This window comes from Rhizobacter sp. P5_A1 (assembly GCF_056400745.1).
Genome location: NZ_JBFUKR010000013.1, coordinates 111,113 through 155,058, shown reverse-complemented (window position 1 = coordinate 155,058; position 43,946 = coordinate 111,113). Strand labels below are relative to the sequence as shown.

The window sequence follows — 43,946 nt, the reverse complement described above, 5'->3', positions numbered from 1 at the left end:
GGCGCCGGAAGGCCGCCGGGCGCCGGCTGCGGCGCCGCGACCGTGGGCGGCGGCGCGACGATGCCGCTCGCGGCGCCGCTCGGCTTCACCGGGTTCTTGCCGTACAGCGGGCTGTTCGGGTCCCAGTTCTTGTTCCTCTGGGTCTCGGCCGCGTCCTGGTCGGCGGTGCGCTGCGGCACCTTGTTGACGAACGGGATCGGCACCTTGGTCACGTACAGCGCGACGCCGAGCGCGAGCGCGAGGCCGATCAGCAACCCGATGATCAGGCCGACGGCGAAGCCGCCACGTTGGGATCTCTGCTTGTCGTTCATGACGCTTCCGGCGTGTCCTTGGATTCGGGGAGCTCGCGCTCCATGCGCTCGGGCGCGCTGACGCCGAGCACCGCGAGCGCGTTGCGGATGACCTGGGCGCACGCGACCAGCAACGCGATGCGCGCGCGTGTCAGCGCGGCGTCGCCGCCGAGCACGCGCTCGGCCGCGTAGTAGCTGTGGAACGTGCCGGCGACATCGCGCAGGTAGAAGGTCAGGTCGTGCGGCGCCAGGCCCGTCGATGCGTTCGCGAGCATCGCCGGGAACTCGGCGAGCCTGAGCATCAGCGCGGCCTCGGTCGGCGCGGTCAGCAAGGACAGGTCGGCGGGGCTGTCGAGCCGGCCGCCCTTGTCGACGAAGTTGCGGATCACCGAGCAGATCCGCGCGTGTGCGTACTGCACGTAGAACACCGGGTTCTCGTCGTTCTGCTTCAGCGCGAGGTCGACGTCGAACGTGAACTCGCTGTCGGCCTTGCGGCTCAGCAGGAAGAAGCGCACCGCATCGCGGCTGGTCCAGTCGATCAGGTCGCGCAAGGTCACGTAGCTGCCGGCGCGCTTCGAGATCTTGACCTCCTGTCCGCCCTTCATCACGGTGACCATCTTGTGCAGCACGTACTCGGGGTAGCCGGTCGGAACGCCCGTGCCGGCCGCCTGCACGCCGGCGCGCACCCGCGCGACCGTGCCGTGGTGGTCGCCGCCCTGGATGTTGATCGCCTTCGTGAAGCCGCGCTCGTACTTGTTGACGTGGTAGGCGACGTCGGGGACGAAGTACGTGAATCCGCCGTCCGACTTGCGCATCACGCGGTCCTTGTCGTCGCCGTAGTCGGTCGTGCGCAGCCACAGCGCGCCACCCTCCTCGAAGGTCTTGCCGGATTCGATCAGGCGCTTGACGGTCGCGTCGACGCGGCCGCTCGAATACAGGCTCGACTCGAGAAAGTAGTGGTCGAAGCGCACGCCGAAGGCCCGCAGGTCGAGGTCTTGCTCGTGGCGCAGGTAGGCGACGGCGAACTGGCGGATCGAGTCGAGATCGTTCACGTCGCCCGACGCGCTGAACTCGCGGTCGTCGGCCTTCACGGTTTTCTTCGCGAGGAAGTCGGCGGCGATGTCGGCGATGTACTCGCCGTTGTAGGCCGCGTCGGGCCACTGCGCATCGCCCGGCTTGAGGCCGCGCAGGCGCGCCTGCACCGAGGCCGCGAGCGTCGCGATCTGCACGCCGGCATCGTTGTAGTAGAACTCGCGGCTGACACGCCAGCCCTGCGTCTCGAACAGGTTGCAGATCGCGTCGCCGAGCGCCGCCTGGCGCGCGTGGCCGAGGTGCAGCGGACCGGTCGGGTTGGCCGAGACGAATTCGACCAGCACCTGGTCGGGCCGCGCCGGCTGGCGCCCGAAGGCGTCGCCGGCGGCCAGGATCTCGCCGACGATCGCCTGCTTCGCGCCGGCTTTCAGGCGCAGGTTGATGAAACCGGGGCCGGCGATCTCGAGCGCGTCGACCCAGCGCTCGACGGCCGGCTGGCGCCTCAGCGCATCGACCAGAGCGGCGGCGACTTCACGCGGATTCTTCTTCAGCGCCTTGGCGAGCGGCATCGCGGCGGTGCAGGCGAGGTCGCCATGCGCGGCCTGTTTCGGGGACTCGAACGCCGGCGCGAGCGTCGCCTGCGGCGCGACCTCGGCGACGGCAGCGGCCAGCGCTTCGACGAGGTCCTGTTTGGCTTGGATCATGCATCGATTCTACGGGTGCGCCTCGCGGGCAAGCCGCGCGTCGGCCGTCGCCGGAGCCCTTGCAGGCGAGCGGGAATAGTTGCTGTTTGTCGCGCTGTTCGAGCCGACGCGCGAACGCCGCCGGTGCGAAGATGCGCCTTCCACGCCCACCCTCCATGCACACCGCCCCGACGCCCCTTGTCGCGCCGACGCTCACCGAGGCGTCGCCGCTGCCCAGCCACGTCGGCAAGTACCGGGTGCTCAAGCGCCTGGGCGAAGGCGCGACCGCCGAGGTCTTCCTGTGCCACGACGATTTCAAGGGCATCGATGTCGCGATCAAACGCGTGCGCCCGAACGTCAACGGCGACGCGATGGACGGCCGCTACTCCGAGCGCTTCTTTGCCGCCGAGGCCGCGCTGGTCGGGCGCCTGAACCACCCGAACGTCGCGCAGATCTTCGACGCCGTGGCCGACCCGGTCGCGCCGTACCTGGTGATGGAGTACGTTGCCGGCAGCACGCTGCGCCCGTACTGCCGCGCCGACCAATTGCTCGCGCTCGAGCTGATTGTCGAAATCGGCTTCAAATGCGCGATGGCGCTGGGCTACGTGTACCGCCAGGGCCTGATCCACCGCGACGTGAAGCCGGCGAACCTGCTCGCGGTGCTGACCAACGGCTCGATCACCGATGTGAAGATCAGCGACTTCGGCAGCGTGCTGAACCTGTCGGCCGACACCACGCAGATCTACCGCGTCGGTTCGCTCGCGTACATGTCGCCGGAACAACTCGACGGCGGCACGCTCGACTGCCGCGCCGACATGTACTCGCTCGGCGCCGTGCTGTACCACCTGATCGCCGGGCGGCCGCCGTTCGAAGCGCAGGTGCAGTCGGCGATGATGCACCAGATCTACCACGTGCAGCCGGCGCCGCTGGGGGCGCTGCGCGATGGCGTCAGTGCCGGGCTGAACGCGATGATCCAGCGCGCGCTGGCCAAGCAGGCGGGCGAGCGCTACGCCAACTGGGAGGAGTTCGCGCAGGCGCTGTCGGCACTGATCACGAACCAGCAGGTGCCGCGCGGCCAGTTGCAGGGCGTGCTCGACTCCGAGCGTTTCAACCTGCTGCGCTCGCTCGACTTCTTCGGGGGCTTCGGCGACGTCGAGCTCTGGGAGGTCGTGCACCGCGCGAAGTGGCAGCGCTTTCACTTCGGCCACGCGCTGTACCGCAAGGGCGAGGAGGGCAACAGCTTCCACATCCTCGCGCAAGGCGAGGTCGAGGTGTTCCGCGACGGCAAGAAGGTCGCGCAGCTCGGCGCCGGCACGTCGATCGGCGAGATGGCCTACCTCGCGCCCAACCCCGAGCTGAAGCGCCACAGCACCGACGTGATCGTCACCGAACCGGCGACGACGATCTCGTTCACGCCCGAGACGCTGGTGCAGGTCAGCCCGGGCTGCAAGCATCTGTTCGACGAGGCTTTCATCCGCGTGCTCGTGCGCCGGCTGCATGTCGCGCACGAGGCTCTCGCGCACCCGCGGCGCATCTTGTAAGGCGTTCGCATGAAATGCGGCGCGCGGCCGTGTCGGCCGCGAGACAGCGCGGCGCGTTGTGCGCTTGCTGGCCTATCGGTCGCGTGCTTCAATGCTCGCCGGCATCCAGCCTACCCCTGTGCAACCTTCCGAGGAGCTCCGATGAAACACCTGATGACCGCGCTTGCCCTGTCCGTCGCCTGTCTCTCGCCGTCTGCCTTCGCCGCCGACGCCGCGAGCGCGCCGATGGGCAAGCAGCAGACCAAGATGGCCGAGTGCAACAAGGACGCCGCCGACAAGAAAGGCGACGAGCGCAAGGCCTTCATGAAGAGCTGCCTGTCGAACAAGAAGATGGCGCAGCAGGAAAAGATGAAGGCCTGCAACGCCGATCCGAAGGCCAAGGAGACCAAGGGCGACGCACGCAAGGCCTTCATGAAGGAATGCCTGAGCAAATAGGGCTGATGCGGCCGGTGACGGCCGCTGTCCCCGACAAGGCCCGCCGCGTGCGGGTCTTGTCATTTCTGCGGCGCGCGCTTCCAGTAGCCCGCGTCGCCGTAGCTGTGCTTCAGAAAATCGATCCACAGCCGCACCCGCAGCGCGAGGTGCTTCGCGTGCGGGAACACCGCGTAGATGCCGTTCGGCGGCGCCGCGAACGCGTCGAGCACGCTGACGAGCTCGCCGGCCGCGATCTCGTGCTCGACCTCCCAGGTCGAGCGCCATGCCAGCCCGAGCCCGGCGGAGCACCAGGCGTGCAGCACCTGGCCGTCGGTGCAGTCCAGGCGGCCCCCGGGCCGCAGGTGGATCACCTCGCCATCGACGACGAAGGCCCAGCCGCGCGTCTGGCTCGCGTCGCTCGACAGCGCGAGGCACTCGTGGCGCGCGAGCTCGCCCGGGTGGGCCGGCGTGCCGGCGCGCTTCAGGTAGGCCGGCGTCGCGACGCACAGGCGCCGGTTGTCGGCCAGCCGCACGCTGACCAGGCTGCTGTCGGGCAGGTCGCCGACGCGCACCGCGCAGTCGAAGCTCTCGTTGACGATGTCGACGACGCGGTCCGAGAGGTTCAGCGACAGGCTGACCTCCGGGTGCAGCGCCAGGAAGCGCGGCACCAGCGGCGCGACATGGCGGCGCCCGAAGCCGGCCGGCGAGGTGATGCGCAGGTGGCCGCTCGCCTTCACGCCGCCGGCGCTGACGCTGGCCTCGGCGTTGGCCCAGTCGGCGAGCAGGCGCTGGCAGTCCTCGAGGAACGCGCTGCCCTCGTGGGTCAGTGTGATGCGGCGTGTCGTGCGCACCAGCAGCTTGACGCCCAGGCGCCGCTCGAGCGCATCGATGCGGCGGCCGATCACCGCCGGCGCGACGCCCTCGGCCGCCGCCGCGGCGGTCAGGCTGCCGCGGATCGCGACCGACGCGAAGGATTCGAGCTGCTTCAGCTTGTCCATCGTTCAACTCAATTCAGTGCATTTAGGTCATCAATCCAAGGATTGGATCGTACTTAATGCCGATCGGCTTATCGAATAGATTGTCGAGATGGACAAGCCGCCCACCGCCACTCCGCCGCGCGCGGTGCTGTTCGACGCCTACGGCACGCTGTTCGACGTCTACAGCGTTGCGCTGCTGGCCGAGCAGCTGTTCCCCGGCTTTGGCGAGCGTCTGTCGGTACTGTGGCGCGACAAGCAGATCGACTACACCCGGCTGACCTCGATGAGCGGCCATTACAAGCCGTTCTGGGAGCTGACCCGCGCCGGGCTGCGTTTCGCAGCGCAGCGCCTGGGTCTGACGCTCGACGCGGTCAGCGAAGACCGGTTGATGAACCAGTACCGGCACCTGAGCAGCTTCCCCGAGAACCGCGAGGTGCTGGCCGAGCTGAAGGCGCGCGGCGTGCCGGCCGGCATCCTGTCGAACGGTGACCCCGAGATGCTCGGCGTCGCGGTCAAGAGCGCCGGCTTCTCGGGCCTGCTCGCGCACGTGCTCAGCGTGCATGCGCTGCGCAAGTTCAAGACCGACCCGGCGACCTACGCGCTCGGCACGCAGGCACTGAACCTGCAAGCGAAAGAAGTCCTGTTCGTCTCGAGCAACGGCTGGGACGCGATCGGCGCGACCTGGTTCGGCTACACGACGCTGTGGGTCAACCGCTTCGGCCTGCCGCTCGAACAGCTCGACACGAACCCCACGCGCATCGGCACGAGCCTGCGCGATGTGCTCGCGTTCTTCGATTAACTCACTCACGCACCGAACATGACCGCACGCATCCCCGTCCACGGCCTTCAAGTCGCCACCTCGCTGCATCGCTTCGTCGAGGAACAGGTCCTGCCCGGCACCGGCATCGATGCCGCCGCGTTCTGGAAAGGCTTCGATGCGATCGTGCACGAGCTCGCGCCGAAGAATGCCGCGCTGCTCGCCGAGCGCGACCGCCTGCAGCGCGAGCTCGATGCCTGGCACCGCAAGCATCCGGGGCCGATCAGGAAGCCGGCCAAGTACCAGGCCTTCCTCGAGAAGATCGGCTACCTCGTGCCGGTGCCGCCGGTCGTGAAGGCGACGACGAAGAATGTCGATGCCGAACTGGCGTTGCAGGCCGGCCCGCAGCTGGTCGTGCCGATCACCAACGCGCGCTACGCATTGAACGCCGCGAATGCGCGCTGGGGTTCGCTGTACGACGCGCTGTACGGCACCGACGCGATCTCCGAGGCCGACGGCGCCGAAAGGGCCGGATCAGGGAGGGGTTCGGGCTACAACCCGGTGCGCGGCGCGAAGGTCATCGCCTACGCGCGCCATGTGCTCGACCGCACCGCACCGCTCAAGAAGGGATCGCATCTCGACTCGGCCGGGTACCAGGTGGTCGACGGCGCGCTGCGCGTCACGCTGAAGAACGGCACGACGACCGGCCTGGCGAAACCCGCGCAGTTCGTCGGCCACCAGGGCGCTGCCGCCGCGCCCTCGGGCGTGCTGCTGCAGCACCACGGCCTGCACCTCGACCTGCGCATCGACCGCACGACCCCGATCGGCGCGGGCGATGCGGCCGGCGTCTCCGACCTGGTGCTCGAATCGGCGCTGTCGACGATCCTCGACCTCGAAGACTCGGTCGCGGTCGTCGACGCCGACGACAAGGTGCTGGCCTACGGCAACTGGCTCGGCATCCTGAAGGCGACGCTGACCGAACAGGTCAGCAAGGGCGGCAAGACCTTCACGCGCGGGCTGAACGCCGACCGGGTCTACGTCGGACCCAAGGGCGGCGAGGTCAGGCTGCACGGCCGCTCGCTGCTGTTCGTGCGCAATGTCGGCCACCTGATGACGAACCCGGCGATCCTGTGGGGCGCCGATCGCCGGGAGATTCCCGAAGGCATCATGGACGCGGTCGTCACGACGACGATCGCGCTGCACGACCTGCAAAAGCGCGGCCGGGGAGCGGCAGGCGCCGCCTCCGGCGCCGCGGGCATCGTCAACTCGCGCAAGGGCTCGGTCTACATCGTCAAGCCGAAAATGCACGGCCCGGCCGAGGTCGCGTTCGCGGCCGAGCTGTTCGGCCGCGTCGAGCAGTTGCTCGGGCTGCCGAAGGCGACCGTCAAGCTCGGCATCATGGACGAGGAGCGCCGCACCAGCGTCAACCTGAAGGCCTGCATCGCCGCCGCGGCGGACCGGGTCGCGTTCATCAACACCGGCTTCCTCGACCGCACCGGCGACGAGATGCACAGCGCGATGCAGGCCGGCGCGATGCTGCGCAAGGGCGACATGAAGAGCAGCGCCTGGATCCAGGCCTACGAGCGCAACAATGTGCTCGTCGGGCTGAGCTGCGGTCTGCGCGGCAAGGCGCAGATCGGCAAGGGCATGTGGGCGATGCCCGACCTGATGGCGGCGATGCTCGAGCAGAAGATCGCCCACCCGAAGGCCGGTGCGAACACCGCCTGGGTGCCGAGCCCGACCGCCGCGACGCTGCACGCGCTGCACTACCACCAGGTCGACGTGTTCGCGGTGCAGGGCGCGCTCGAGAAGACCGATGCCGCCGCCGCGGCGCCGGCGATCCTCGACGGGCTGCTGACCGTGCCGGTCGTGAAGAAGGCGAAGTGGTCGCAGGCCGAGCGCCAGCAGGAGCTCGACAACAACGCGCAGGGCATCCTCGGCTACGTCGTGCGCTGGATCGACCAGGGCGTGGGCTGCTCGAAGGTGCCTGACATCCACAACGTCGGCCTGATGGAAGATCGCGCCACCTTGCGCATCAGCAGCCAGCACATGGCGAACTGGCTGCGGCACGGCGTCGTCGGCAAGCAGGACGTGAACGCGACCCTGAAGCGCATGGCCAAGGTCGTCGACAGGCAGAACGCCGGCGACCCGCTGTACCGGCCGATGGCCGGGCACTTCAAGGACTCGGCCGCGTACCAGGCCGCGCACGACCTGGTCTTCAAGGGCCTCGTGCAACCGAGCGGCTACACCGAGCCGCTGCTGCACGCGTGGCGGCTGAAGGTCAAGGCTGCGGGCTGAGCGGGGCAGGTTCGACCGCGGCGCCGACAAGCCGGTCCAGGCGCATCGATGAGCGCCGCGCCGCCGGCGCGAGCGTGAGTCTTCGGCCCAATTGCGGCATCATTCGTGCCGTGAACCGCGCCGACACGCTCGCTCTCCTGACCCGGCACAAGCCAGAGTTGCAGCGCCGCTTCGGCGTTGTGCGGCTCGCGCTGTTCGGGTCGCGGGCGCGCGAAAGCGCGCGCGGGGGCAGCGATGCAGACATTCTTGTCGCCTTCGACGGCCCCGCCAGTTCGGCGCGCTATTTCGGCGTCCAGTTCTACCTCGAAGACTTGCTCGGCTGCGCCGTCGATCTCGTCACCGAGACCGCGCTGCGCGCCGAGCTGCGGCCGTTCGTCGAGCGGGATGCCATCAGTGTCTGATGCTTCCTTGCCGCTCGAGTGGCGGTTCTACGTCGAAGACATGGTGGACTTCTGCGCCAAGGTCTCGCGGTATGCGCAAGGCCTGGATCGCAGTTCGGTCGTCGCGCTTCGCGATCAGCTGATTCATGGCTACCTCGGCGTCGACGACGACACCTTGTGGAGCATCGTGCGCGACGACCTCGCACCTCTGCGTGAGGCCCTGACGCGGCTCCTTGCGGCACGGCCGTAGAAGGCCGATGACCGAACAAGAACCCCACCCGCACTCCCGCGCCGGCCTGGAACAGCGCTTCGGCCCCCACTACCGCTGGCGGGTGCTGCTGACGGTGATGATCGGCACGATGGCGGCCATCATGGCGTCGACGATCATCAACGTCGCGGTGCCCGACATGAGCCGCGTGTTCGGCCTCGGCCAGGAGCGCGCGCAGTGGCTGTCGGCCGGCTTCATGGCGGCGATGACCTTGTCGATGCTGACGACGCCGTGGCTGCTGCAGCGCTTCGGCTACCGCCACACGTACATCGGGGTCGTGCTGCTGTTGCTGTGCGGCGGCGTGATCGGCGGGTTGAGCCCGTGGTTCGAACTGGTGCTCGCGATGCGCGTCGCCGAAGGCCTGGCGGCCGGCGTGCTGCAGCCGATCCCGGCGATCGTCGTGATGCACGCGTTCGATCGCTCGGAGCAGGGCAAGGCGATGGGCATCTTCGGCTTCGGCGTCGTGCTCGCGCCGGCGATCGGGCCGAGCGTCGGCGGGGTGCTGGTCGAGTGGTTCGGCTGGCGCTCGATCTTCTTCGTCGTCACGCCGTTCTGCCTGGTCGCGCTGCTGCTGGCGCGGCGCTACCTGCCGATCACGGCGCCGGGCGGCGTCGAGGCAGACCGTGACGGCGCGAAGCTCGACCTCGTCGGCCTGGTGCTGATCGGCGTCGCGGTGCTGGCGCTGCTGAACGGCATGGTCCAGCTGCACGCTGCGGCCGGCGGCACCGGCTGGGCGCTGCTCGCGTGCAGCGCGACCGCGCTGGTCGGCTTCGTCTTCCACCAGCGGCGCGGCGCGCGGCCGCTGATGGAGCTGCGCCTGTTCGCGCACCGCAACTTCGCGCTCGGCGGCGTGGTTGCGTTCATCTACGGCATGGCCTTGTTCGGCTCGACCTACCTGGTGCCGGTGTTCATGCAGATCGCGCTGCGCCTGCCGCCGAGCCAGGCCGGCGCGGCGCTGTTGCCGGCGGGCTTCGTGCTCGCGCTCACGATCCCGTTCGCCGGGCGCCTGACCGACCGCCTGCCGTTCGGCCGCATCGTCGCGTTCGGCTTGACGCTGCTGGCCGCGTCGTTCCTGCTGATGATCACGGTCGGGCCGGCGAACTCGCTGTGGTGGATCGTCTCGTGGGCGGTGATCGGGCGCATCGGCCTGGGCTTCGTGCTGCCGTCGCTGAACGTCGGCGCGATGCGCGGCCTGCCGGGCGCATTCATCACGCAGGGCGCGAGCACGATCAACTTCATGCGCCAGCTCGGCGGCGCGGTCGGCATCAGCCTGGTCGGCATCGTGCTCGAATGGCGGCTGCAGGCGCTGCCGGCGGATGCGGTACGCGCGTTCCACGAAACCTTCGTGCTGATCGGACTGATCACCGGCTGCGCGGTGCTCGCCGCGCTGCGGATGGGCGCCGCGCCGCCACGGGCGGCCGTCGGGCCTGCCTAGAATCCAGCCCCCCACACCGGACCCCCTCGGCCTCCTTCGCGCTCCATGAACCTCGGCATCGAAACCCTCCCTCCAGCGTGCGACGTGCTCGTGATCGGCGCCGGCCCGGCCGGCAGCGGCGCGGCGATCACGCTCGCACGCGCCGGGCTCGACGTGGTGCTGGTCGACAGCCACGCGTTCCCGCGCGACAAGGTCTGCGGCGACGGCCTGATCCCCGATGCGCACAACGCGTTGCGCAAGCTCGGTGTCCTCGACGAGGTGATGGCGCAGGCGCAGCCGAGCGGCCTCGTCGGCTGCATCGGACCGCGCGGCGGGCGCATCGACGTGCCGGGCGAGCTCGCGGTGCTGCCGCGCAAGCAGCTCGACGAGATCGTCTGCCGCGCCGCGGTGGCCGCGGGCGCGCGCATGTTCGCGCCGCTGCGTTTCGTCGCGACGATCGAGGCCGACGGCGTCGTCGTCGGCGCGCGGCTGCAGCACGGCGCCGCCGCGCGCGAGCTGCGTGCGCGCTGGGTGCTGCTCGCGACCGGCGCGGTGCCGCAGGCGCTGCTCGCGGCCGGCATGTCGCAGCGCCACACGCCGAGCGGCGTGGCGCTGCGCGGCTATGTGAAGAACGATGCGATGGTGGGCCGCATCAGCGCGCTCGAGATCGTCTGGCACCGCGCGCTGACACCCGGCTATGGCTGGATCTTCCCGTGCCGGGACGGCGTGTTCAACATCGGCGTGGGCATCGCCGACAGCCACAACGAGCGTCGCAACGGGCGGCTCGCGAAACGCGAGCTGAACCTGCGTCAGGTGATGGACGACTTCCAGAAGGTCTACGCGCCGGCACGCGAGCTGATGCAGGGCGGCATGGCGCTCGGGCCGATGAAAGGCGCGCCGCTGCGCTGCACGCTCGAGGGCGCGCGCTACACGCGGCCCGGGTTGCTGGTCGTCGGCGAGGCCGCGGGCAGCACCTACTCGTTCACCGGCGAAGGCATCGGCAAGGCCTACGAGACCGGCATCCACGCGGCCGAGGCCGTGATCGCGGGCGGCGCCGCGCCTGCCGCCGATGCCGCGGTGCGCACCGACTACGAGGCGCGCCTGCGCGCGCTGAAGCCCCGCTTCGACCTGTACCAGCGCGCCAATGCCGTGAACCGCCACCCGTGGCTGACCGACCTGCTGATCTGGCGCGCGAACCGCAGCCCGCGGTTGCTGCGCCGCATGAGCGGCGTGTTGAACGAGACCAGCAACCCCGGCAACCTGGTCTCGCTCAAGGGCCTGGCGCGCGTGTTTCTGGAGTGAAATTGACGATGAGACTGCATCGTGTGATTCGATCGTGTGTGGCATTGTCGGCCGCCGACCGCCTTGCCGCTGCTGGCGTACGCTAGGAAGTGCCATGTGCCAGCTCCTCGGCATGAATGCCAACACGCCGACCGACCTGATGTTCAGCTTCACCGGGTTCTCGACCCGCGCGGCGGAACACCAGGACGGCTTCGGCATCGCCTTCTTCGAAGGCGCCGGCGTGCGCCTGCTGGTCGACGCGCAAAGCGCGCGCCAGTCGCCGGTGGCGGAGATGGTGCGGCGCTTTCCGATCCACAGCCGCAGCATCATCGCCCACATCCGCAAGGCGACGCAGGGCCGCGTGACCTTGGCGAACACGCATCCGTTCGTGCGCGAGCTGTGGGGCCGCTACTGGGTGTTCGCGCACAACGGCGATCTGAAGGGTTTCGCGCCGCGCCTGCATGGCGCGTTCCGGCCGGTCGGCGAGACCGACAGCGAGCACGCGTTCTGCTGGCTGATGCAGGAGCTCGCGAAGGCGCATGCCAGCGTGCCGACCACGCCCGAGCTGACGGCCACATTGCGCGAGCTCGCGCCGCAGCCGGCGTCGCACGGCACGTTCAACTTCATGCTCAGCAACGGCCAGGCACTGTGGGCGCATTGCTCGACGCAGCTGCACCACATCGTGCGCCAGCATCCGTTCGCGCGCGCGTCGTTGCAGGATGAAGACGTGACGGTCGACTTTGCCCAGCACACGTCGGCGAGCGACCGTGTTGCGGTGATCGTCACCGAGCCGCTGACGAAGGACGAGGTCTGGACCGCGTTCGCACCCGGCGAGCTGCGCGTGTTCGTTGACGGCGCGCCGTTGGCTGTCTGATACCGCCGTTCGGCGCGGCTTGCTGTTGCGTACCCAACCCGAGTTCGGGGGGCGCAGTACGGGTGAAATCGGGCACACTGCGCGCTTGCGGTTTCCGCCAGATCCTGCCTCTTTCCTGCGCTCCTTCCCCCGATGCCAACCGCCCTGATCGCCGATGACGAGGAAGTGCCGCGCGCGCAACTGGTGGCGGCGTTGCGCGCGGCCTGGCCCGAATTGCAGATCGTGCAGGAGTGCGTGAACGGCGTCGATGCCTGGGACGCGTTTCTCGAGCACGAGCCCGATGTCTGCTTTCTCGACGTTCGCATGCCCGGGCTGACCGGCATCGAGGTCGCGCAGCGCATCGGCGCGCGCTCGCACCTGGTGTTCGTCACCGCGCACGGCGACCACGCGCTGGCCGCGTTCGATGCCGGCGCGGTCGACTATGTGCTGAAGCCCGTCGATGCCGAGCGTCTCGAGAAGACGGTCGCGCGCGTGAAGGCCCGGCTCGCGTCGCCGGGCCCGGCGCCGGCCGAGCTGCAGCAGCTGCTGAACCAGCTCGCCGGCCAGGTGCGCAAGCCGGCGCCCCTCGATGTCATCCAGGCCGGCGTCGGCATGGAAGTGCGGCTCGTGCGGGTCGAGGACGTCGTCTACTTCGAGTCCGACGGCCGCTACACACGCGTCGTCTATCGCGAAGGCGAGACCGATGGCGAGGTGCTGGCCCGCACGCCGCTGAAGGAGCTGATCGGGCAACTCGACCCGGCGCGCTTCTGGCAGATCCACCGCTCGGTGATCGTGAACCAGCGCCACATCGCAAGCGCCGTGCGCATCGACGAAGACAACATGGTGCTGACCCTGCGTGGCCGCAGCGAGAAGCTGCCGGTCTCGCGCCATTTTCAGGGGCTGTTTCGCAGCCAGTGAGCGCGGCGGTCCGACGCCAGATTCGTCAAACAAGAGAAAAACAAGCTCCCCATGACCAACCCCGCCACGCCGACGCCCCGCTTCGACACCTTCTACCGCCATGGCGCGCTGACGCGCCTGCTCTTCGACTACGCCGACGCGCACCCCGAGCTGGTCGCGGTCGCGTCGATCGGCCGCAGCTTCGAGGGGCGCGACATCTGGGTCGCGACCGTCACGAACGCCGCGACCGGACCGGCCGCCGACAAGCCCGCGTTCTGGGCCGACGGCAACATCCATGCCGCCGAGTTGACTGCGAGCACCGCGGTGCTCTACTACCTGCACCAGCTCGTCACCGGCTACGGCAACGACAGCCAGGTCACGCAGCTGCTCGACACGCGCACGATCTACCTGTGCCCGCGCCTGAACCCCGATGGTGCCGAGCTCGCGCTCGGCGACAGGCCGCGCCACATCCGCTCGAGCACGCGGCGCTACCCGTACGAGGAAGACCCGGTCGAAGGCCTGACGACCGAGGACGTCGACGGCGACGGCCGGGTGCTCTTCATGCGCATCCCCGACCCGCACGGCGCCTACAAGAAGTGCGACCGCGACCCGCGCCTGATGGTGCCGCGCCGGCCCGGCGAGTTCGGCGGCGAGTACTTCCGGCTGATGCCCGAGGGCCTGCTGACCAACTACGACGGGCTGACGATCAACGTCAACAAGGACCCCGAAGGCCTCGATCTGAACCGCAACTTCCCGGCCTTCTGGCGCCAGGAATTCGAGCAGCCCGGCGCGGGCGACTACCCGGCCAGCGAGCCCGAGGTCAAGGCGATGGTCGACTTCGTGCTCGCGCACCCGAACATCGGTGCGGCGATCAGCTATCACACGCACAGCGGCGTGATCCTGCGGCCGATGGGCACGCAGAGCGACGACGACATGATCCCGGAGGACCTGTGGTCGATCAAGCGCTTCAGCGCGCTCGGCACCGAGCTGACCGGTTACCCGGCGATCAGCATCTGGCACGACTTCAAGTACCACCCGAAAGAGACCATCGGCGGCACGCAGGACTGGCTCTACGAACACCTCGGCGCGCTGTTCTGGGTCGTCGAACTGTGGGGCCCGAACAAGGCCGCCGGGATCACCGACTACAAGTGGATCGACTGGTACCGCGACCACCCGGTCGAGGACGACCTGAAGCTCTTGAAGTGGAGCGACGAGCAATGCGGCGGCCTGGCCCACGCCGACTGGAAGCCGTTCATGCACCCGCAGCTCGGCGCGATCGAGATCGGCGGTTGGGACAAGATGAACTTCTGGCGCAACCCGCCGCCGCACCTGCGCGAGCGCGAGGTCGCTCGCTTCCCGGCCTGGATGAACCAGATCGCGCTGAGCCTGCCGAAGCTCGAGCTGCTGCGCACCGAAGTCCGTGCGCTCGGCCCCGATACCTGGCGCGTGCGCTTCGCGGTCGGCAACAGCGGCTGGCTGCCGGCCTATGTCAGCAAGCGTGCGCTGGCGCGCAAGGTTGTGCGCGGCGTGATGTTCGAGATTCACCTGCCCGCGGGCGACCCCGAGATTTCGCTGGTCAGCGGCAAGCCGCGCATCGAAGGGCCGCAGCTCGAAGGCCACGCGCCGAAGGCTTCGCTGCAGGCCTTCCTGCCGAACCGCGAGGTGACCGGCGATCGCGCGGTCGTCGAGTGGGTCGTGCGGGCGCCGAAGGGCACACGGCTGGCGTTGACGGCGCAGGCGGAGCGCGCGGGCGTGGTGCGAACCGAGGTCAGCCTCGACTGACGCCGGAGCGCTTCATGACGATCGAGCGCATCTACATCGGCGCGGTGCAGGGCGCACGGCAGGTCGAGCAGGACGCGGTCACGGTGGTCGCCGGCGCCGGCATCGTGGGCGACCGCTACTTTGGCCGCCGCGATGAGCCGGGCCAGAACATCACGCTGGTCGAAGCGGAGGAGATCGAGGCGTTCATCCACGAGCACGGGCGCGACCGCGATCTCTCGATCACGAACCGAAACCTGGTGACGCGCGGCGTTCGATTGAACGCCCTCGTCGGCCGCGAGTTCATGGTCGGCGACGTGAGGTTGCGCGGTGTCGAACTCTGCGAGCCCTGCCTCGGCCTGGGCACCGCATTGGCCGGCGCCGATCTCGCCGCGGCAACGGTCGTCAAGAAGCTGCTCCATCGCGCCGGCCTGCGCGCCGACGTTGTCTCAGGGGGCGTCATCGCGCGCGGCGCGCCGGTGCACGCCTCGCTCGACGAGCGAGTCAGCTAGGCCGACCGACGGTCATTCACCCAGCTCGTCGCTGGACGCCGCGCGCGGCAGCACCGGTGCCTCGCTCATCGCCTGGCGCCACACCTTCTTCGGCAGGAACGTGCGCAGCTGACCGATCGCCTTGTCGATCAGCGCCGAATGCAGTTCGTGCGCGATGCCGGGCAGCACATCGGCGGTCACGTCGCCGCCCAGCGCCAGCAAGGTCTGCGCCGAGTCGACCGCGGCGGCGGCCGGGATCACGGTGTCGGCCATGCCGTGGAACAGGTGCACGGTCGTGTCGAGCGGCACGTGCGTCGGCGCGCTCGCGTGGCGGCCCGAGAACGCGAGCACGCGGCCGGCGAGCATCGGCTCGGACTGCACCGCTTCGAGCGCCATCACCGCGCCTTGCGAGAAGCCGGCGAGCGCGGTGCGCTCCCAACCGATGTCGAAACGCTGCTGCAGCGCCCGCACCGTCGCGATGAACGCGGGCAGTGCGGCGGCCACGCGACCCGGGCGGTTGGCCTCGTCGACCCGGCGGATCGAGAACCACTGCCAGCCTTGCGCGTCGCCGATCACGGCGTCGAACGGGTCGGGCGCGTTCAGGCACAGCACCGCGGCCTGCGGATATTCGGCGATCAGGCGGCGCGCGAGCGGCAGCATGTGCTCGGCCGTCGCGCCGACGCCGTGGAACAGCAGGTAGAGCAATTCGGGCGGCCCGGGATCGGGCAGGTGGGCGAGGGCGGAAGTGTTCATCGCAGCGAAAAAGAGTGACCTGATACAAGTGGACCACGTCGCGGCCCTGCGGCGGATTCGTCCGCGAAATGCGCGCAGAATCGGCTCGCCCCGCGGCGGGGCTTTCCGGAACCAGAGGAGACGGCGTGGAGCTTTCGATCAACGGCCAGACCCGCACGCTCGCCGACGCCGCGGTCGCGCCCGACATGCCCTTGCTGTGGGCGCTGCGCGATGTGCTGAACCTGACCGGCACGAAGTTCGGCTGCGGCGTCGCGGCCTGCGGCGCGTGCACGGTGCAGGTCGACGGGCAGGCGCTGCGCGCGTGCGTGATACCGCTCTCGGCGGTGGCCGGCAAGCGCATCGTGACGATCGAGGCGCTCGGCAGCGCGGCGCAGCCGCATCCGCTGCAGACCGCGTGGATCGCGCACCAGGTGCCGCAGTGCGGCTACTGCCAGAGCGGCATGCTGATGGCCGCGGCCGCGTTGCTCGCGAAGAACCCGAACCCGACCGATGCCGACATCGACGCGGGCATCACCAACATCTGCCGCTGCGGCACCTACCCGCGCATCCGCGAAGCGATCAAGACGGCCGCGAGCGCGCTGCGCGGCGGTGGGCCGGTCAAGCCTGTACTGAAGCCCGGAGTAGCGCCATGAGCCCGGCGCCGGGCCGCCCCAAGGCGGGCGAAACCCCCTTGGGGGGCGGGCCGGCGTACCCGCCGGTCCGGGGGGCCCCATGAAGCGCCGCACGCTGATCCTGAGCGGCGCCGGCGCGGCCGCCGCGCTCGTCGTCGGCTGGGGCGTGATGCCGCCGCGCAGCCGCCAGGGCCGCGCCGACACCTTGCCGGTGGTCGGCGGCGAGGTCGGCCTGAACGGCTGGATCAAGATCGCCGACGACGGTCACGTCATCCTCGCGATGAACCGCAGCGAGATGGGCCAGGGCGTGCACACCGCGCTGGCGATGCTGGTCGCCGAAGAGCTCGACGTCTCGCTCGCGAAGGTCCGTCTGGTGCAGGCCGGCCCCGACAAGCTCTACGGCAATGTCGCGATGTTCGTCGGCAGTCTGCCGTTCCACCCGAGCGACAGCGAGCCCGGCCACGAGACGCGCACGGTGCGCACCGGGCAGTGGATCGTCTCGAAGTTCGCGCGCGAGCTCGGCATCAGCGCGACCGGCGGTTCGTCGAGCGTCGCCGATGCCTGGGACGTGCTGCGCCTCGCCGCAGCGACCGCGCGCGCACAGTTGCTCGGCGCGGCGTCGCTCGAGTGGCGGCTGCCGCTCGACGAACTGAGCGTGAAGAACGGCGTCGTCAGCCACGCGTCGGGCCCGCAAGGCCACTACGGGCTGTTCGCGAAGGCCGCGGCCGCGACGCCGCCGGGCGACGTGAAGCTGAAGTCGCCGAAAGACTGGACGCTGATCGGCACGGCAGCAAAGCGCGTCGACCTGCAGGCCAAGATCGACGGCAGCGCGCAGTTCGGCATCGACGTGCGGCTGCCGGATCAGCTCTATGCGGTCGTGCGCCACGCGCCGGCGATGGGCGGCAGCTACGGCGCGGTCGATGCCGACGCGGCGATGAAGCTGCCCGGCGTCGAGCGCGTCGTGCGCCTTGGCAGTTATGCGGGCTCCACCGCCGCGCTCGCGGTGGTCGGCACGACCTACTGGCATGCAAAGCAGGGCGCGCAGGCGCTGCGGGTCGAGTGGCAGGCGCCACCGGCCGGCGTGCTGAACAGCGCGGCGATCGACCAGGCGCTCGAACGCAGCGCGCGCGAAGCGGCGGCCGCCGGCGACGGCTTCGCGTTCCACAGCCGCGGCGATGTCGTCGACGCCGCAAAGGGCGCCGCGCGCCGGATCGAACAGGTCTACCGCGCGCCCTACCTCGCGCACGCGGCGATGGAGCCGATCAACTGCACCGCGCGGTTCGCCGAGGGCCGGGTCGAAGTCTGGGCGCCGACGCAGATGCCCGGCGCCGCGCGCGCGATCGCGGCGCGCGCGGCCGGCGTCGCCGAGGACGCGGTCACGCTGCATGTCACCTACCTCGGCGGCGGCTTCGGCCGGCGCCTCGATGTCGACTTCGTCGGCCAGGCCGTGCGCATCGCGCTCGAGACCGGCGGCCGGCCGGTCCAGCTGGTCTGGCCGCGCGAAGAAGACATCCCGCACGACTTCTACCGTCCCGCCGGCGTCGCGGTGATGCAGGCCAGCCTCGACGCGCGAGGCCTGCCGGTCGGCCTGTCGATCACCAGCGCCGGCGACGCGATCACGCCGCGCTGGATCGAGCGTGGCCTGCCCGCGCTCGCCGGCCCGATCGACACGCCCGACAAGACCACCAGCGAAGGGCTGTTCGACCTGCCGTACGCGGTGCCGAACCAGCGCATCGCGCATATCGCGACGCGCAGTGGTGTGCCGGTCGGCTTCTGGCGCTCGGTTGGCCATTCGCACAACGCGTTCTTCAGCGAGGGCTTCATCGACGAGCTCGCGACCGAGGCCAGGCAGGACCCGGTCGCGTTCCGCCTCGCGCTGCTGTACGACGCGCCGCGTCATGCGGCGGTGCTGCGGCTCGCGGCCGAGAAGGCTGGCTGGGGATCGCCGCTGCCGGCCGGCGTCGCCCGCGGCGTCGCGCTGCACGAGAGCTTCGGCAGCGTCGTCGCCGAGGTCGTCGAGCTGTCGATCGACGACGGCCGGCCGAGAGTTCGGCGCGTCGTCTGCGCGGCCGATGTCGGCATCGTCGTGAACCCGATGATCGTCGCGCAGCAGATGGAAAGCGCGGTGATCTTCGGCCTCAGCGCCGCGCTCTACGGCCGCGTCGACATCGTCGACAGTGTCGTGCAGCAGACCAACTTTCCGAACCACCCGGTCGTGAAGATGAACGAGGCGCCGCGCATCGAGACCTGGCTCGTGCCGAGCACGCGGGCGCCGAGCGGCGTCGGCGAGCCCGGCACGCCGCCGATCGCGCCGGCGGTCGCGAACGCGATGTTCGCGCTGACCGGCAAGCGCCTTCGCACGCTGCCGCTGCAGGGTTGAGCGGCGTTGCGTACCATGGGGTGATGCATCCTTTCGACACCGCCACCCTGCTCGAATCGCTGCCTGACGGCAGCTTCCGCGGTCACACAAGCCCCGCGTACGCGAACATGATCGGCCCGTTCGGCGGCGCCGTCGCGGCCTGCCTGCTGCAGGCGCCGATGCGCCACAGCGCGCGCCTCGGCGAGCCGATCGCGCTGACCGTCAACTTCGCGGCGGCGCTGGCCGACGGCGAGTTCCGGATCCATGCGCGCGCGTTGCGCACGAACCGCTCGACCCAGCACTGGGCGATGGAGCTGAGCCAGGGCGGCGAGGTTGCGGCGAGCGCGACCGCGGTCTTTGCGCAGCGCCGCGAGACCTGGTCCGCTCCCGAGGCGGCGCCGCCGGCGAACCTGCCGCACGCCGATACGCTGACGCGCTCGCCGCTGATCGGGCGACCGGCGTGGACGCATCGCTACGACATGCGCTTCGCGCGCGGCGGCTTGCCCGACGCGTTCGACGAGCAGCAGCAGCTCGATTCGGTGAGCCAGGTCTGGGTGCGCGACGAGCCGCCGCGCGCGCTCGACTTCATCGCGCTCGCGGCGCTGTGCGACAGCTTCTTCCCGCGCATCTTCGTGCGCCGGCGCAAGATCGCGCCGATCGGCACCGTCTCGCTGACGACCTACTTCCACGCCGACGCCGCGCTGCTGCAGGCGCAGGATGCGCGCCACGTGCTCGGCGCGGCGCGCGCGCTGAACTTTCGCAACGGCTACTTCGACCAGAGCGCCGAAGTCTGGAGCGACGACTGGCAGCTCCTCGCGAGCAGCCATCAGATCGTGTACTACCGCGAGTAACCCTCGGCGGCCCGGCGCCGGCCTGAGGACGTCTCGCGCTCACGCGCCGCGGTGCACCAGCCCGGCGAGTGTGCGGCGCAGTTTGCTCGCGTCGATCGGCTTCGTCAGGAAGTCGTCCATGCCCGCCTCGAGCGCCTCGTCGCGTTCCGAGACCAGCGCGGCGGCGGTCAGTGCGAGGATCGGCAGCGTTCCCGGGCCGTAGTGGCGGCGCAGTTCGCGTGCCGCCTCGTGACCGCCCATGATGGGCATCTGCACGTCCATCAGGACGGCGTCGAACGGGTGGCCGTCGCGCGCCGCGGCATGCACCGCGTCGACTGCGGCGCGGCCGTCGGCGGCCTGTTCGACGCGCACGCCCCAGTGCTCGAGCATCGCGACCGCGATCATCATGTTGACGGGGTTGTCTTCGGCCATCAGCACGCGCGCGCCGCGCAGGTGGGCGAGCTCGCTCGCTTCGGTACTCGCCGCGCGGTGCGCCGGTGCCGTGCGCGGCAACGGCAGTTCGGCCCAGAAGGTGCTGCCGTAGCCCGGCGTGCTTTGCACGCCGACGCTGCCGCCCATCAGCTGCGCCAGATCGCGGCAGATCGACAGCCCCAGCCCGGTGCCGCCGAAGCGCCGGGTCGTCGACGAGTCGCCCTGCGAGAACGGCGTGAACAGGCGCTCCTGCGTGTCGGGCGGCACGCCGGGGCCGGTGTCGGACACGGCCAGGCGCAGGCCGCCGGCATCGGTGCGCGTGGCCTCGATCCGCACGTGGCCGCGCTCGGTGAACTTGAGCGCGTTGGTGATGAAGTTCGACAGGATCTGCCGCACCCGCACCGGGTCGCCGCGCACGTGGGCGGGCAGGCGCTCGTCGATCGCGAGCAGCAGCGCGAGGCCCTTGACCTCGGCGAGCGACTCGTACGCGTGGTGCACGGCCTCGAGCACCTCGCGCAGGTCGAACGGCGTGTCGTCGAGCGCGAGCTTGCCGGCCTCGATCTTCGAGACATCGAGGATGTCGGACATGATGCCGGCCAGCGCCTGCGCGCTGTCGAGAATCTGCGCGAGGTACTGCTGGCGGCGCTCCTCGGGGACGTCCTGCTGCATCGCCAGGTGCGTCAGGCCGAGCAGCCCGTTCAGCGGCGTGCGGATCTCGTGGCTGGTGTTGGCGAGGAACGCGCTCTTCGCGCGGCTCGCGGTCTCGGCGGCATCGCGCGCCGCGGCCAGCGCTTCGTCGAGCCGGCGACGCTCGGTCACGTCCTCGGCGATCCAGATCGTGCCGCCGCGGATCGGATTGCCGTGGTCGACGACCTGCGCGAGCAGCCGGCACCAGAAGCGGCTGCCGTCATTGCGGCGCACGCGGCGCTCGATCTCGAACGGTCGTCCGTGCGACAGCAGCGGGCCCGCGAGCTCGCCGATCTCGCGGTAGTCGTCGGCGGTCGGCCAGACGACCGAGCCGGGCTGGTCGACGAGGGCCCCGCTGTCCCAGCCGAACATGCGCTCGAAGAACGGGTTCGCCAGCACGAAGCGCCCGTCGCGCGTGAACGCGATGCCGATCGACGCGCGCTGCAGGATCGCGGTGTGCTGCAGCCGCGTGCGTTCGCTCTCGGTCACGTCGCGCGTGTTCAGCACCAGGTAGTCGCGCTGGTCCATCGCGAAGCGGCCGGCCGAGAGCAAGGTCGACACGCGTGCGCCGGATCGCGTGACGAACTCGGCCGGCAGGTCGACGACCTTGCCGTCGCGCGCGAGCAGCTCGAGCAGGCGGTCGTGCAGGTCGTCGTGCCACAGGCCGAGCTCGATCGCGCTGCGGCCGACCGCCTCGTCGGCGCTGTAGCCGGTCAGGCGCGTGAACGCCGCATTCACCATCGCGTAGCGGCCGCTCGCCATCTCGGTCAGCGTGATGCAGTCGGGGCTGGTCGCGAACAGGTGCGAGAGCATCGCTTCCGAGCGCCGCAGCGCGCCCTCGACCGCCTTGCGCGCGGTGATGTCGAAGAAGATCGACAGGTTCGCCGGGCCGCTGCTCGTGTCCACGCGCACCGCGGTCGCCTGCACGCTGAGCGGCCGGCCGTCGACCGCGCGGAGCTGGAAGTCGGTGACCGGCAGGCCCGTGCCGATCGGCAGCGCGTCGAGCTCGGCCAGGCGCTCGATGACGCGCTCGCGCGTCGACCCGGCCGGAAACAGGGTGAGGATGTTCAGCCCGTTCATCGCCGCGGCGTTGGCGAAGCCGAACAGGCGCGCAGCCGCTTCGTTCGCATCGAACACCAGCCCGCGCCGGTGCAGGAACAGCGGCGACGGCGAGCGCGTGAAGAGCTCGCGGTAGCGCGTTTCACTGGCGGCGACCGCGCGCTGCGCGAGCACCTCGTCGGTCACGTCGCGCGCGACGCCCCAGTAGCCGGTGAACGCGCCGGCGGCATCGAACTTCGGCTCGCCGCTGACGCTGACGGTGCGCCAAACCCCGGCCGGGTTGCGGCGCCGCGCGATCAGGCCGTTGAACGGGCGATGCGCTTCGAGGTCGGCGCGGTGCGCATCGAGCTGCTCGTCGGTCAAGCCCATCTCGGCGATCTGCCATGGCGCGCGCTGCACCGAACCGCCGCGCGCGCTGCCGGAGACATCGGCACTCGCCTCCGAGACGTAGCTGAAGCGGAAGTTGCGGTCCTGCTCCCAATACCAGTCGGCGGCGACGCGCAGCAGCCCGCGAAAGCGCTGCTCGCGCTCGGCCGCTGCTTGCAGGTAGTGATCGAGCACGCGGGCGATCACGCTGCCGCCGACGGTGCCGCACAGCACGACCAGCCACTGGTACAGCAGCACCAGGCTCAGCGGCGTCGGCCCGGACATGCCGCGGATCAGCCCGTCGGCCTCTGCCCACGCGAGCGCGCCCAGCCCGAGGATGGCGAACGCGCCGAGCGCCAGCCCGTAGCGCACGCCGGTGATCGCGCCGACCACGCAGACGATCAGCCCGCAGAACGCGAGCGGCGGGCTGCGCAGCCCTTCGTCGAGCGCGATGCCGACGAGGCCGGCCAGCAGCATGGCCGTCAATGCTGCCGCGCACAGCGCCGCGTTCATCGGGAAGCGCGGCCGCGCGCTGAAGCGAACCGCCAGCACGCACAGCAGCGCGAACACCGCGATGCTGCCGACGAGTACCAGGCGCGGCTGCGCCGGCAGGCCCGGCGGCAGCACCGCCATGATCGCCGCGCTCGCGAGACCGGCCGCGGCCGTCGTGCCGAAGTAGAAACGCCCGATCATCCGCGCCGCGGATTCGGGCAGGTTGGCATCGGCCGGGGCAGACTTCATGCAGCGTGAAGCGTCGAAGATCGGCCGATGTTACGGGCACGGCATGGGGACTGGCGGCATTGCAAGCGGTTGCCGCGATCGCGCCGCTCGTCGGAGCCGGCTCAGCCCGCCGGGCGCGCCTCGTTCAGCGCCAGTCGGGTCGCCTGCGCGGCGGCGCGCGCCGCCTCGGCGAAGTTCTCGCCGCGGCTCGCGTACAGCACCGCGCGCGACGAGCTGACGATGATCGGCGCGACCGTGCGGCCGTTGCCGTCGCCGCGCCAGCCGGCGCGCACCGTCGCGAACGCATCGCCGCCCTGCGCGCCGATGCCGGGGATCAGCAGCGGCAGCGTCGGCGCGAGCTGGCGCACGCGCTCGATCTCGGCCGGGAAGGTCGCGCCGACCACCAGCGCGAGCTGGCCGCTGCGGTTCCACGCGCCGTGCGCGAGGCGCGCGATGTGCTCGAACAGCCGGTCGCCGCTCGGCAGCCGCTGTGCCTGCAGATCGGCGCCGCCGGGGTTGGACGTGCGGCACAGCAGGATCGCGCCCTTGCCGTCGTAGGCCAGGTAAGGCTCGATCGAATCGAAGCCCATGAACGGCGACAAGGTCACCGCATCGGCGCGGTAGCGCTCGAACACCTCGCGGGCGTACTGTTCGGCCGTGCTGCCGATGTCGCCGCGCTTCGCGTCGAGGATCACCGGCACCGCCGGCGCGACCTTGTGGATGTGCGCGATCAGCCGCTCGAGCTGTTCCTCGGCGCGCTGCGCCGCGAAGTACGCGATCTGCGGCTTGAACGCGATCACCAGGTCTTTGGTCGAGTCGACGATGGTCGCGCAGAAGTCGAAGATGCGGCTCGGGTCGTCTTTCCACGACCCCGGGAACTTGGCCGGGTCGGGGTCGAGGCCGATGCAGAGCATCGAGTCGTTCAGCGCTTCGGCGCCGCGCAGCGCATCGATGAAATTCATGGGCCGCGATTGTAGGCGGCGGGGGCGCGCGCCCCGCCGGCGCGTCGGGGCCGCGTCAGGCGCGTGGGCGGTGGCGCTTCAGCAGACCCAGCGCCAACAGGCCCCCCGCCATCAGCAGCACCGACGCCGGCTCGGGAACCGCCGCCGCGGGCGCGTAGGTCGCGAACGACGCCGACAAGGCTTGGTTGGGGCCGCCGAGCAGGTCGTACAGCGCCGTCATCGCGTAGTCGGTGGCGTCGGTGTGCAGGAAGAAGAAGCGCGAGCCGCCGACGCCGGTCTCGAAGTTGCCCGGACCGACCGACGGGTCGGTGAACAGGAAGTTGATCGCGCCTTCCGGGTGGCTCGCCGGGTTGAACAGGCGGCCGACGAATGGCGCCACGGTGCCCAGACCATCGATGCGCCAATCGGCGTCGGTCAGGTACGCGTAGCCGAAGTCGGCGAGGCGAAATGCCGAGATGCCGCCGCCAGTCGAGGCGGCGTCGACCTGAACGCGCCAGTAGAAGTCGAGCGTGCCGGTTCCGGTTTCGCGCACGACGCGGTTCTGCACCGTGCCGCTGATGTTCAACCCGGCGAAGCTGAAGGCCTGGATCGTGTCGACCAGCACCGTGCCGGCGAGTTCGGGCCGCGCCGCCAATGTCGTGCCGGACAGCGCGGTGTCGAGGAACGGCTGGGCCGCGAAGCCGTTGTCGAGCGGGGTCGCGTCTGCGAGGGTCGCGAACGACAGTGCGGCGAGGGCCGCGATCGTGGACGCGAGCTTGCGTGCGGGTTGATTCATCGGGAACTCCTCGACGGGGGTGGCTGAGGCGCAGAAAGATAGGCGCCCGGGTGCACCGCCACGACCCCTAACTTGGCCGCGACCCCTCGAATGGGGTGGTCGGCCGCGGCGGCCCGTCGCCGTCAGCCGATGCGCTTCGCGAGCGCCACCGCCTGCCCGGTGTAGCTCGCCGGCGTCATCGCCAGCAGGCGCTCGCGCTCGGCCGCCGGGATCTCGAGCGTCTTGATGAACGCCGCGATCGATTCGCGCGTGACGCCGCGGCCGCGCGTCAGCTCCTTCAGCCGTTCGTACGGGTTCGGCAGCTGGTAGCGGCGCATGACGGTCTGGATCGGCTCGGCCAACACCTCCCAGGCCTGCTCCAGGTCGTCGGCGAGGGCCGCTTCGTTGATCTCGAGCTTGTCCAGGCCGCGCAGCAGCGAGTCGTAGCCGAGCACGGCGTAGCCGAGCGCGACGCCCATGTTGCGCAGCACGGTGCTGTCGGTCAGGTCGCGCTGGAAGCGGCTGATCGGCAGCTTCTGGCTCAGGTGCGTGAGCAGCGCGTTGGCAAGGCCGAAGTTGCCTTCGGCGTTCTCGAAGTCGATCGGATTGACCTTGTGCGGCATCGTCGACGAGCCGATCTCGCCGGCCTTCGTGCGCTGCTTGAAGTAGCCCAGGCTGACGTAGCCCCAGACATCGCGCGACCAGTCGACCAGGATCGTGTTGGTGCGCGTCACCGCGTCGAACAGCTCGGCCATGCAGTCGTGCGGCTCGATCTGGATCGTGTACGGGTTGAACGTCAGGCCGAGCTGGGTCTCGACGACGCGGCGCGAGAAGGCCTCCCAGTCGAAGTCGGGGTAGGCCGCGAGGTGCGCGTTGTAGTTGCCGACCGCGCCGTTCATCTTCGCGAGCAGCTTCACGTCGGCGATGCGCGTGCGCGCGTGCGCCAGACGCGCGACGACGTTCGCGATCTCCTTGCCGACGGTCGTCGGACTCGCGGTCTGGCCGTGCGTGCGCGCGAGCATCGGCACCGCGGCGAGCGTGTGCGCCATCGCGCTCAGCTTCGTGACGATGCGGTCGAGCGCCGGCAGCAGCACCTCGGTGCGCGCAGCGCGCAGCATCAGGCCGTGGCTGGTGTTGTTGATGTCTTCGCTGGTGCACGCGAAGTGCACGAACTCGCTGGCGGCCTTCAACTCGGCGGTCGAGTCGATGCGGCCCTTCAGCCAGTACTCGACGGCCTTGACGTCGTGGTTGGTGGTGCGCTCGATGTCCTTGATCGCCTGTGCGTCGGCCTCGGAGAAGCGCAGCACCAGCCCGCGCAGCAGCCCGCGCGCAGCTTCGGAGAGCGGCTTGAACTCCTTGAACCCGGCATCCGACAGCGCGATGAACCACTCGACCTCGACCTGCACGCGCCGGTGCATCAGCCCGAACTCGGACAGCAGCGGGCGCAGTGCCGCGACCTTGGCGGCATAACGACCATCGAGCGGCGACAGGGCGGAGAGGGCGGACAGGTTCATGGCGGTGCGCGCGGGCAGCGCGCCGAAGCGGCGGCGAGTTGCGATTGTAGAAGTGCACGCCGCGCCGCCGCGAAACCCGCCGGGAGCGCCGACCGCCCTACTTGAACGGATTCGCCGTCGCGAACCACAGCCCGATGCCGGTCGCGATGATGAACGCGCCGTCGAGCACGCCGACGAGCAGGAAGACCTTGTTCTGCAGCGGCTCCATCATCTCGGGCTGGCGCGCCACGGCTTCGAGGTACTTCGAGCCGAGCAGGCCGATGCCGAGGCAGGAACCGACCGCGCCGAGGCCGATCATGTGGCCGACGCCGAGCGGGAGAAGGTTGACGCTGTCCATCGCGGAGCTCCTTTGCGGTTGAAAGATGGCGTTGGGAGCATCTTCAGGTGCAGGCGTCACTCTGGCGATGACCTCGCAGGTCATGGCCGGAACGTCACGAGCGGCTCAGGCGCGCAGTGCGGTCGCCAGCGCGCCGAACTGGCGCTTCAGCACGTCGATCCAGCCGGGTTCGGCGTCGGTGCGGTCTTGCGCGGCGATCACGAGGACCGTCATCACGGCGGCCAGCGTGGCCGCGAACAGCCAGGCGCCGGTGCCGAGCACGAAGCCGAACGAGGCGCTCTGGTTCCAGGGCCGCGCGATGCCGAGGAACGCGCAGTACATCCACAGACAATTCGACAGCGAGACCGGGACCGCGACACGCATGAAGTCGGCGATCTTCCAGCGCGCGACGCGCCGGCCGCGTGCCAGGCCCGGGAAGGTGTAGCGGTGCAGCACCCATGCGTTGATCGTGAGCAGCGCGATCAGCACGAGCTTGCCCTGCAGCTTCCGGTTGCCGAGGTAGTCGGGGTTGTCGGCCACGCCGAGCGCGACCATCGCGGCGCCGGTCGCGTAGAGCAACAGCAGCGCGATCGTGATCAGGCGCATCACGAACGGGTTCGGCGGGGCGATGCGCACGCGGTCGTCGGCGAGACGGCGCAGCAGGCGGATGTCGGTGGCGACGATCGCGCCGAGTGCCAGGCTGGTGCCGAGCAGGTGGGTGAAGAGAAGAAGCAGTTTGAACACGGATCGCGGGGCGGGCGGGCCTAGACTCTGGCGACGCTGCATTTTTCCGCGCCCCGCTCACGGGCGGGGCGTATGTTTCCGAACGTTCGTGGAAAGGTTGGCAGATGGAACGCAGCGAACCGATGCTCGTGCGCAATGCGCGCCTGATCGACGGCCGTGAGGCGCAGGACGTGCTCGTGCTCGACGGCCGGATTGCGGAGGTCGGCCCGCAGCTGGCGGCGCCCGCCGGCGCCCGCATCGTCGAGGCCGACGGCTGGTTGCTGAGCCCGCCCTTCGTCGACGCGCATTTCCACATGGACGCGACGCTGAGCCACGGCCTGCCGCGCGTCAACGCCAGCGGCACCTTGCTCGAAGGCATTGCGCTGTGGGGCGAGCTGAAGCCGCAGCTGACGCAGCAGGCGCTGGTCGAGCGCGCGCTGCAGTACTGCGACTGGGCAGTCGCGAAGGGGCTGCTCGCGATCCGCACGCATGTCGATGTCTGCGACGACCGGCTGCTCGCGACCGAAGCGCTGCTGCAGGTGAAGAAGACCGTCGCGCCCTACCTCGACCTGCAGCTCGTCGCGTTCCCGCAGGACGGCCTGCTGCGCGCGCCGACCGCGCTCGCGAACCTGAAGCGCGCGCTCGACCTGGGCGTCGACGTGGTCGGCGGCATCCCGCACTTCGAGCGCACGATGGCCGACGGCGCCGAGAGCGTGCGCATCCTGTGCGAGCTCGCGGCCGAGCGCGGGTTGCGCGTCGACATGCACTGCGACGAGAGCGACGACCCGCTGTCGCGCCACATCGAGACACTGGCGTTCCAGACCCAGCGCCTCGGGCTGCACGGGCGCGTCACCGGTTCGCACCTGACCTCGATGCACTCGATGGACAACTACTACGTGTCGAAGCTGCTGCCGCTGATGGCCGAGGCGCAGGTCCATGCGATCGCCAACCCGCTGATCAACATCACGCTGCAGGGCCGCCATGACACCTATCCGAAGCGCCGGGGGATGACGCGAGTGCCCGAGCTGATGGCGGCCGGCATCAACGTCGCGTTCGGCCACGACTGCGTGATGGACCCGTGGTATTCGCTCGGCTCGGCCGACATGCTCGAGGTCGCGCAGATGGGCCTGCATGTCGCGCAGATGACATCGCAGGCGCAGATGCGGGCCTGCTTCGATGCCGTGACCGTCAACGCGGCGCGCCTGATGGGGCTGGGCGGCTACGGCATCGATGTCGGCAAGCGCGCCGATTTCGTGCTGCTGCAGGCGCGCGACCCGGTCGAGGCGATCCGCCTGCGCGCGAACCGCCTGATGGTGGTGCGCCGCGGGCGCATCGTCGCGCAGACGCCGGCCGCGATCGCGACGCTGAACCTGGACGAACGGCCGCCGACTGTGGACTGGACGCTACGCCGCTGACCCTGCCGGCCCGGGGTGCGCCGCTAAAATCGCCGCAGCCACACAGCATGGCGCTCAGGGACGGCAATATTTCATGAAACTCATCGGTTCGCTCACCAGCCCCTACGTGCGCAAGGTCCGCATCGTGATGGCCGAGAAGAAGCTCGACTACCAGCACGAGCTCGAGGACGTGTGGACCAGCGACAAGATCATGGCCTCCAACCCGCTCGGCAAGGTGCCGTGCCTGGTGCTCGCCGGCGGCGAGGCGTTGTTCGACTCGCGCGTGATCGTCGAGTACCTCGATACGCGCTCGCCGGTGAGCCGGCTGATCCCCGAGGGCAGCCGCGAGCGCATCGAGGTGCGCACCTGGGAGGCGCTGGCCGACGGCATCGTCGACGCCGCGATCCTGGCGCGCCTCGAGCAGACCTGGGCCGGGCGCAGCGACGAGCAGCGCTGCGCGGCCTGGGTCGAGCGCCAGCTGCACAAGGTCGACGTCTCGATCGACGCGGTCAGCACCGGGCTGGCCGACAAGCCGTGGTGCTCCGGCATCCACCTGTCGCTGGCCGACATCGCGGTCGGCTGTGCGCTCGACTACCTCGCATTCCGCTTCCCGCAGATCGATTGGCGCGCGAAGCACGCGAACCTCGCGCGGCTGGCCGACAAGCTGAACGCGCGCCCGAGCTTCATCGATACGTTGCCGCCGCAGCCGTCGTGAGAGGGTGAGGGGCCGCTGCGGCGCTCAGCGCGTGGCGACGCCGAAGCTCCTGGCCTGCGCCATCGGCCAGTAGACGCGAAACACCTGCTGCGTCATCTCGCCCCGCAGCAGCTCGCCGGGCGCGACGAACGGCAGCAGGTTCGCGAGCAGCTTGACGCTCTGTTCGGCACTGCGCCGCACGATGTGCGACGCGGTGATCTGGCTCGGGTCGGCGAGGCCGGCCGCCTGCACCAGCTCCTTCAGCGCCAGCAGCGTGTTGCGGTGGAAGTGGTAGACGCGCTCGGCCTTGGTCGGCACGACGATCGCGCGCGCGCGCTGCTCGTCCTGCGTCGCGACACCGGTCGGGCAGTGGCCGGTGTGGCAGCTCTGCGCCTGGATGCAGCCGAGCGAGAACATGAAGCCGCGCGCCGAGTTGCACCAGTCGGCGCCGAGCGCGAGCATGCGCGCGATGTCGAACGCGCTGACGACCTTGCCGGCGCAGCCGATCCTGACCTTGTCGCGCAGGTTCAGCCCGACCAGCGTGTTGTGCACCAGCAGCAGCCCCTCCTGCAGCGGCGCGCCGACGTGATCGGTGAACTCGAGCGGCGCCGCGCCGGTGCCGCCCTCGGCGCCGTCGACGACGATGAAGTCGGGCGTGATGCCGGTCTCGAGCATCGCCTTGGCGATCGCGAACCACTCCCACGGGTGGCCGATGCACAGCTTGAAGCCGGTCGGCTTGCCGCCCGAGAGCAGGCGCAGCTTGTCGATGAACTGCATCATCTCGATCGGCGTCTTGAACGCGCCGTGGCTGGCCGGCGAGATGCAATCGACCCACGGCGGCACGCCGCGCGCCGCGGCGATCTCGGGCGTGACCTTCGGCCCGGGCAGCACGCCGCCGTGGCCGGGCTTCGCGCCCTGGCTCAGCTTCAGCTCGATCATCTTGACCTGCGGCTGCAGCGCGTTCTCGGCGAAGCGCGTTTCGCTGAACGACCCGTCGTCGTTGCGGCAGCCGAAGTAGCCCGAGCCGATCTCCCAGATCAGGTCGCCGCCCATCGTGCGGTGGTGGCGGCTGATCGAGCCCTCGCCGGTGTCGTGCGCGAAGTTGCCGCGTTTCGCGCCGGCGTTCAGCGCCAGGATCGCGTTGGCGCTGAGCGCGCCGAAGCTCATCGCCGAGATGTTGAAGATGCTCGCGCTGTACGGCTGCGCGCGGCCCGCGCCGATCGTCACGCGGAAGTCGTGCGTCGCGAGTTCGGTCGGCTGCAGCGAATGGTTGATCCACTCGTAGCCGACCGCGCCGACGTCCATCTGCGTGCCGAACGGCCGCTTGTCGGCATCGCCCTTCGCGCGCTGGTAGACCAGCGAGCGCTGCTGGCGCGAGAACGGCGCGGCCTCGTTGTCGCCCTCGATGAAGTACTGGCGCATCTCGGGCCGGATGAACTCGAGCAGGAAGCGCAGGTGCCCGATCACCGGGTAGTTGCGCAGCACCGAGTGGCGCGTCTGGTGCGTGTCGCGAAAGCCCAGGCCGACGAGCAGCATGAACGCGAACGCCGGCCCGCCGCCGACACCGAACCCGACCCAGGCGAACGCACACAGCAACATGCCGACCGCGCACAGCACCCACACCGAGTAGCGCACCGGCACGTGGCTGTCGACGAGCTTGAGCCAATTGAACATCGACGAGTCCCCCGCGAAAGTGCCGCGATGGTAGTCCGACCCTGTGCGGGCAAGGCCTGTGCAATTCCCGGATACTGCTGCCCGATGACCCGTTCGTTTCTGCGCATGGCCCTGGTGCTGGGCTTGCTGTCGGCCATCGGCCCGTTCGCGATCGACATGTACCTGCCGGCGCTGCCCGCGATCGGCAGCGCGCTGCATGCCGACGTGCACGCGGTGCAGCTCAGCCTGATGGCCTTCTTCATCTCGTTCGCGATCAGCCAGATCGTCTACGGCCCGGCCTCGGACATCTTCGGCCGCAAGCCGCCGCTGTATGTCGGCATCGCGCTGTTCATCGTCGGCAGCGTCGGCTGCGCGCTCGCGCCCGACATCGTCTGGCTGATCGCGTTCCGCTTCCTGCAAGGGCTGGGCGGCGGCGCGCCGATCGTCGTGCCGCGCGCGATCGTGCGCGACCTGCACACCGGCGCCGACGCGACGAAGCTGATGTCGATGCTGATGCTGGTGTTCAGCGTCTCGCCGATCCTGGCGCCGCTGATCGGCAGCCTGATCATCGATGCGGCCGGCTGGCGCGCGATCTTCTGGGTCGTCACCGCGATCGGTGGCGTCGGACTGGTGCTCGTCGCGGCCACGCTCGAAGAGACGCGGCCGGCGCCGCAGCGCGCCCGCAGCGACGTCGCAAGCACCTTGCGCGCGTTCGCGTTGTTGCTGCGCGACCCGCACTTCATCGGCCTGACCGCGATCGGCGCGTTCGGCATGGCCGCGTTCTTCATCTACCTCGCGAACTCGTCGTTCGTGCTGATCGAACACTACGGCCTGACACCGCGCCAGTACAGCCTCGCGTTCGCGGTCAACGCCGCGTCGTTCATCGGCGTCTCGCAATTCGCCGGGCGGCTGGCCGAACGCTACGGATTGCCGCGCATCGTGTCGGTCGCGGTGCTCGGGTTCGCGCTGGCGATGACCGCGCTGCTGGCGCTGAACCTGGCCGGCATCGACGGCCTCGCGCCGATGATCGCGATGCTGCTGATCGGCTACGGCTTTCTCGGCCTGGTCGTGCCGACGACCTCGGTGATGGCGCTCGACGACCACGGCGAGATCGCCGGCGCCGCGTCGGCGCTGATGGGCACGCTGCAGCTCGTGATGGGCGCGGTCGTGATCGCGGTGATGGGCGGGTTCGTCGATGGCACCGCGCGGCCGATGGTCGCGGGCATCGCGGCGGCTGCGCTGATCGCCTGGGTGCTGGCGCGCGTGACGCTGCGGGGCGCGCGGCGTGCCGCGGCGCATCCGTCGACCGTGACGGCCTGCGACGAGGCTTGAGCGCGGTCAGGCGACAACCGCAGCCGCGGGGCCGCGAACCGCCTCGGTATACTTGATCCACAGCGCCGATTTGTTCCGACTTGCGGGCGCTTTAAAAATGCCGCTAAAGAGGACGCCCAGCCCGGTGTCCGCCTTTGCAGCGGCGCCGGTTTTCTGTTTATCTGGGGTGTTCTCTTGGTGGTCACCAGTTCGATCGGCGACGTCGAGCCGCAATTCCTGCGCTTCGAGCAGCCGCTGCCGCTGCGCAGCGGCGCGCAGCTGCGCGACTACACGCTCGCGTTCGAAACCTACGGCACGCTGAACGCCGCGAAGAGCAACGCGGTGCTCGTGTGCCACGCGCTGAACGCGAGTCACCACGTCGCCGGCACCTACGCCGGCCAGGAGAAGAGCGAAGGCTGGTGGGACAACCTCGTCGGCCCCGGCAAGCCGCTCGACACGAACCGCTTCTTCGTGATCGGCGTCAACAACCCGGGCTCGTGCTTCGGCTCGACCGGGCCGATGCAGACGAACCCCGAGACCGGCCGCACCTACGGCGCCGACTTCCCGGTCGTCACGGTCGAGGATTGGGTCGACGCGCAGGCGCGGCTGCTCGATGCGCTGGGCATCGAGCAGCTCGCGGCGGCGCTCGGGGGCAGCCTCGGCGGGATGCAGGCGCTGAGCTGGTCGCTGCGCTATCCGCAGCGGCTGCGCCATTGCATCGCGGTCGCGACCGCGCCGAACCTGTCGGCGCAGAACATCGCGTTCAACGAGGTCGCGCGGCGCGCGATCGTCACCGACCCGGAGTTCCACGGCGGCCACTACCGCGCGCACGGCACGCTGCCGCGGCGCGGGCTGCGCGTCGCGCGGATGATCGGCCACATCACGTACCTGTCCGACGACGCGATGGAGGCCAAGTTCGGCCGCGGCCTGCGCAACGGCGGCCTGGCCTACAGCACGCAGGACGTCGAGTTCGAGATCGAGAGCTACCTGCGCTACCAGGGCGACAAGTTCAGCGAGTACTTCGACGCCAACACCTACCTGCTGATCACGCGCGCGCTCGACTACTTCGACCCGGCGCGCGAGTTCGGCGGCGACCTGTCCGCCGCGTTCGCGCCGGCCGCTTGCAAGTTCCAGCTCGTCAGCTTCACGACCGACTGGCGCTTCGCGCCGGCGCGCTCGCGCGAGATCGTCAAGGCGCTGGTCGACCGCAAGCGCGACGTGAGCTACGCCGAGATCGACGCGCCGCACGGCCACGATGCCTTCCTGCTCGACGACCCGCGCTACCACGGCGTGCTGCGCGCGTGCTTCGACAACATCGCGGCGGAGCTGAGCCATGAGTGACCGCAAGGACATGGAGCTGATCGCCCAACTCGTGCCGCCGGGCTCGCGCGTGCTCGACCTCGGCTGCGGCAACGGCGAGTTCCTCGCGCACCTGCGCGACACGCGCGGCTGCAGCGGCTACGGCATCGAGATCGCCGACGCCAACGTGCTTGCCTGCACGCAGCGCGGCGTCAACGTGATCCAGCTGAACCTCGAAGAGGGCCTGGCGCTGTTCGAGGACCAGAGCTTCGACGTCGTGCTGCAGATCGACACGCTGCAACACCTGCGCAACACCGAGAAGATGCTGCGCGAGACCGCGCGTGTCGGGCGCATCGGCATCGTCAGCTTCCCGAATTTCGCGCACTGGCCGAACCGGTTGCAGGTCGCCACCGGCCGCATGCCGGTGACGCGCGTGCTGCCGTACCAGTGGTACGACACGCCGAACATCCGCGTCGGCACCTACGCCGACTTCGAGGTGCTGGCGCGCAAGGACGGGCTGCGCATCCTCGATGCGTTCGGCATCCGCAACGGCGCTGCGGTGCGGCGCTGGCCGAACCTGCGCGCGAGTGTCGCGGTGTTCAAATTCGAGCGCGGCTAGAACGCCCGACCGCACGACCCCGTGGCCGGCGACGATTTGCGGCCGACCTGCGCTGGAGGATGACCATGGAGCCGTTTCCCCCGACCGAGCCGCACCAGCAGGGCATGCTCGATGTTGGCGACGGCCAGCAGATCTACTGGGAGGTCTGCGGCAATCCGCGTGGCAAGCCCGCGCTCTTCCTGCACGGCGGGCCGGGCTCGGGCTGCAGCGTGGGCTCGCGGCGGCTGTTCGATCCTGCGCAATACCGCATCGTGATCTTCGATCAGCGCAACTGCGGCAGGAGCACGCCGAGCGCTGCCGACCCGGCGACCGTCCTCGACCGCAACACGACGCCGCTGCTGATCGACGACATCGAGCGCCTGCGCCAGCACCTCGGCGTCGACAAGTGGGTGCTGTTCGGCGGTTCCTGGGGCGTCACGCTCGGGCTGGCCTATGCCGAGCAGCACCCGCAGCACGTGGCCGCAGCGATCTTCGCGTCGGTGACGATGACGCGGCCCGCGGACGTGCATTGGCTCTACCACGAGGTCGGCCGGTACTTCCCGCAGGAATGGGAGCGCTTCCGGCGCGGCGTGCCGGAAGGCGAGCGCAACGGCGATCTGGTCGCGGCGTACGACCGGCTGCTCAACGGGCCGACCGATCTGCCCACGCGGCAGCGCGCGGCCCAGGCCTGGTGCGACTGGGAGGCCGCGGTGCTGTCGCTCGAACCTGGCTACATCTATCCGAAACGCTTTGCCGACCCCGCGTTTCGCCTGAGCTTCGCGCGCATCGTCACGCACTGCTTCAGCCACGCCGCCTGGCTGGCGGACGGCCAGTTGCTGCGCAACGCGCACCGGCTGGCCGGCATCCCGGCGGTGCTGGTGCATGGCCGGCTCGACCTGGGCAGCCCGGCCGATACCGCCTGCCAGCTGGCCCAGGCCTGGCCGGACGCCGAGCTGCACCTGATCGGCACCGGGCACGGCGGCGGCGAAGCGATGGACCGCCGGGTCCGCGCAGCGGTGCTGCGCTTTGCGGCCGACTGAACGGCTCCTTCCTCAATCGGCGAGCGTCAACGCGCCGATCGGGCACGCACCGAGGGTCGCCATCCGGGCAGCGCGCTCGATCAGCACCGAGTCGCCGAACTCGTGGGTCAGGTAGCCGTGCGTCTCGAGCGCGTGGTCGGCGCGGCGCAGCGTCGCGTCGCCGGCGAACGCGCGCAGCAGTTCGAAGTGGCTGGTCGCGCGCTCGTGCGTGCCGCTGACGATCGCATCGACGACGCGCAGCCGCGTGTGCGCGCCGATGCGCTGGTCGGCGAGGCCGGCGCCGGCGCGCAGCGTGCCATCGCGCGACGCGGCGTGTTCGAGCGCGCGCACGACCGTCGTGCCGAGCGCGATCACGCGGCCGCCGCGGGCGCGCGCCGCGTCGATCGCGGCGACGGTCGCGGTCGGCAGCAAGTACGGCTCGTCGAACGGCAGGCGCGCGTCGAGCGCGGGATCGCCGGTCGACGACAGCCCCGCGGCGTGCGTCAGGGTCGCGAAGCCGATGCCGCGCTCGCGCAGGCGGCGCAGCAGCTGCCAGTCGAGCGCGAAGCCGGCCGACGGCGCCTCGAACGCGGCCGGCAGCGCGGCGATGCGCGTCCACACGTCCCACAGCGCGAGCGCCGGCGCCATGTGCGCGTACTGGACCGCGCGGCCATGCTGCGCCAGGCCGGCACGGATCGCATCCGGCGTGCCGTCGAAGCGCAGCGCGATCAGGCGTGGATGATCGAGCAGGCGCTCGATGCGCGCCTGCAGCGGGCCGAGCCGCAGCATGTCGCCGGCCCGCAGCGCGGGCGGAGCGCGGCGGTCCTCGGTGCACGTGCGATGGTCGCCGGCGCCGAACACGACCGCGTTGAAGCGCTGCACGTCGTCGGCGCGCAGCGAACCGCGGCCAGCCAGCCGCACCTCGATCCCGAGGCCGCTGCGCAGGTGCGTGCCCGCGAGGCTCGCCGGCAGGGTCGCCGCGTCGTTCGCGACCAGCAGGTCGCCGCGGCGGAAGAACTCCGCGAGTCGGGCGCGCGCTGCATGCTGCAGCCGGCCGGTCGCGTCGATCACGAGCAGCTTCGCTTCGGGGGGCCGCTGCAGCGGCAGCGCAGCGGCCCTCATGCGCGCTCCGCGACGGCGGCGTGTTGCGCGATCAGCGCGAGCAGCTCGCGTGCCGCCGTTTCGGGGCGCTTCAGCTGCGCCGGGTCGGCATCGGGCAGGGCCGCGGCGTGCAGCGCGGTGTCCATGTCGCCGGGGTCGACCGCGAGCACGCGCACGCGATGCGGGCGCAGCTCTTCGTCCCAGATGCGGCTCATGTGCGCCAGCGCCGCCTTGCTCGCGCCGTACGCGCCCCAGTGCTCGTAGGGCGTCACCGCGGCGTCGCTCGTGATGTTGACGACAAGCGCCGCGCGCGGCGGGATGTGCTCGCGCGCCGACGCTGCGAGCGCGCCGAGCAGCGCCTTCGTGAGCCGGAACGGGGCGAGCAGGTTGGTCGCGAGCGCCGCCTCGAAGTCTTCGCATTCGGTGTCGGCGAGCAGCGCGAGCGGCACCGGGCCGAGGCTCGAGGCGTTGTTGACGAGCACGTCGAGCCCGCCGAGCGCGCCGGTGATCTGCAGCGCGATGCGGTGGATCTCGTCCTTCGCAGACACGTCGCCGGCGATGCCGTGGCTGCCGGGCAGCGCGTCGGCGGCGCGGGCCACGCGCACGGCATCGCGCGCAACGAAGGCGACCTGCGCCTGCCGCGCGTGCAGTGCGCGGGCCAGCGCGAGCCCGAGACCGGCGCTGCCGCCGGTGATCGCGACGCGCAGGCCTTGGAGTGTGGAAGTGTTCATCGTCGGATCTCGTTCGTGGTGGTCGATGACGCGAAGGTAGGCCGGCCGCGGTGGCGCGACGAGCGCGCTGTCCAGCGCATTGGCGCAAGTTCGCTGCAGCGGACGGCGCGCGGTCGCACAATGCGGCGCACGATGCCCGCCTCCGAATCTGAATCCGAACCCAGCGCCGACGCCACGCCGTCGGGCCCGCCCGACCCGCACGCCGGGCAGACCTCGGCGCACCTCGCGCGCAACCTCGCCAGCCTGCGCCACGTGCGCGCGCTGACCCAGGAGGCGCTCGCGAAAGCCGCGAAGCTGCCGCGCTCGACGATCGCGAACCTCGAGTCGGGCGAAGGCAATCCGTCGCTGGTCGTGCTCGTGAAGGTCGCGCAGGCGCTCGGCGTGCCGATCGACGAACTGCTCGCCTCGCCGCGCGCGCTGGTGCGGCACTGGCCGGCGGCCGAGCTGGCCTCGCGCGCGAAGGGCCGGGGCGTGACGATCCGCGAACTGGTGCCCGAGCCGGTGCCCGACGAGATGATGGAGGTGATGGACTTCGCGCCCGGCGCACTGATGGGCGGCACGCCGCACCTGCCGGGCACGCGCGAGTTCTTCACCTGCCTGGACGGCCGCGTGAACCTGATCGTCGCCGGCGTGCGCCACGCGCTGGCCGAGGGCGATGTGCTCGCCTTCCCCGGCAACCTGCCGCACTCGTACCAGAACGCGGATGCGCTGGCCGCCGCGCGCGGCATCTCGGTCGTCGTGTTCGCGAAGGCCGGCGTCTGATCGGCGCGGCTTCTGCGCAAGTTCGCGCGTTGCCGTATTCTCGGCGCCCGCATCCAAATCCACACACTACGGAGTTCGCCTCATGACACACATCTCTCGGCTGCGCCGTGCACTCGCGATCATTGCCGGCAGCCTCGTGCTCGCATCGGCCCATGCCGCGGCGCCGCAGGTCAAGGCGCAGGCGCCGGGCTACTACCGCGTGATGGTCGGGGACTTCGAGGTCACCGCGCTGTCCGACGGCACGTTCATGGCGCCGGTCGACGAGCTGCTGACGCGCACGACCAAGGCGCATGTCGACCAGGTGCTGACGCGCAACTTCATGACGTCGCCGATGGAGATGTCGGTCAACGGCTTCCTGATTAACACCGGTTCGAAGCTGGTGCTGGTCGACACCGGCGCGGCGAAGCTCTTCGATCCCACGCTCGGTCACCTGATCGACAACCTGCGCGCCGCCGGCTACCAGCCCGAGCAGGTCGACGAGGTCTACATCACCCACATGCACGTCGATCACGTCGGCGGGCTGATGGCCGGCGACAAGCTCGCGTTCCCGAACGCGATCGTGCGCGCCGACCAGCACGACGCCGACTTCTGGCTGAGCCAGGCCACCCTCGACCGCGCACCTGAAGGGATGAAAGGCTTCATCCGCGGTGCGCAGGTGTCGGTGAATCCCTACGTGGCCGCAGGCAAGTTCAAGCCGTTCAGCGGCGCCACCGAGCTCGTGCCGGGCATCAAGGCGATCCCGGCGCCGGGCCACACGCCCGGGCACAGCATGTACCGCGTCGAGAGCGGGGGGCAGACGCTGCTGCTGTGGGGCGACGTGATGCACGTCGGGGCGGTGCAGTTCCCCGAGCCGGCGGTGACGATCCAGTTCGACATCGACAGCAAGTCGGCCGCGCTGCAACGCAAGCGCGCCTACGCCGAGGCCGTGAAGCAGGGCTGGCTGGTCGGCGGCGCGCACATTTCGTTCCCCGGGCTCGGGCATCTGCGCGCCGAAGGCAAGGGCTATGCGTTCGTGCCGGTGAACTACAGCGGCCCGAAATGACGAACCCGAGGTCGCCCCGGACTCGAGTCGCCCCGTCTCAGGTGGACGCCGTCAGCCCACGCAGGTAGGCGTCGAAGACCTGGCCGCCGACGCGCGGCAGGTCGAAGCCGTCGCGGTCGAGCATCCAGTTCTGCAGCAGCCCGTCGAACAGCGCGATCAGGCCGAGCGCGGCGCTGCGCGGCGCGATGGCCTTGGGCATCGCACCGCTGCGCTGCGCCCGCCGCAGCGCGAGCTGCATGTCGGCCAGGCAGCCGTTGCGCATCGCGAGGTGGCGCTCGCGCACCGCGTTCATCTCGCCGACGTACTCGACCTTGTGGGTCGCGATGTCGAACACGCGCCGCAGCTGCGGTTCGGTCACGACCTTGCGCAGCACGTCGACGAAGACGTCGCGCATTTGCACCAGCGTGATCTCGGTGTCCTTGATGGTCTGCTCGAGCGGCAGCGTGACGCGCTCCATCATCGTGTTGAACAGGTCGGCCTTGTCCTTGAAGTGCCAGTAGATCGCGCCGCGCGTCAGGCCCGCCGCCTTCGCGATCTCGCCGAGCGAGGTGCCCGAGACGCCACGCTGCTCGAACACCAGCTCGGCGGTGTCGAGGATGCGGCTGCGGGTGGCTTGCGCCTCTTGCTTCGTTCTGCGGGCCATGATGAAGATTTGTTGCGGTGCAGCGATCGACTTACATACATTCAAGCATGTATGTATACTACCTGAAAATCACATCCAGGGCGTCGCGCCCGCCTCACCTCTCCCGAAGGGTTCCCGCATGTCAACGTTGAAAAACGTCTGGGCAGTGTCTGCCGTTGTGTTGGCTGTTTCCATGCTCGCGGCCTGCGGGCAGAAGGCCGAGCCCGGCGCGGGCGGGCCGCCCGGTGGCGGCATGCCGCCGGCCGAGGTCGGCGTGATCGTCGTCGCGCCGCAGGCGATCGGCCTCGCGACCGAGCTGCCGGGCCGGCTCGAGGCCTCGCGTGTCGCGCAGGTGCGGGCCCGCGCGGCCGGCATCCTGCAGAAGCGCGTGTTCACCGAAGGCAGCGACGTGAAGGCCGGCCAGCTGCTGTTCCGCATCGACCCGGCGCCGTACCAGGCGGCCGCCGCGAGCGCGCAGGCCGCGCTCGCGCGGGCGCAGGCGAACGTGACCCAGGCCACCGCGCTGGCCGAGCGCTACAAGCCGCTGCTCGAGGCGAACGCGATCAGCAAGCAGGACTACATCAACGCGGTCGCCGCGCAGAAGACCGCCGAGGCCGATGTCGCGACCGGCCGCGCGAACCTGCAGACCGCGCAGATCAGCCTCGGCTACGCCACGGTCACCGCACCGATCTCGGGCCGCGTCGGCCGCGCCCTCGTCACCGAAGGCGCGCTGGTCGGGCAGGGCGATGCGACCCCGCTCGCGACCGTGCAGCAGATCAACCCGATCTACGTGAACTTCACGCAGTCGACGACCGACGTGCTGCGCCTGCGCAAGGCGATCGCGAGCGGCCAGTACAAGCGGGCCGGTGCCGATGCAGCGAGCGTGCGCGTGATCCTCGAGGACGGCAGCGACTACGGCACGCCGGGCAAGCTGCTGTTCAGCGACCTGACCGTCGATTCGACGACCGGCCAGATCACCTTGCGCGCGGAGCTGCCGAACCCGGCCGGCCTGCTGCTGCCGGGGATGTACGTGCGGGTGCGGCTCGAAGAGGCGCGCGCCGAGGCCGGCATCGCCGTGCCGCAGCAGGCGGTCACGCGCGGCGCGACCGGCGACAGCGTGATGGTCGTCGGCGCCGACGGCAAGGTCGCCCAGCGGCCAGTCAAGATCGGCACCGCGGTGAACGGCCAGTGGGTCGTGTTCGACGGCTTGAAGCCGGGCGAGCAGGTGATGGTCGACGGCTTCCAGAAACTGCGCGGCAACGCGCCGGTGAAGGCCGTGCCGTGGCGCCCGGCCGCTTCCGGCGCGGCGCCCGCCGCCGCCAGCGCCCCGGCCTCGGCCGCATCCAAGTAAGGGGCACGGCACATGGCCCAGTTCTTCATCGATCGCCCGATCTTCGCGTGGGTGATCGCGCTGTTCATCATCGTGCTCGGCGGCACCGCGATCACGCAGCTGCCGATCGCGCAGTACCCGTCGGTCGCGCCGCCGTCGATCGTCGTCAACACCGCGTACCCCGGCGCCTCGGCGCAGACGCTCGAGGACAGCGTGATCAGCGTGATCGAGCGCGAGATGAACGGCTCGCCCGGCCTGATCTACATGGAGTCGGTCAGCCAGGCCGACGGCACCGGCTCGATCACGCTGAGCTTCCAGGCCGGCACCAACCCCGATCTGGCGCAGGTCGACGTGCAGAACCGCCTGTCGCGCGCCACACCGCGGCTGCCGCTGGCGGTCACGCAGCAGGGCGTGCGCGTCGACAAGTCGCGCTCGAACTTCCTGCTGTTCACGATCCTGTCGAGTGATGACGCGTCGATCGACCCGATCGCGCTCGGCGACTACGCCTCGCGCAACGTCGTGCCCGAGCTGCAGCGCATTCCGGGCGTCGGCCAGGCGCAGCTGTTCGGCACCGAACGCGCGATGCGCATCTGGATCGACCCGGCCAAGCTGGTCGGCTTCAACCTGTCGACGAGCAACGTCGCGCAGGCGATCCAGGCGCAGAACGCGCAGGTCTCGTCCGGCACGATCGGCGACCTGCCGAACATCCCCGGGCAATCGATCTTCGCGACCGTGGTCGTGAAGGGCCAGCTCGAATCGGTCGCGCAGTTCGGCAACATCGTGCTGCGCGCGAACCCCGACGGCTCGTCGGTGCGGCTGAAGGACGTCGCCCGCATCGAGCTCGGCGGGCAGAGCTACGCGACCTCGGCGCGCCTGAACGGGCGGCCCTCGACCGGCATCGGCGTGCAGCTGACGCCGACCGGCAACGCGCTGGCGACCGCGAAGGCGGTCAAGGCGCGCATGGAGGAGCTGCAGCGCTACTTCCCGCCCGGCATGAAGTACACGATCCCGTACGACAGCTCGCGCTTCGTGAAGATTTCGATCAGCCAGGTCGCCGAGACGCTGGTCGAGGCGGTGATCCTGGTGTTCCTCGTGATGTACCTGTTCCTGCAGAACATCCGCTACACGATCATCCCGACGATCGTCGTGCCGGTCTCGCTGCTCGGCACCTTCGGCGTGCTGCTGGCGCTCGGCTTCTCGATCAACGTGCTGACGATGTTCGGCATGGTGCTGGTGATCGGCATCGTCGTCGACGATGCGATCGTCGTCGTCGAGAACGTCGAACGCATCATGAGCGAGGAGGGCCTGGAACCGCGCGCCGCGACGAAGAAGGCGATGGGCCAGATCTACGGCGCGATCATCGGCGTCACCGTGGTGCTGATCTCGGTGTTCGTGCCGCTCGCGTTCTTCAGCGGCTCGGTCGGCAACATCTATCGCCAGTTCTCGGCGGTGATGGTCGCGTCGATCGGCTTCTCGGCGTTCATGGCGCTGTCGCTGACGCCGGCGCTGTGCGCGACGCTGCTGCAGCCGGTCGATGCCGGCCACCACCTCGAGAAGAAGGGCTTCTTCGGCTGGTTCAACCGCGGCTTCAAGTCGACCGCGAAGGGCTACGAAGGCTTCGTCGCGAAGCTGCTGCGGCGCTCCGGGCGGATGATGATCGTCTACCTCGCGATCGGCGGCGTCGTCGCGCTGCTGTTCACGCGGCTGCCGACCTCGTTCCTGCCGAACGAGGACCAGGGCTACATCATCGCCAACGTGCAGCTGCCGCCGGGCGCGACGCAGGCGCGCACGCTCGAGGTGATGAAGCAGGCCGAGGGCTTCTTCCTGAAGCAGCCCGAGACGCAGGCGATGGTCAGCGTGCTCGGCTTCAGCTTCTCGGGCACCGGCCAGAACGCCGCGCTCGCGTTCGTGCCGCTGAAGGACTGGAGCGAACGCGAGGGCGCCGCGCACTCGGCGCAGGCGCTTGCCGCGCGCGGCTTCGGCGCGCTGATGGGCGTGCGCGACGCGTTCATCTTCGCGCTCAGCCCGCCGCCGATCCCCGAGCTCGGCAACGCGACCGGCTTCACGTTCCGCCTGCAGGACCGCGGCGGCAACGGCCACGCGGCGCTCGTCGCGGCACGCAACCAGCTGCTCGGCATGGCCGCGCAGAGCAAGGTGCTCGCCGGCGTCCGGCCCGACGGCCTCGAGGACGCGCCGCAGCTGCAGCTCGATGTCGATCGCGACAAGGCGAGCGCGCTCGGCGTCAGCTTCGACGCGGTCAACGCGGCGCTGTCGACCGCGCTCGGCTCGGCCTATGTCAACGACTTTCCGAACGCCGGCCGGCTGCAGCGCGTCGTCGTGCAGGCCGAGGCGCGCCAGCGCATGCAGCCCGACGACCTGCTGCGCATCAACGCGCTGAACAGCCAGGGCCAGCCGGTGCCGCTGTCGGCGTTTGCGTCGACGCGCTGGGCCAACGGCGCGGCGCAGACCGTGCGCTACAACGGCTATCCGACGATGCGCATTTCCGGCGACGCCGCGCCCGGCCAGAGCACCGGCCAGGCGATGGTCGAGATGGAACGGCTCGCCGCGCAGCTGCCGGCCGGCTTCGGCTTTGAGTGGACCGGCCAGTCGCGCGAAGAGCGCATCGCCGGCTCGCAGGCCTACCTGCTCTACGGCTTCGCGATCCTCGCGGTGTTCCTGTGCCTCGCGGCCTTGTACGAGAGCTGGTCGATCCCGCTGTCGGTGATCCTGGTCGTGCCGCTGGGCGTGCTCGGTGTCGTGATCGGCACGATGTGGCGCGGCTACTCGAACGACGTGTACTTCCAGGTCGGCCTGATCACGATCATCGGGCTGTCGGCGAAGAACGCGATCCTGATCATCGAGTTCGCGAAAGACCTGCAGGCGCAGGGCAAGAGCGCGATCGAGGCCGCGCTGGAGGCGGCGCACCTGCGCTTCCGGCCGATCGTGATGACCTCGCTCGCGTTCATCCTC

At 70.1% G+C, this 43,946-nt stretch carries 38 protein-coding genes, 1 pseudogene and 1 riboswitch (1 of these 40 cut by a window edge); of the genes and pseudogenes, 25 read left to right on the top strand and 14 right to left on the bottom strand.

The window, feature by feature from the left end:
* Together AC1DTW_RS16145 and argS are read right to left on the bottom strand one after the other, a co-directional pair.
* Positions 1–311: pseudogene (locus AC1DTW_RS16145) on the bottom strand (SPOR domain-containing protein); the annotation flags it as partial.
* On the bottom strand, positions 308–2,026 hold the full coding sequence (gene argS, locus AC1DTW_RS16140) for an arginine--tRNA ligase (protein WP_477982261.1): 1,719 nt from the start codon (positions 2,024–2,026) through the stop codon (positions 308–310). The gene argS and the pseudogene AC1DTW_RS16145, both read right to left, overlap by 4 nt.
* Before the next feature lie 155 nt (positions 2,027–2,181).
* Here argS and AC1DTW_RS16135 point away from each other — a divergent pair, with 155 nt between their 5' ends.
* Entirely contained in the window at positions 2,182–3,546 is a 1,365-nt protein-coding gene (locus tag AC1DTW_RS16135) for a serine/threonine-protein kinase (RefSeq protein WP_477982260.1), read from the top strand.
* A gap of 141 nt (positions 3,547–3,687) precedes the next feature.
* The gene (locus AC1DTW_RS16130; protein WP_477982259.1) at positions 3,688–3,981 is read left to right on the top strand and encodes a PsiF family protein; all 294 of its coding nucleotides are present in this window, start codon (positions 3,688–3,690) and stop codon (positions 3,979–3,981) included.
* 59 nt (positions 3,982–4,040) lie between these two features.
* Here AC1DTW_RS16130 and AC1DTW_RS16125 read toward each other — a convergent pair whose 3' ends face one another.
* Positions 4,041–4,958: a LysR family transcriptional regulator gene (locus AC1DTW_RS16125; RefSeq protein ID WP_477982258.1), complete on the bottom strand. Its 918-nt coding sequence runs from the start codon at positions 4,956–4,958 to the stop codon at positions 4,041–4,043.
* Positions 4,959–5,046: 88 nt separating this feature from the next.
* Between AC1DTW_RS16125 and AC1DTW_RS16120 the strand changes: the two genes are divergently transcribed.
* The 10 genes from AC1DTW_RS16120 (at position 5,047) to AC1DTW_RS16075 (ending at position 15,355) form a co-directional block, all read left to right on the top strand.
* Positions 5,047–5,736 (top strand): haloacid dehalogenase type II, encoded by a 690-nt coding sequence (locus AC1DTW_RS16120; RefSeq protein WP_477982257.1) that lies wholly within the window; start codon positions 5,047–5,049, stop codon positions 5,734–5,736.
* Positions 5,737–5,754: 18 nt separating this feature from the next.
* Positions 5,755–7,992, top strand: coding sequence for a malate synthase G (locus AC1DTW_RS16115; protein ID WP_477982256.1), 2,238 nt, complete (start codon positions 5,755–5,757; stop codon positions 7,990–7,992).
* 110 nt (positions 7,993–8,102) lie between these two features.
* Positions 8,103–8,393: a nucleotidyltransferase family protein gene (locus AC1DTW_RS16110; RefSeq protein ID WP_477982255.1), complete on the top strand. Its 291-nt coding sequence runs from the start codon at positions 8,103–8,105 to the stop codon at positions 8,391–8,393.
* Positions 8,386–8,622 (top strand): HepT-like ribonuclease domain-containing protein, encoded by a 237-nt coding sequence (locus AC1DTW_RS16105; protein ID WP_477982254.1) that lies wholly within the window; start codon positions 8,386–8,388, stop codon positions 8,620–8,622. Before AC1DTW_RS16110 ends, AC1DTW_RS16105 begins: the two co-directional genes overlap by 8 nt.
* Before the next feature lie 7 nt (positions 8,623–8,629).
* The gene (locus tag AC1DTW_RS16100) at positions 8,630–10,075 is read left to right on the top strand and encodes a DHA2 family efflux MFS transporter permease subunit (RefSeq protein ID WP_477982253.1); all 1,446 of its coding nucleotides are present in this window, start codon (positions 8,630–8,632) and stop codon (positions 10,073–10,075) included.
* A 45-nt stretch (positions 10,076–10,120) separates the two neighbouring features.
* The gene (locus AC1DTW_RS16095; RefSeq protein ID WP_477982252.1) at positions 10,121–11,356 is read left to right on the top strand and encodes an NAD(P)/FAD-dependent oxidoreductase; all 1,236 of its coding nucleotides are present in this window, start codon (positions 10,121–10,123) and stop codon (positions 11,354–11,356) included.
* Between the two features lie 94 nt (positions 11,357–11,450).
* Positions 11,451–12,209 carry a class II glutamine amidotransferase gene (locus AC1DTW_RS16090; RefSeq protein WP_477982251.1) on the top strand — a complete coding sequence of 253 codons (759 nt, stop codon included), beginning with the start codon at positions 11,451–11,453 and terminating at the stop codon, positions 12,207–12,209.
* Positions 12,210–12,341: 132 nt separating this feature from the next.
* Positions 12,342–13,106, top strand: a complete 765-nt coding sequence (locus AC1DTW_RS16085) for a LytR/AlgR family response regulator transcription factor (RefSeq protein WP_477982250.1) — start codon at positions 12,342–12,344, stop codon at positions 13,104–13,106.
* 51 nt (positions 13,107–13,157) lie between these two features.
* Complete coding sequence (locus AC1DTW_RS16080; RefSeq protein ID WP_477982249.1) at positions 13,158–14,867, top strand: M14 family metallopeptidase; 1,710 nt, start codon at positions 13,158–13,160, stop codon at positions 14,865–14,867.
* A 14-nt stretch (positions 14,868–14,881) separates the two neighbouring features.
* On the top strand, positions 14,882–15,355 hold the full coding sequence (locus tag AC1DTW_RS16075) for an MOSC domain-containing protein (RefSeq protein ID WP_477982248.1): 474 nt from the start codon (positions 14,882–14,884) through the stop codon (positions 15,353–15,355).
* 12 nt (positions 15,356–15,367) lie between these two features.
* Here the strand turns inward: AC1DTW_RS16075 and ypfH are convergent, their stop codons facing one another.
* Positions 15,368–16,087 carry an esterase gene (gene ypfH / locus AC1DTW_RS16070; RefSeq protein ID WP_477982247.1) on the bottom strand — a complete coding sequence of 240 codons (720 nt, stop codon included), beginning with the start codon at positions 16,085–16,087 and terminating at the stop codon, positions 15,368–15,370.
* 125 nt (positions 16,088–16,212) lie between these two features.
* On the opposite strand from ypfH, the gene AC1DTW_RS16065 reads away from it, so the two are divergent.
* From AC1DTW_RS16065 to AC1DTW_RS16055, 3 genes are all read left to right on the top strand, one after another.
* Positions 16,213–16,719: a (2Fe-2S)-binding protein gene (locus AC1DTW_RS16065; RefSeq protein ID WP_477982246.1), complete on the top strand. Its 507-nt coding sequence runs from the start codon at positions 16,213–16,215 to the stop codon at positions 16,717–16,719.
* A gap of 79 nt (positions 16,720–16,798) precedes the next feature.
* Complete coding sequence (locus tag AC1DTW_RS16060) at positions 16,799–19,078, top strand: xanthine dehydrogenase family protein molybdopterin-binding subunit (RefSeq protein WP_477982245.1); 2,280 nt, start codon at positions 16,799–16,801, stop codon at positions 19,076–19,078.
* A 23-nt stretch (positions 19,079–19,101) separates the two neighbouring features.
* Entirely contained in the window at positions 19,102–19,908 is an 807-nt protein-coding gene (locus AC1DTW_RS16055; RefSeq protein WP_477982244.1) for an acyl-CoA thioesterase, read from the top strand.
* Positions 19,909–19,947: 39 nt separating this feature from the next.
* Here the strand turns inward: AC1DTW_RS16055 and AC1DTW_RS16050 are convergent, their stop codons facing one another.
* From AC1DTW_RS16050 to AC1DTW_RS16025, 6 genes are all read right to left on the bottom strand, one after another.
* Positions 19,948–23,172 (bottom strand): PAS domain-containing hybrid sensor histidine kinase/response regulator, encoded by a 3,225-nt coding sequence (locus tag AC1DTW_RS16050; RefSeq protein ID WP_477982243.1) that lies wholly within the window; start codon positions 23,170–23,172, stop codon positions 19,948–19,950.
* A 101-nt stretch (positions 23,173–23,273) separates the two neighbouring features.
* Positions 23,274–24,113 (bottom strand): orotidine-5'-phosphate decarboxylase, encoded by an 840-nt coding sequence (gene pyrF / locus AC1DTW_RS16045; RefSeq protein ID WP_477982242.1) that lies wholly within the window; start codon positions 24,111–24,113, stop codon positions 23,274–23,276.
* Positions 24,114–24,168: 55 nt separating this feature from the next.
* Entirely contained in the window at positions 24,169–24,888 is a 720-nt protein-coding gene (locus AC1DTW_RS16040; RefSeq protein ID WP_477982241.1) for a PEP-CTERM sorting domain-containing protein, read from the bottom strand.
* A 122-nt stretch (positions 24,889–25,010) separates the two neighbouring features.
* Positions 25,011–26,381 carry an adenylosuccinate lyase gene (gene purB, locus AC1DTW_RS16035; RefSeq protein WP_477982240.1) on the bottom strand — a complete coding sequence of 457 codons (1,371 nt, stop codon included), beginning with the start codon at positions 26,379–26,381 and terminating at the stop codon, positions 25,011–25,013.
* Positions 26,382–26,478: 97 nt separating this feature from the next.
* Positions 26,479–26,718: a F0F1 ATP synthase subunit C gene (gene atpE, locus AC1DTW_RS16030; RefSeq protein WP_477982239.1), complete on the bottom strand. Its 240-nt coding sequence runs from the start codon at positions 26,716–26,718 to the stop codon at positions 26,479–26,481.
* Positions 26,719–26,823: 105 nt separating this feature from the next.
* The gene (locus AC1DTW_RS16025; RefSeq protein ID WP_477982237.1) at positions 26,824–27,441 is read right to left on the bottom strand and encodes a hypothetical protein; all 618 of its coding nucleotides are present in this window, start codon (positions 27,439–27,441) and stop codon (positions 26,824–26,826) included.
* Positions 27,442–27,545: 104 nt separating this feature from the next.
* Here AC1DTW_RS16025 and AC1DTW_RS16020 point away from each other — a divergent pair, with 104 nt between their 5' ends.
* The gene (locus tag AC1DTW_RS16020) at positions 27,546–28,835 is read left to right on the top strand and encodes an amidohydrolase family protein (RefSeq protein ID WP_477982236.1); all 1,290 of its coding nucleotides are present in this window, start codon (positions 27,546–27,548) and stop codon (positions 28,833–28,835) included.
* Between the two features lie 73 nt (positions 28,836–28,908).
* Entirely contained in the window at positions 28,909–29,529 is a 621-nt protein-coding gene (locus AC1DTW_RS16015) for a glutathione S-transferase family protein (RefSeq protein WP_477982235.1), read from the top strand.
* Positions 29,530–29,553: 24 nt separating this feature from the next.
* Here the strand turns inward: AC1DTW_RS16015 and AC1DTW_RS16010 are convergent, their stop codons facing one another.
* Positions 29,554–31,182, bottom strand: a complete 1,629-nt coding sequence (locus AC1DTW_RS16010; protein ID WP_477982234.1) for an FMN-binding glutamate synthase family protein — start codon at positions 31,180–31,182, stop codon at positions 29,554–29,556.
* 84 nt (positions 31,183–31,266) lie between these two features.
* Between AC1DTW_RS16010 and AC1DTW_RS16005 the strand changes: the two genes are divergently transcribed.
* The 4 genes from AC1DTW_RS16005 to pip all read left to right on the top strand — a co-directional run bounded on the left by AC1DTW_RS16005 (position 31,267) and on the right by pip (position 35,409).
* Positions 31,267–32,493 carry a multidrug effflux MFS transporter gene (locus AC1DTW_RS16005; RefSeq protein ID WP_477982233.1) on the top strand — a complete coding sequence of 409 codons (1,227 nt, stop codon included), beginning with the start codon at positions 31,267–31,269 and terminating at the stop codon, positions 32,491–32,493.
* Positions 32,494–32,545: 52 nt separating this feature from the next.
* Positions 32,546–32,621: riboswitch (SAM riboswitch) on the top strand.
* A gap of 46 nt (positions 32,622–32,667) precedes the next feature.
* A complete protein-coding gene (gene metX / locus AC1DTW_RS16000; protein ID WP_477982232.1) occupies positions 32,668–33,813 on the top strand; it encodes a homoserine O-succinyltransferase MetX in 1,146 nt (381 codons plus the stop codon).
* Positions 33,806–34,390: a methionine biosynthesis protein MetW gene (gene metW / locus AC1DTW_RS15995; RefSeq protein WP_477982231.1), complete on the top strand. Its 585-nt coding sequence runs from the start codon at positions 33,806–33,808 to the stop codon at positions 34,388–34,390. The genes metX and metW overlap by 8 nt, the downstream gene beginning before the upstream one ends.
* Before the next feature lie 65 nt (positions 34,391–34,455).
* Complete coding sequence (gene pip / locus AC1DTW_RS15990; RefSeq protein ID WP_477982230.1) at positions 34,456–35,409, top strand: prolyl aminopeptidase; 954 nt, start codon at positions 34,456–34,458, stop codon at positions 35,407–35,409.
* A 12-nt stretch (positions 35,410–35,421) separates the two neighbouring features.
* Here pip and AC1DTW_RS15985 read toward each other — a convergent pair whose 3' ends face one another.
* Together AC1DTW_RS15985 and AC1DTW_RS15980 are read right to left on the bottom strand one after the other, a co-directional pair.
* Positions 35,422–36,510, bottom strand: a complete 1,089-nt coding sequence (locus AC1DTW_RS15985; protein WP_477982229.1) for an S-adenosylmethionine:tRNA ribosyltransferase-isomerase — start codon at positions 36,508–36,510, stop codon at positions 35,422–35,424.
* Positions 36,507–37,220 (bottom strand): SDR family oxidoreductase, encoded by a 714-nt coding sequence (locus AC1DTW_RS15980; protein WP_477982228.1) that lies wholly within the window; start codon positions 37,218–37,220, stop codon positions 36,507–36,509. The genes AC1DTW_RS15985 and AC1DTW_RS15980 overlap by 4 nt, the downstream gene beginning before the upstream one ends.
* A 132-nt stretch (positions 37,221–37,352) precedes the next feature.
* Here AC1DTW_RS15980 and AC1DTW_RS15975 point away from each other — a divergent pair, with 132 nt between their 5' ends.
* Both AC1DTW_RS15975 and AC1DTW_RS15970 read left to right on the top strand, forming a co-directional pair.
* Positions 37,353–37,982, top strand: a complete 630-nt coding sequence (locus tag AC1DTW_RS15975) for a helix-turn-helix domain-containing protein (protein WP_477982227.1) — start codon at positions 37,353–37,355, stop codon at positions 37,980–37,982.
* An 82-nt stretch (positions 37,983–38,064) separates the two neighbouring features.
* Positions 38,065–39,024: an MBL fold metallo-hydrolase gene (locus AC1DTW_RS15970; RefSeq protein WP_477982226.1), complete on the top strand. Its 960-nt coding sequence runs from the start codon at positions 38,065–38,067 to the stop codon at positions 39,022–39,024.
* A 37-nt stretch (positions 39,025–39,061) separates the two neighbouring features.
* On the opposite strand, the gene AC1DTW_RS15965 is transcribed toward AC1DTW_RS15970, so the two are convergent.
* Positions 39,062–39,667 (bottom strand): TetR family transcriptional regulator, encoded by a 606-nt coding sequence (locus AC1DTW_RS15965; protein ID WP_477982225.1) that lies wholly within the window; start codon positions 39,665–39,667, stop codon positions 39,062–39,064.
* A gap of 118 nt (positions 39,668–39,785) precedes the next feature.
* On the opposite strand from AC1DTW_RS15965, the gene AC1DTW_RS15960 reads away from it, so the two are divergent.
* Together AC1DTW_RS15960 and AC1DTW_RS15955 are read left to right on the top strand one after the other, a co-directional pair.
* The gene (locus tag AC1DTW_RS15960; RefSeq protein ID WP_477982224.1) at positions 39,786–40,997 is read left to right on the top strand and encodes an efflux RND transporter periplasmic adaptor subunit; all 1,212 of its coding nucleotides are present in this window, start codon (positions 39,786–39,788) and stop codon (positions 40,995–40,997) included.
* Positions 40,998–41,009: 12 nt separating this feature from the next.
* Positions 41,010–43,946 carry the 5' portion of an efflux RND transporter permease subunit gene (locus tag AC1DTW_RS15955; RefSeq protein WP_477982222.1) on the top strand. The gene runs 213 nt beyond the window's last position, so only the first 2,937 of its 3,150 coding nucleotides appear in the window; the start codon lies at positions 41,010–41,012; the stop codon falls past the right edge of the window.

What these genes read in the sequence shown, in the direction of transcription:
- argS (WP_477982261.1), bottom strand. Translation starts at nt 2,026, where the DNA reads ATGATCCAAGCCAAACAGGACCTCGTCGAAGCGCTGGCCGCTGCCGTC.
- AC1DTW_RS16135 (WP_477982260.1), top strand. Translation starts at nt 2,182, where the DNA reads ATGCACACCGCCCCGACGCCCCTTGTCGCGCCGACGCTCACCGAGGCG.
- AC1DTW_RS16130 (WP_477982259.1), top strand. Translation starts at nt 3,688, where the DNA reads ATGAAACACCTGATGACCGCGCTTGCCCTGTCCGTCGCCTGTCTCTCG.
- AC1DTW_RS16125 (WP_477982258.1), bottom strand. Translation starts at nt 4,958, where the DNA reads ATGGACAAGCTGAAGCAGCTCGAATCCTTCGCGTCGGTCGCGATCCGC.
- AC1DTW_RS16120 (WP_477982257.1), top strand. Translation starts at nt 5,047, where the DNA reads ATGGACAAGCCGCCCACCGCCACTCCGCCGCGCGCGGTGCTGTTCGAC.
- AC1DTW_RS16115 (WP_477982256.1), top strand. Translation starts at nt 5,755, where the DNA reads ATGACCGCACGCATCCCCGTCCACGGCCTTCAAGTCGCCACCTCGCTG.
- AC1DTW_RS16100 (WP_477982253.1), top strand. Translation starts at nt 8,630, where the DNA reads ATGACCGAACAAGAACCCCACCCGCACTCCCGCGCCGGCCTGGAACAG.
- AC1DTW_RS16095 (WP_477982252.1), top strand. Translation starts at nt 10,121, where the DNA reads ATGAACCTCGGCATCGAAACCCTCCCTCCAGCGTGCGACGTGCTCGTG.
- AC1DTW_RS16090 (WP_477982251.1), top strand. Translation starts at nt 11,451, where the DNA reads ATGTGCCAGCTCCTCGGCATGAATGCCAACACGCCGACCGACCTGATG.
- AC1DTW_RS16085 (WP_477982250.1), top strand. Translation starts at nt 12,342, where the DNA reads ATGCCAACCGCCCTGATCGCCGATGACGAGGAAGTGCCGCGCGCGCAA.
- AC1DTW_RS16080 (WP_477982249.1), top strand. Translation starts at nt 13,158, where the DNA reads ATGACCAACCCCGCCACGCCGACGCCCCGCTTCGACACCTTCTACCGC.
- AC1DTW_RS16075 (WP_477982248.1), top strand. Translation starts at nt 14,882, where the DNA reads ATGACGATCGAGCGCATCTACATCGGCGCGGTGCAGGGCGCACGGCAG.
- ypfH (WP_477982247.1), bottom strand. Translation starts at nt 16,087, where the DNA reads ATGAACACTTCCGCCCTCGCCCACCTGCCCGATCCCGGGCCGCCCGAA.
- AC1DTW_RS16060 (WP_477982245.1), top strand. Translation starts at nt 16,799, where the DNA reads ATGAAGCGCCGCACGCTGATCCTGAGCGGCGCCGGCGCGGCCGCCGCG.
- AC1DTW_RS16055 (WP_477982244.1), top strand. Translation starts at nt 19,102, where the DNA reads ATGCATCCTTTCGACACCGCCACCCTGCTCGAATCGCTGCCTGACGGC.
- AC1DTW_RS16050 (WP_477982243.1), bottom strand. Translation starts at nt 23,172, where the DNA reads ATGAAGTCTGCCCCGGCCGATGCCAACCTGCCCGAATCCGCGGCGCGG.
- pyrF (WP_477982242.1), bottom strand. Translation starts at nt 24,113, where the DNA reads ATGAATTTCATCGATGCGCTGCGCGGCGCCGAAGCGCTGAACGACTCG.
- AC1DTW_RS16040 (WP_477982241.1), bottom strand. Translation starts at nt 24,888, where the DNA reads ATGAATCAACCCGCACGCAAGCTCGCGTCCACGATCGCGGCCCTCGCC.
- purB (WP_477982240.1), bottom strand. Translation starts at nt 26,381, where the DNA reads ATGAACCTGTCCGCCCTCTCCGCCCTGTCGCCGCTCGATGGTCGTTAT.
- atpE (WP_477982239.1), bottom strand. Translation starts at nt 26,718, where the DNA reads ATGGACAGCGTCAACCTTCTCCCGCTCGGCGTCGGCCACATGATCGGC.
- AC1DTW_RS16020 (WP_477982236.1), top strand. Translation starts at nt 27,546, where the DNA reads ATGGAACGCAGCGAACCGATGCTCGTGCGCAATGCGCGCCTGATCGAC.
- AC1DTW_RS16015 (WP_477982235.1), top strand. Translation starts at nt 28,909, where the DNA reads ATGAAACTCATCGGTTCGCTCACCAGCCCCTACGTGCGCAAGGTCCGC.
- AC1DTW_RS16010 (WP_477982234.1), bottom strand. Translation starts at nt 31,182, where the DNA reads ATGTTCAATTGGCTCAAGCTCGTCGACAGCCACGTGCCGGTGCGCTAC.
- AC1DTW_RS16005 (WP_477982233.1), top strand. Translation starts at nt 31,267, where the DNA reads ATGACCCGTTCGTTTCTGCGCATGGCCCTGGTGCTGGGCTTGCTGTCG.
- metW (WP_477982231.1), top strand. Translation starts at nt 33,806, where the DNA reads ATGAGTGACCGCAAGGACATGGAGCTGATCGCCCAACTCGTGCCGCCG.
- pip (WP_477982230.1), top strand. Translation starts at nt 34,456, where the DNA reads ATGGAGCCGTTTCCCCCGACCGAGCCGCACCAGCAGGGCATGCTCGAT.
- AC1DTW_RS15985 (WP_477982229.1), bottom strand. Translation starts at nt 36,510, where the DNA reads ATGAGGGCCGCTGCGCTGCCGCTGCAGCGGCCCCCCGAAGCGAAGCTG.
- AC1DTW_RS15980 (WP_477982228.1), bottom strand. Translation starts at nt 37,220, where the DNA reads ATGAACACTTCCACACTCCAAGGCCTGCGCGTCGCGATCACCGGCGGC.
- AC1DTW_RS15975 (WP_477982227.1), top strand. Translation starts at nt 37,353, where the DNA reads ATGCCCGCCTCCGAATCTGAATCCGAACCCAGCGCCGACGCCACGCCG.
- AC1DTW_RS15970 (WP_477982226.1), top strand. Translation starts at nt 38,065, where the DNA reads ATGACACACATCTCTCGGCTGCGCCGTGCACTCGCGATCATTGCCGGC.
- AC1DTW_RS15965 (WP_477982225.1), bottom strand. Translation starts at nt 39,667, where the DNA reads ATGGCCCGCAGAACGAAGCAAGAGGCGCAAGCCACCCGCAGCCGCATC.
- AC1DTW_RS15960 (WP_477982224.1), top strand. Translation starts at nt 39,786, where the DNA reads ATGTCAACGTTGAAAAACGTCTGGGCAGTGTCTGCCGTTGTGTTGGCT.